Origin of the sequence: Muriicola jejuensis (genome assembly GCF_010671595.1) — a bacterium.
Taxonomy (GTDB): domain Bacteria; phylum Bacteroidota; class Bacteroidia; order Flavobacteriales; family Flavobacteriaceae; genus Muriicola; species Muriicola jejuensis.
The window spans coordinates 575,055-632,725 of sequence record NZ_JAABOP010000001.1 but is presented as its reverse complement, the minus strand read 5'-3'; the positions used below and the strand labels follow the sequence as shown (position 1 = coordinate 632,725).

Annotated in this window: 51 protein-coding genes and 2 tRNA genes (2 of these 53 cut by a window edge); 30 read left to right on the top strand and 23 right to left on the bottom strand. The window is 47.8% G+C overall.

From position 1 onward, the window contains the following. The 3 genes from GWK09_RS02885 to GWK09_RS02875 all read left to right on the top strand — a co-directional run. Positions 1-1,437, top strand: partial view of an alpha-L-rhamnosidase-related protein gene (locus GWK09_RS02885; protein WP_163691503.1) — the 3' portion only. Its footprint begins 960 nt before the window's first position; the window shows 1,437 of its 2,397 coding nt (coding positions 961-2,397); the start codon falls outside the window, past its left edge; it ends in the stop codon at positions 1,435-1,437. 84 nt (positions 1,438-1,521) lie between these two features. Next, a complete protein-coding gene (locus GWK09_RS02880; protein ID WP_163691502.1) occupies positions 1,522-3,663 on the top strand; it encodes a glycoside hydrolase family 97 protein in 2,142 nt (713 codons plus the stop codon). Between the two features lie 83 nt (positions 3,664-3,746). Next, positions 3,747-4,304: an REP-associated tyrosine transposase gene (locus GWK09_RS02875; protein WP_163691501.1), complete on the top strand. Its 558-nt coding sequence runs from the start codon at positions 3,747-3,749 to the stop codon at positions 4,302-4,304. Positions 4,305-4,366: 62 nt separating this feature from the next. Here the strand turns inward: GWK09_RS02875 and mscL are convergent, their stop codons facing one another. Next, positions 4,367-4,837 carry a large conductance mechanosensitive channel protein MscL gene (gene mscL, locus GWK09_RS02870; RefSeq protein ID WP_163691500.1) on the bottom strand — a complete coding sequence of 157 codons (471 nt, stop codon included), beginning with the start codon at positions 4,835-4,837 and terminating at the stop codon, positions 4,367-4,369. A 348-nt stretch (positions 4,838-5,185) separates the two neighbouring features. On the opposite strand from mscL, the gene GWK09_RS02865 reads away from it, so the two are divergent. The 7 genes from GWK09_RS02865 to GWK09_RS02835 all read left to right on the top strand — a co-directional run bounded on the left by GWK09_RS02865 (position 5,186) and on the right by GWK09_RS02835 (position 11,648). Further along, entirely contained in the window at positions 5,186-5,845 is a 660-nt protein-coding gene (locus tag GWK09_RS02865; protein ID WP_163691499.1) for a hypothetical protein, read from the top strand. A gap of 15 nt (positions 5,846-5,860) precedes the next feature. Further along, a complete protein-coding gene (locus GWK09_RS02860; protein ID WP_163691498.1) occupies positions 5,861-6,904 on the top strand; it encodes a sensor histidine kinase in 1,044 nt (347 codons plus the stop codon). Beyond that, a complete protein-coding gene (locus GWK09_RS02855; protein ID WP_163691497.1) occupies positions 6,894-7,586 on the top strand; it encodes a LytR/AlgR family response regulator transcription factor in 693 nt (230 codons plus the stop codon). The genes GWK09_RS02860 and GWK09_RS02855 overlap by 11 nt, the downstream gene beginning before the upstream one ends. Before the next feature lie 211 nt (positions 7,587-7,797). Further along, positions 7,798-8,301 carry a porin family protein gene (locus GWK09_RS02850; protein WP_163691496.1) on the top strand — a complete coding sequence of 168 codons (504 nt, stop codon included), beginning with the start codon at positions 7,798-7,800 and terminating at the stop codon, positions 8,299-8,301. Between the two features lie 54 nt (positions 8,302-8,355). Beyond that, the gene (locus GWK09_RS02845; protein WP_163691495.1) at positions 8,356-8,988 is read left to right on the top strand and encodes a hypothetical protein; all 633 of its coding nucleotides are present in this window, start codon (positions 8,356-8,358) and stop codon (positions 8,986-8,988) included. Between the two features lie 303 nt (positions 8,989-9,291). Then, positions 9,292-11,031 (top strand): aminotransferase class I/II-fold pyridoxal phosphate-dependent enzyme, encoded by a 1,740-nt coding sequence (locus GWK09_RS02840; RefSeq protein ID WP_163691494.1) that lies wholly within the window; start codon positions 9,292-9,294, stop codon positions 11,029-11,031. Positions 11,032-11,036: 5 nt separating this feature from the next. Continuing rightward, on the top strand, positions 11,037-11,648 hold the full coding sequence (locus GWK09_RS02835) for a hypothetical protein (RefSeq protein WP_163691493.1): 612 nt from the start codon (positions 11,037-11,039) through the stop codon (positions 11,646-11,648). 82 nt (positions 11,649-11,730) lie between these two features. Here GWK09_RS02835 and GWK09_RS02830 read toward each other — a convergent pair whose 3' ends face one another. The 4 genes from GWK09_RS02830 to mutS all read right to left on the bottom strand — a co-directional run bounded on the left by GWK09_RS02830 (position 11,731) and on the right by mutS (position 15,848). Next, complete coding sequence (locus tag GWK09_RS02830) at positions 11,731-12,261, bottom strand: TPM domain-containing protein (RefSeq protein WP_163691492.1); 531 nt, start codon at positions 12,259-12,261, stop codon at positions 11,731-11,733. Between the two features lie 554 nt (positions 12,262-12,815). Continuing rightward, positions 12,816-12,900 (bottom strand) — tRNA-Leu (locus tag GWK09_RS02825). Positions 12,901-12,953: 53 nt separating this feature from the next. Next, a tRNA-Gly gene (locus GWK09_RS02820) sits at positions 12,954-13,026 on the bottom strand. A gap of 209 nt (positions 13,027-13,235) precedes the next feature. Beyond that, on the bottom strand, positions 13,236-15,848 hold the full coding sequence (gene mutS / locus GWK09_RS02815) for a DNA mismatch repair protein MutS (RefSeq protein WP_204260350.1): 2,613 nt from the start codon (positions 15,846-15,848) through the stop codon (positions 13,236-13,238). Between the two features lie 135 nt (positions 15,849-15,983). Between mutS and GWK09_RS02810 the strand changes: the two genes are divergently transcribed. Continuing rightward, entirely contained in the window at positions 15,984-16,526 is a 543-nt protein-coding gene (locus GWK09_RS02810; RefSeq protein ID WP_163691491.1) for a TrmH family RNA methyltransferase, read from the top strand. A gap of 7 nt (positions 16,527-16,533) precedes the next feature. On the opposite strand, the gene folK is transcribed toward GWK09_RS02810, so the two are convergent. Then, on the bottom strand, positions 16,534-17,691 hold the full coding sequence (gene folK, locus GWK09_RS02805; RefSeq protein WP_163691490.1) for a 2-amino-4-hydroxy-6-hydroxymethyldihydropteridine diphosphokinase: 1,158 nt from the start codon (positions 17,689-17,691) through the stop codon (positions 16,534-16,536). Between the two features lie 188 nt (positions 17,692-17,879). Between folK and sppA the strand changes: the two genes are divergently transcribed. From sppA to GWK09_RS02790, 3 genes are read left to right on the top strand one after another with little or no spacing between them, the layout of a single operon-like run. Beyond that, complete coding sequence (gene sppA / locus GWK09_RS02800) at positions 17,880-19,637, top strand: signal peptide peptidase SppA (RefSeq protein ID WP_163691489.1); 1,758 nt, start codon at positions 17,880-17,882, stop codon at positions 19,635-19,637. Between the two features lie 3 nt (positions 19,638-19,640). Continuing rightward, the gene (locus GWK09_RS02795) at positions 19,641-20,351 is read left to right on the top strand and encodes a queuosine precursor transporter (RefSeq protein ID WP_163691488.1); all 711 of its coding nucleotides are present in this window, start codon (positions 19,641-19,643) and stop codon (positions 20,349-20,351) included. Positions 20,352-20,381: 30 nt separating this feature from the next. Beyond that, positions 20,382-23,102, top strand: a complete 2,721-nt coding sequence (locus GWK09_RS02790) for an AsmA-like C-terminal region-containing protein (RefSeq protein ID WP_163691487.1) — start codon at positions 20,382-20,384, stop codon at positions 23,100-23,102. Here GWK09_RS02790 and GWK09_RS02785 read toward each other — a convergent pair. Continuing rightward, the gene (locus GWK09_RS02785; RefSeq protein WP_163691486.1) at positions 23,095-23,889 is read right to left on the bottom strand and encodes a DUF2797 domain-containing protein; all 795 of its coding nucleotides are present in this window, start codon (positions 23,887-23,889) and stop codon (positions 23,095-23,097) included. The two genes, GWK09_RS02790 and GWK09_RS02785, sit on opposite strands and share 8 nt — an antisense overlap. A 77-nt stretch (positions 23,890-23,966) precedes the next feature. Between GWK09_RS02785 and GWK09_RS02780 the strand changes: the two genes are divergently transcribed. Both GWK09_RS02780 and GWK09_RS02775 read left to right on the top strand, forming a co-directional pair. Further along, positions 23,967-25,481, top strand: a complete 1,515-nt coding sequence (locus GWK09_RS02780; protein ID WP_163691485.1) for a GH3 auxin-responsive promoter family protein — start codon at positions 23,967-23,969, stop codon at positions 25,479-25,481. Positions 25,482-25,623: 142 nt separating this feature from the next. Beyond that, complete coding sequence (locus GWK09_RS02775; protein WP_163691484.1) at positions 25,624-26,169, top strand: dienelactone hydrolase family protein; 546 nt, start codon at positions 25,624-25,626, stop codon at positions 26,167-26,169. On the opposite strand, the gene clpX is transcribed toward GWK09_RS02775, so the two are convergent. From clpX to GWK09_RS02740, 7 genes are all read right to left on the bottom strand, one after another. After that, positions 26,166-27,401, bottom strand: coding sequence for an ATP-dependent Clp protease ATP-binding subunit ClpX (clpX, locus tag GWK09_RS02770; RefSeq protein WP_163691483.1), 1,236 nt, complete (start codon positions 27,399-27,401; stop codon positions 26,166-26,168). The two genes, GWK09_RS02775 and clpX, sit on opposite strands and share 4 nt — an antisense overlap. A gap of 94 nt (positions 27,402-27,495) precedes the next feature. Continuing rightward, positions 27,496-28,176 (bottom strand): ATP-dependent Clp endopeptidase proteolytic subunit ClpP, encoded by a 681-nt coding sequence (gene clpP / locus GWK09_RS02765; protein WP_163691482.1) that lies wholly within the window; start codon positions 28,174-28,176, stop codon positions 27,496-27,498. A 173-nt stretch (positions 28,177-28,349) separates the two neighbouring features. Continuing rightward, positions 28,350-29,672, bottom strand: coding sequence for a trigger factor (gene tig / locus GWK09_RS02760; protein WP_163691481.1), 1,323 nt, complete (start codon positions 29,670-29,672; stop codon positions 28,350-28,352). Positions 29,673-29,764: 92 nt separating this feature from the next. Next, the gene (locus GWK09_RS02755) at positions 29,765-30,118 is read right to left on the bottom strand and encodes a phage holin family protein (RefSeq protein WP_163691480.1); all 354 of its coding nucleotides are present in this window, start codon (positions 30,116-30,118) and stop codon (positions 29,765-29,767) included. Positions 30,119-30,187: 69 nt separating this feature from the next. Then, entirely contained in the window at positions 30,188-31,813 is a 1,626-nt protein-coding gene (locus GWK09_RS02750) for an SGNH/GDSL hydrolase family protein (RefSeq protein ID WP_163691479.1), read from the bottom strand. Between the two features lie 122 nt (positions 31,814-31,935). Then, positions 31,936-32,706 carry an alpha/beta fold hydrolase gene (locus tag GWK09_RS02745; RefSeq protein ID WP_163691478.1) on the bottom strand — a complete coding sequence of 257 codons (771 nt, stop codon included), beginning with the start codon at positions 32,704-32,706 and terminating at the stop codon, positions 31,936-31,938. Then, entirely contained in the window at positions 32,703-33,419 is a 717-nt protein-coding gene (locus GWK09_RS02740; protein WP_163691477.1) for a pyridoxine 5'-phosphate synthase, read from the bottom strand. Before GWK09_RS02740 ends, GWK09_RS02745 begins: the two co-directional genes overlap by 4 nt. Before the next feature lie 93 nt (positions 33,420-33,512). Here GWK09_RS02740 and GWK09_RS02735 point away from each other — a divergent pair, with 93 nt between their 5' ends. The 8 genes from GWK09_RS02735 to murI all read left to right on the top strand — a co-directional run bounded on the left by GWK09_RS02735 (position 33,513) and on the right by murI (position 41,565). Next, positions 33,513-34,169, top strand: coding sequence for a CBS domain-containing protein (locus GWK09_RS02735; protein WP_163691476.1), 657 nt, complete (start codon positions 33,513-33,515; stop codon positions 34,167-34,169). Then, positions 34,166-35,047 carry an NAD kinase gene (locus GWK09_RS02730; RefSeq protein ID WP_163691475.1) on the top strand — a complete coding sequence of 294 codons (882 nt, stop codon included), beginning with the start codon at positions 34,166-34,168 and terminating at the stop codon, positions 35,045-35,047. The genes GWK09_RS02735 and GWK09_RS02730 overlap by 4 nt, the downstream gene beginning before the upstream one ends. 108 nt (positions 35,048-35,155) lie before the next feature. Beyond that, entirely contained in the window at positions 35,156-35,842 is a 687-nt protein-coding gene (gene porG / locus GWK09_RS02725; RefSeq protein WP_163691474.1) for a type IX secretion system protein PorG, read from the top strand. 8 nt (positions 35,843-35,850) lie between these two features. Further along, complete coding sequence (locus GWK09_RS02720; protein ID WP_163691473.1) at positions 35,851-36,591, top strand: isoprenyl transferase; 741 nt, start codon at positions 35,851-35,853, stop codon at positions 36,589-36,591. Positions 36,592-36,607: 16 nt separating this feature from the next. Continuing rightward, a complete protein-coding gene (locus GWK09_RS02715) occupies positions 36,608-39,217 on the top strand; it encodes a BamA/OMP85 family outer membrane protein (protein WP_283401234.1) in 2,610 nt (869 codons plus the stop codon). 94 nt (positions 39,218-39,311) lie between these two features. After that, a complete protein-coding gene (locus GWK09_RS02710) occupies positions 39,312-40,148 on the top strand; it encodes an OmpH family outer membrane protein (protein ID WP_163691471.1) in 837 nt (278 codons plus the stop codon). 35 nt (positions 40,149-40,183) lie between these two features. Next, a complete protein-coding gene (locus tag GWK09_RS02705) occupies positions 40,184-40,693 on the top strand; it encodes an OmpH family outer membrane protein (RefSeq protein WP_163691470.1) in 510 nt (169 codons plus the stop codon). 89 nt (positions 40,694-40,782) lie between these two features. Then, positions 40,783-41,565 carry a glutamate racemase gene (murI, locus tag GWK09_RS02700; RefSeq protein WP_163691469.1) on the top strand — a complete coding sequence of 261 codons (783 nt, stop codon included), beginning with the start codon at positions 40,783-40,785 and terminating at the stop codon, positions 41,563-41,565. Here the strand turns inward: murI and GWK09_RS02695 are convergent. Both GWK09_RS02695 and GWK09_RS02690 read right to left on the bottom strand, forming a co-directional pair. Further along, positions 41,550-42,056, bottom strand: coding sequence for a dihydrofolate reductase (locus GWK09_RS02695; protein ID WP_163691468.1), 507 nt, complete (start codon positions 42,054-42,056; stop codon positions 41,550-41,552). The genes murI and GWK09_RS02695 overlap by 16 nt on opposite strands. Continuing rightward, complete coding sequence (locus GWK09_RS02690; RefSeq protein WP_163691467.1) at positions 42,053-42,442, bottom strand: 2TM domain-containing protein; 390 nt, start codon at positions 42,440-42,442, stop codon at positions 42,053-42,055. The genes GWK09_RS02695 and GWK09_RS02690 overlap by 4 nt, the downstream gene beginning before the upstream one ends. Before the next feature lie 127 nt (positions 42,443-42,569). Here GWK09_RS02690 and GWK09_RS02685 point away from each other — a divergent pair, with 127 nt between their 5' ends. Both GWK09_RS02685 and GWK09_RS02680 read left to right on the top strand, forming a co-directional pair. Next, positions 42,570-43,694 carry an aminotransferase class V-fold PLP-dependent enzyme gene (locus GWK09_RS02685; RefSeq protein ID WP_163691466.1) on the top strand — a complete coding sequence of 375 codons (1,125 nt, stop codon included), beginning with the start codon at positions 42,570-42,572 and terminating at the stop codon, positions 43,692-43,694. A gap of 126 nt (positions 43,695-43,820) precedes the next feature. Beyond that, positions 43,821-44,117 (top strand): isoamylase early set domain-containing protein, encoded by a 297-nt coding sequence (locus GWK09_RS02680; protein ID WP_163691465.1) that lies wholly within the window; start codon positions 43,821-43,823, stop codon positions 44,115-44,117. Positions 44,118-44,210: 93 nt separating this feature from the next. Here the strand turns inward: GWK09_RS02680 and GWK09_RS02675 are convergent, their stop codons facing one another. The 6 genes from GWK09_RS02675 to GWK09_RS02650 form a co-directional block, all read right to left on the bottom strand. Beyond that, positions 44,211-45,068, bottom strand: a complete 858-nt coding sequence (locus tag GWK09_RS02675; protein ID WP_163691464.1) for an energy transducer TonB — start codon at positions 45,066-45,068, stop codon at positions 44,211-44,213. A 66-nt stretch (positions 45,069-45,134) separates the two neighbouring features. Continuing rightward, a complete protein-coding gene (locus GWK09_RS02670; protein WP_163691463.1) occupies positions 45,135-45,959 on the bottom strand; it encodes a thymidylate synthase in 825 nt (274 codons plus the stop codon). 110 nt (positions 45,960-46,069) lie between these two features. Then, positions 46,070-47,545 (bottom strand): NupC/NupG family nucleoside CNT transporter, encoded by a 1,476-nt coding sequence (locus GWK09_RS02665; protein ID WP_163691462.1) that lies wholly within the window; start codon positions 47,543-47,545, stop codon positions 46,070-46,072. A gap of 17 nt (positions 47,546-47,562) precedes the next feature. Further along, positions 47,563-48,192 (bottom strand): bifunctional nuclease family protein, encoded by a 630-nt coding sequence (locus GWK09_RS02660; RefSeq protein WP_163691461.1) that lies wholly within the window; start codon positions 48,190-48,192, stop codon positions 47,563-47,565. A gap of 88 nt (positions 48,193-48,280) precedes the next feature. After that, on the bottom strand, positions 48,281-49,249 hold the full coding sequence (locus GWK09_RS02655; RefSeq protein WP_163691460.1) for an electron transfer flavoprotein subunit alpha/FixB family protein: 969 nt from the start codon (positions 49,247-49,249) through the stop codon (positions 48,281-48,283). Positions 49,250-49,279: 30 nt separating this feature from the next. Continuing rightward, the gene (locus tag GWK09_RS02650) at positions 49,280-50,026 is read right to left on the bottom strand and encodes an electron transfer flavoprotein subunit beta/FixA family protein (RefSeq protein ID WP_163691459.1); all 747 of its coding nucleotides are present in this window, start codon (positions 50,024-50,026) and stop codon (positions 49,280-49,282) included. A gap of 181 nt (positions 50,027-50,207) precedes the next feature. On the opposite strand from GWK09_RS02650, the gene GWK09_RS02645 reads away from it, so the two are divergent. From GWK09_RS02645 to GWK09_RS02635, 3 genes are all read left to right on the top strand, one after another. Beyond that, positions 50,208-51,185 (top strand): pyruvate dehydrogenase complex E1 component subunit beta, encoded by a 978-nt coding sequence (locus GWK09_RS02645; RefSeq protein WP_163691458.1) that lies wholly within the window; start codon positions 50,208-50,210, stop codon positions 51,183-51,185. Positions 51,186-51,333: 148 nt separating this feature from the next. Continuing rightward, positions 51,334-53,826: a DUF5686 family protein gene (locus GWK09_RS02640; RefSeq protein ID WP_163691457.1), complete on the top strand. Its 2,493-nt coding sequence runs from the start codon at positions 51,334-51,336 to the stop codon at positions 53,824-53,826. A gap of 115 nt (positions 53,827-53,941) precedes the next feature. Then, positions 53,942-56,350, top strand: a complete 2,409-nt coding sequence (locus tag GWK09_RS02635) for a sodium-translocating pyrophosphatase (RefSeq protein WP_163691456.1) — start codon at positions 53,942-53,944, stop codon at positions 56,348-56,350. A 72-nt stretch (positions 56,351-56,422) separates the two neighbouring features. On the opposite strand, the gene GWK09_RS02630 is transcribed toward GWK09_RS02635, so the two are convergent. Next, complete coding sequence (locus tag GWK09_RS02630) at positions 56,423-57,037, bottom strand: deoxynucleoside kinase (protein WP_163691455.1); 615 nt, start codon at positions 57,035-57,037, stop codon at positions 56,423-56,425. A gap of 323 nt (positions 57,038-57,360) precedes the next feature. Here GWK09_RS02630 and metK point away from each other — a divergent pair, with 323 nt between their 5' ends. After that, positions 57,361-57,671 carry the start of a methionine adenosyltransferase gene (gene metK / locus GWK09_RS02625; RefSeq protein WP_163691454.1) on the top strand. It continues 946 nt past the right edge of the window, so 311 of the gene's 1,257 nt are visible here — the first part of the coding sequence; the start codon lies at positions 57,361-57,363; the stop codon falls past the right edge of the window.

The following is a 57,671-nucleotide window of genomic DNA, read 5'->3' as shown; positions in this document are numbered from 1 at the left end:
ACCGCAGGGATACCGGACTACCCCTGGTGGTTTGGGGTGGATAGTGAATATGCCCTTAAGGGTTATATGGCCGTAGGTCAGACTGAGGCGGTTTACAATACGATCGCCCTTCTCGACAGCCTGTCCGAAGTGACCAACGGAAACGGGCGCATCGTTCATGAAGTGTCTACGAACGGAGCCGTATTCAACGAGGGGAATATAAACGAAACCCCGCAGTTCGCTTCTCTGATCTGGGAGGTATACCAATGGAATGGGGACAGGGCATTCCTGGAACGTTATTTTCCCACGGTCAAAAAGGGATTAAACTGGCTGATGTCGGAAAAGGACTTGGACGGAAATGGGTTTCCTGACGGGTTCGGGATGATGGAGATCCACGGGCTCGACAGCGAAATGATAGACGTGGCGGCATACACCCAGCGTGCCTTTGCAGATGCTTCGGCCATGGCCTCTGAATTGGGAGAAGTGCAGCTCGCAGCGCAGTATCAGGCTAAAGCCGATCAATTGAGGGAGGACATCAACAGAAAATTTTGGTCAGAGGAATTCAATTCCTATGCCGATTTCATCGGAACGGACCAGCAAGCACTTCACCTTATAGAGGATGCCATCGTCCGGGCCGATACCCTGAACAAACCCTGGGCCGTAGAAGAACTCAAGGCCACCAAAAAGTCCATTTTGGCTAATCCTTCTGCCACCCCAAGGCCCTTTGTCCTCCATCACAACTGGGTGGTGAATACCCCCATGGAAATGGGGATCGCTGATCCTGACAAGGCGCTAAGGGCCCTGGAAACCGCCGAAACCTTTGTGAATCCTTTTGGTGTATTTGTTACTGGGATAGACCGGGACGAGTCGGCCGGCTCAGACGAAGGCTCCTTTAAAGGGTCAAAGGTATTTTCCTATACGGGGGCTGTGATGACCCTGCCCACGGGAGTGCAGGCCGTGGCAGAGAACAACTATGGCAGGCCTGACCAGGCCCTGAATTACCTGCAGCGAATGGCCCGTACCTTTAGCTATGCCCTGCCAGGCAGTATGTACGAGGTGTCCCCGGATTACGGCATGATCACCCAGGCCTGGAATATCTACAGTTTCGCCATCCCTATCGTTCAGCAGTTTTTCGGAATACAGCCCAGGGCTTCAAAAAAGCAGGTCGTGGTCACTCCTCAATTCCCCCAAACTTGGCCCAGTGCTTCACTGGAGAACGTGGTCATCGCAGACAACGCCCTGTCTGTTTTTTACGAAACCACGTCCAATGGCTACAAAATTCGGGTAGAACAGGACCGGCCCGGGTGGGAAATCCTACTCAGAATAAGGGACGAAAGCGATCAAAAAGGATTTATGGTCATGGTGGGCAAGGAAGAGGCCGTGCCCGTGGAAGGTTTCTATGAATTTAGGACAACGGAAACGGAGCTGGAGTTGCAGGTAAGCTTTGACCCCTCGTAAATTCAGGCCGCTGTCCGAAGTTCATTCGCCCTTTTCCCTTTACTTTTTTATCTTTAGGAACATTCACTTAAAAAGCTTGTAGAAATGAGATCACCATTGATCAGTCGCCCTATTACCATTCTTTTAACCACCCTGGTTATTATCCTGTCCGGTTGTTCCAACCTTCCTGATGCGGTGTTGGAATCCCCGAATGAGGAGATCAGGATCGCCTTTGGTCTTACGAGCGAAGGAATCCCGCAATATGAGGTCTTTTATAAAGGAAGCCCCGTAATCCTTCCTTCGACCATGGGTTTTGATTTCAAGGAGATGCCTTCCCTCAGGGACGGTCTGAAGATCAGTGAGATCAGCTTTAACACCAAGGACGAGACCTGGCCCATGCCCTGGGGGGAACAGGACAGCGTACGCAATCTTTACAACGAGATGCGCATCGCCCTGGAAGAGACCAAAGCTCCCAACCGCAAATGGGATATCGTTTTCCGGGCCTTCGACGATGGGATAGGATTCCGGTACGAGTTCCCTGAACAACCCGGTATGGAAGAGATTCTGATCACGGACGAGAATACCGAGTTCAACCTAACCGGGGACCACCGGGTGTGGTGGCAGCCGGGCGACTGGGATATTTACGAACACCTCTACAACGAGACGAACTTCTCCGGGATAGATGCGATCTCCAAAAGAAACGACCCCAACCTGAAGGCGACTTACATCCCTGAGAATGCCGTCAACACCCCCGTAACCATGAAGACGGCCGAAGGGGTCTACCTGAGTTTTCACGAAGCAGACCTTACCGATTATGCCGGGATGACCCTGAAAGTGGATCCTTCAAACAACCGTATGGTGAGCGAACTGGTGGGATCCGAGAGGACCGGGGGAAAGGCGGTGATCTCAGCTCCCTTCAACACCCCCTGGAGGACGATTCAGATCGCAGACAGGGCCGGGGACCTGATCGAATCCGGACTCGTCCTTAACCTCAATGACCCCAATGCGATTGGGGATGTGAGCTATTTTACCCCCATGAAATACGTGGGGATCTGGTGGGAGATGCACCTGGGAAAATCCACCTGGGACATGGAAGGGAGCCAGAGCATGAATACCTTTACGAAAAGCGGAGAGGTCAAACCCAACCACGGGGCGACCACTGAGAATGCGATGAGGTATATAGATTTTGCCGCCGAGAACGGGATCAAGGGCCTTTTGGTAGAAGGCTGGAATACCGGCTGGGACAAATGGATCAATACAGACGACCGGGAAGGGGTGTTCGATTTCATGACGCCTTATGCGGATTACGATTTTGACAAGGTCATGGCCTATGCCCGTGAAAAAGGGGTGGAGGTGATCATGCACCACGAAACTTCTGCAGCCCCTCTCACCTACGAAAAACAAATGCCCGTAGCCTACAAGTTCATGAAGGACAACGGGATGAATAGTGTTAAAACAGGGTATGTAGGCAAGATCATTCCCAAAGGGGAATACCACCATGGCCAATGGATGGTAGAGCACTACCACAAAGTCCTCGAAACCGCTGCGAAGTGGAAGATCGCCATCAACGCCCACGAACCTATAAAGGATACCGGGAAGCGACGCACCTATCCCAATGCCATCGCTAGGGAAGGGCTGAGGGGACAAGAATTCAACGCCTGGTCTGCTGATGGGGGAAATCCCCCGGACCATTTGCCCACCGTGGCCTTTACCAGGATGTTGTCAGGACCCATAGATTTCACCCCCGGGATTTTTAATATCAAGTTTGACGAGTACAAACCGGATAATCAGGTGAGTACTACCCTGGCACACCAGCTGGCGTTGTATGTCGTCATATACAGCCCTATCCAGATGCTGGCCGACCTGCCGGAACACTACACGGAGAACGGGAAACCGCACCCTGCTTTGCAGTTTATACGGGATGTGGGGGTCGACTGGAGCGAAAGCCATGTCCTTGACGGGGAAGTGGGCCAGTTCGTAACCATCGCCCGCAAGGAAAGGGGCACAGGCAACTGGTTCGTCGGTGGAATCACTGATGAGGAGGGAAGGACAGAAACTGTTCGGCTCGATTTCCTCGACCCTGGCAAAACATACAAAGCTGTACTTTACAAGGATGCGCCGGATGCCCACTGGGATGACAATCCCGAGGCCTATGAGATCACCTCCATGGACGTGACCTCAGAAGACCGCGTTGAGGTGAAACTGGCACCCGGTGGCGGGTTTGCGCTGAGTCTGATGCAAAAATGACGGGTAATCGCAAGTCTGTGACTTGTGGTATTTTCCTTATCGAATGGTAAACGATTTGCAGTCAATCGGTTTATCTTTTCAAGATGAGCCGCAACTACAAATTTCACAACCCAAAGGCAGCTTATTTCGTTTCCTTTGCCACTGTGTATTGGATAGATGTCTTTACAAGACAACCTTATTTTCAGATACTGGCAGAGGCAATCACATACTGCCGGAAGGAAAAGGGAATGGAACTTTTTGCCTATTGCTTTATGCCTAATCATGTCCATTTTATCTTTCGGTCTTTCAATGGAGATCCAGCCTCATTACTCCGGGATTTCAAGAAGTATACTTCAAAAAGAATCGTTACTGCCATACGGGAAAATTTTCGGGAAAGTAGAAGAGAATGGTTGTTAGAAATGTTCGGGAACGCAGCTTCGAAAAAAAAGAATGTCAAAAATTACCAGCTTTGGCAACATCATAACAAACCTGTAGAACTGTGGAGTGCCAAAGTGATCAAACAAAAATTGGATTATATTCATAAAAATCCGATTCGTTCAGGATTTGTAGTACATCCGGAAGAGTGGAAATTTAGCAGTGCAAGAAATCTTCAGGGTGATCATTCCGTAATGGAAATTGATGATATAGGGTTTTTGGGGTAGAATATGGTACCACCAGTCTGGAGACTGGCGGTAGCGGTAGCAAGATTCAAAGCTCACACAGTTTATTTTTTTTGATTTTGGCCGCTCTGTTCTATCTTCTTCAGCAGCTCCACCTGCCTTTCCATGAGTTCTGAGATCCCGCTCAACAATTCGATGTTCTTGGGAGTGGCTTCCGATTGGTTTTTGGGATCATCTGCCTTGTTTCGGATCTTGTTCATGACCTTGACCACCAAAAAAATCGTAAAACCAATGATCAGGAAATCAAATCCTGCTTCCAGGAGTTTGCCATATCCTATGGCGATCTCCTCCGGCTTGGTAACCCCATCCAGGGTGACAGCCTCCCTTAAAATGATCTTCTTGTTCTCCCAGTTGATGCCATCAGTCATAAAGGAGAGGGGAGGGAGGAAGATCTCCTTCACCAGGACGTTGACTACATTGTTAAAGGCCGTCCCTATGATCACCCCAATGGCGATGTCGATCATATTTCCTTTTACGGCGAATTCCTTGAATTCTTTGATGAGCTGGAGTTTCATGATTAAATATTTTTCTGCCCTTTGGTTGCAGTAGATGTTGAGAATATTCTTATCGAAATATATTAAAATATCGTTCCTGATGCTAGTCCAAAACTAAACCTATGCCCAAGAGAGTTAAATTTTGAAAGGGTTAGAAAATCTTCAATACTTTTAGAAGAGATACTTGCCGATTAGCGTATGACAGGAGAGGAACGATGAATAGAACTCTCCTTTAATTTTATGAGTCTCTGAGAGACTTTAATTTTACAGAATCATTGAATGTCGACCTGCACATCGTGTTTGTCGAAATTTATTGCCTTTACTTCCTCTAGTTTCTTTTTTTGATGGACATTCTATAAATGGTAAATCATGAAAAACAGACGAATTATTTTAGTGATGGGAGTTTTTCTGTTAAACTCCTGCATCGTAAAGTCACTTTTCCCCTTTTATACGAAAGACAGTATCTCATTTGAACGGAAATTTATAGGGAAATGGCATGATGAAAAGAACAATTATTGTGAGGTGTTCTCCTTCAAGGAGATGTACTTGAAAGACAAAAAAGTTTCATCCCCTGAAGACCTGTCTCCTGAAGACCTTGAGGAATACAAAATGTACAAGGATGGATACTATGTGGAGCTTTCAGACGAGGATAGAAACGCATCCTTTGTGGCTATGCCATTTAAGATCAGGGACCAGCTTTTTCTCGATTTTTCACTCTTTGATGTAGATATGAACACCATTAATCCGGTAGCTACGGGACATTTTGTAGGCATGCATACCCTGGCAAAACTGGAATTTTCAAATGATAACAACTCGGTGGAATTACTTTGGTTTTCAGAGAAGAAACTGGTTCAATTGTTGGATGAAGATCGGATAAAGATAAAGCATGAGAGAACAGGGGTGAATCAATCGGGATATTTGCTGACAGCCTCATCGGAAGAATTGGAAAGATTCATTACTAAATACATAGATTCTGATATTCAGGATAAATGGAAAGGTGAAACCATACAATATTACTTTAAGCGATAAATGAACAGTGTTGAATTGAAAATATCAAGGAGTCACCTCAGGCCGTTGTTGTTCAATGCTATTCTTTGGTCTGCGGTCTTCGTGTTATTGCTCTTTTCATTTTCACATTTCAAATTGCCTAAAAAAATAGATTATATCTATACGGGAAGTTTTTTGGTCACGATCATTATACCCGTTCTCATAAACCTGTATCTGATCATTCCCGTTTTACTGAAACGGGAAAGGTATCTGCCGTTCATTCTGTTTTTTATCCTCAATTTATTCGCTTTTACTCTGTTTAACAGGTGGTTTTTCAATTATTTTATAGACTTTGTATTTCCGGATTATTTCTTTATCTCCTATTATTCAATCACAGAGTTAACGGGGATATTTTTTATTTTCCTCTTAGGAACCACCTTGCTCAAGCTCGCTGAGGACTGGATCCACTTTAATACGGCGGAAAACCGTCAACTGAAAATAAAGAATCAGCAGATCCAAATGCAACTTGCCTCCCTGAGATCCCAGATGAATCCGCATTTTTTGTTTAATTCACTGAATGTGATCTACGCCCTTGCCCTGGAAAACAAGGAAACGACCAAGGACGCCATTGTCCAGTTATCGGATGTCCTCAGATATATTATTTATGATTCCAATACTTCGCGGGTGACCTTAAAAGAAGAGTTGCTTTTGTTGAAGAATTATATTGCATTTCAAAGATACAGGCATAAAGAAGCTGATAAGATCCTATTCAAGCAGGATGTGCAGGACGAAGAGTTCTCTATATATCCCATGCTCTTATTGCCTTTGGTTGAGAATAGTTTCAAACATGGAGCCCCCGCTAAGTCAGATGAGAACTTTATCTCCATAGATTTCGTTCAAAAGGACAATGTATTTCAATTTACCATTGAGAACCACAGAAGGGAAGACTATGAAAATTTAAATGGAGGATATTCAGGTGTGGGGTTGGCTAATATCAAAAAGAATCTTGAAATTGTATACCCGGATGCCCACGAACTGGAAATAATCGAAGGCAAAAACAAGTATAGCATATCGCTTAAATTATACAAGGATGCTCCTTAATTGCCTGATCGTAGACGATGAACCCACTTCTCAAAAGGTGCTGGAGACCTTTGTGAACAAGGTCGACTTTTTGGATCTCGCCGGAATTTGCGGAGATGCCATGGAGGCCCTTCAGCATCTCCAGAAAGAGAAGATAGACCTCATGTTTCTGGACATCAACATGCCGAAGATCTCTGGATTGACATTTTTAAAATCACTTAAAAACCCTCCTGAAGTCATATTTACTACGGCGTATTCAAAGTATGCGATTGACGGTTTTGATCTGAATGCGGTGGACTACCTTCTAAAGCCTTTTTCTTTTGACCGATTTTATACAGCAGTCACCAAGGTGTTAGAGAAGAGTGCTCAGATAGGGCCCACAGACCGCAGGGATCATTATTTGATAGTCAAGGCAGACAAGACCCTGCACAAGGTAAATATCGATGATATCTTATTTGTAGAAGCCTACGGGGACTACGTAAAAATCCATATCGATGACCATTTTCTTTTGACCAACAGCACCTTTACCAATATCCTGGATCAATTACCTAAGAAGAAGTTTATCAGGTCCCACAAATCCTTTGCCATCAATCTAGATAAGCTCAATAGCCTGAGCGGCAACCAGGTGTTCATAGGGAAACACAAGATCCCCATCGGACAAAAGTTCAAATCCGATTTCCTTAGAATCCTGAACAACCTCTGATTTTTTTAATCCTTCGACACATCGGAACTTCCCCTTCAACTAAGTGAAATAGCACCCTTTTCTTCGGTTTTCTCTAGTGTAAAACGGATTGTCGGTCAATTCTCATTGTTTGCCATGGGCAAAAACGTGTTCGACGAATTGATTTAATAATGTTCTGATTTTGTTCTTGCTTTAGTTTATAAAACAAATCAATTACTAAAACACTTCAACTATGAAAACACTCTTTTCCACAGTATGCATTATTGCAGGATTATTTAGTATGAACGCCCAAAGTATCGGTGTCCGGGCCGGAGCCGATTTTGCAACCGCCAAGGCGGATTTTGATGGGATTAAGATCAGCGACAATGAGACCGGATTTTACATTGGATTGTTCACCGAGATCCAGGTATCAGAATCTTTGGATATCAGGCCGGAGATCAATTATATCGCCATACAGGACCTGGACCAGATTCAGGTACCCGTGTTGGCACAATTCGGTTTGTCTGATAAGTTCAATGTGGCAGTGGGCCCCAGTTTCGGATTCCTGCTCAATACCGAGGAAGGTGAGAAATCATTCAATTTTGGGGCAGCTTTGGGCCTGTCATTTGATATTTCAGAGAACTTTCTCATAGAGGGCAGATACACCTTGGGATTGTCCAACCTGGTCGAGGACAATGAGTTTGATGCCTCTTTAAAGCTCAGTGGATTCCAATTGGGTCTTGGATATAAATTTTAAAAGGATGATACATATCCTATCGAGATTCAACTACCTATCTAAAGATTTCAAATCATGAAAAAGATACTATTTAGCATGCTGATAATGTCTGCGATCGCTCTGCAGTCTCAGACAAAACTGTACGTCCACCCCGATGCCGAGACTTATGTGGCCGGTACGAAGACGATCGCAATATTGCCATTAGACACCTCGGTAAAGCTAAGGCCTAAGGAGTTAAAGGATTTCACACCCGCACAGATCAGGGAAATTGAAAATGAGGAAGCGCTCAATATTCAAAAAGCGATGTACTCCTGGTTTCTGACCAGGGAGAAAAGGGGAGAACTCCTGGTTGGCGTTCAAAATCCGACGATCACGAATTCACTGCTAAAAGATGCTGGAATAGAGCCTTTAAAGGCATTCGAGCAAGTATCTGCAAAGATCTGTGAGATTCTTGGTGTGGATGTGGTGGTCACTGGCAAATATTCTACAAATAAACCCATGTCTGATGCTGCGGCATTAGGCATGGCCGCTTTCGGTTTTGTTGGGGCGACCCAGAATGCGACGGTGAATATGGACTTTATCCATATGGATAACGAAGTGGTGGTCAACTATTTTAAGAATGTCAAAGGCGGATTGGGCTCTTCTGCGGATGATCTAATCAATGTGCTGATGCGGAAAGTGTCAAGAAGGATCCCTTATACAAAATAGACCAGGTAACAGATAAATTCTTATTATTTGTTAAATGCAGGTATGATTAATTTTGGGCTAACAGCACCTGTTATAAATAGCTACCTTCCCACTAATGCAAAATCTTCTTTATTGAATAAATCCAGTACCGACCTGAATGGTTAAAGGCCGGTACTTGGATTTCATGTTCGAATTGGACAGGCCAAGAGCAGGGACTTCGCTTAAATAATGTGGCTAAATAATTACAAGACCGCCGGCTTTTAAAAAGTCACATAATTAAATAATCAATGCTGTTACAAAATAGAGACGTCAGAATAAACAATTATGACCGAGAAAAAAATCACTATCTCAATTGCATCTGAGGAGGATCGAGATAAAATCTATCATCTTAGACACGAAGTATACGGCACTGAATTAAGGCAACATTCAGAAAATGAATTAAAACTTTTTCGCGATAGATTAGATGATTTTAATACTTATATCTGTGCCAAAATAAATCAGAAAATAGTTGGCTTTATAAGCATTACTCCTCCCCACATGGATCAGTTCTCTATAGATAAATATCTTAACAGAAAAGACCTGCCTTTTAAAGTCGATGAGGGCTCATATGAGATGAGAATATTAACAGTCATTCAAGAGTATCGTGGACGGCCTATAGCATTAGCTCTGATGTGGTCAGCCTTTAGGTGGATTGAATCAAACGGTGGTACAAACATCATGGCCATTGGTAGGACTGAAGTTTTAAGCATGTATTTAAAATTAGGTTTTAAAGCAATGCAAAAAACCATTAAATCAGGTGAAGTAAAATTTGAATTACTTCTGGGCAATGTTGGTGCACTAGGCACTTTTGCGGACAAAAATTTAAAACAACTTTTTATAAAGTTAGAAAGTCAGTGCAATTGGCATTTAGCGATCCCTTTTTTTAAACCATCAGAATGTTATCATGGCGGTCATTTTTTTAAGGCCATAGGAAATGAGTTTGACAACCTAAACAGACGAAAAAAAATTATTAATGCTGATGTTCTGGACGCTTGGTTTGATCCATCTCCAAAAATCCTGAAAGAATTAAATAAACATCTTTCCTGGATCAGTAAAACTTCGCCGCCAACTGATTGCAGTGGAATGGCTAATAGTATTGCAAAAATGCGTGGTGTTAAACCTTATAATATACTGCCAGGAGCTGGTTCTTCAGATCTCATTTTTCTGGCCTTCAGAGAATGGCTGACTTCCAAATCACATGTTCTTATACTTGATCCGATGTATGGTGAATATGAACATGTTTTAAAGAATATTATAGGATGCAAAGTGGATCGACTAAAATTGTTTAAAGAGGAGAACTATAATTTAAATCCTGATAGGCTTGTTTCAATGGCCAAAAGCAATTATGATCTCATAGTAATTGTCAATCCAAACAGTCCCACAGGGCAGTACGTTTCTCGAACAAAATTGGAAACAGTTCTGAAGCAAATCTCGCTTCCAACACGCATTTGGTTAGATGAGACATATGTAGAATACACAGGTAAAAATCAGTCCCTCGAAAAGTTTGCAACCAAAAGTATGAATATTATAATCTGCAAGTCAATGTCTAAAGTGTATGCGCTAAGTGGTCTGCGCTCTGCCTATTTATGTGCATCACCTTATCAACTTGAAAAGCTCAAGTCTATTTCTCCTCCATGGGCTGTAAGTTTGCCGGCCCAAATAGCAGCAGTAATTGCAATAAAAGACAATGATTATTACGAAAAATGCTATGAAAAAACTAAAGTCTTAAGAGATGAGCTTTCAAGAGAGCTGATGAAAATCACAACATTAGAGATTATTCCAACTAAAGCAAATTTCATTCTTTGTTATTTACCAGAAAATGGTCCCAATGCCGATTTTATTGTATCCAAATGCAGAGAGAATGGACTTTTCATTAGAAATGTGTCTAATATGGGGACCAATTTCGGAACACATACCATTAGAATTGCTGTAAAAGACAGAGCGACGAATCATATGATGATTAAAATTTTTAAAAAAGTTTTAATTAAATCCTCCATAAGAGATGCTAAAATTTGTAGCGTATAAAAATAATGGACAGGTCTAGCTATACTCTGCCACTTCTATATCTAGTTTCAAGTATTTTATTTATCGGATGTGCCTCGTTCCCTAAAAGATCCGTTATCGATCAGTCGCCAATTATTTTAAAGATATCGTCAATAAATGGTAGATATGAACTTGAACCCATTTATTCTGGGCCTACAAAGGATACTGCCAGGACCTGGAACTTAACAAGTTCGGATTTGGGGGTTTATCATACCTTTTATGATGAACTAAATAATGGATGGCTAACTAAAAAAATTATAGTTGATCCCTCAAAACGATATTCATTTACAATTGAGGTTATTGATAATAAAAAATTGGCGATAGATTATTTGGAAGGCGATAGTATTATAAGGCAGAAGAAAATAAGATTTGGAATTAGAAATGATGGTTATCTGTATTTAAAAAATCGGAGTTTCAAAATGAGGGGCATTCCCTATTTATTTGGTGATATTGATAAAAAAAGAATCCGTTTAACACTGAATAGGGATAATAATTTACTTTTTGAAACGGCAGAATTTCACAGTGGTGGATTGTTTCTATTGATGATTAATCCATTCACTAAAATGAAGTATGAAAAAATATTTCTCCGAATAGAATGAAATTTCCTATCCGCTTGCCAATTAAGATCATATGAGTAAAGCCTCATATGATTTCTAAAAGGCTGCATGTACGCTGGGCGAATTACCAGTATTTGATCAGATACGTCACACTTTTATCAATACCGATAAAATAATTCTCATTTTTAAATTCAGGAAGAATGATTTTGTTGATTACTTTCTCACAAACTTCATCAGTTATTCTTTCCCTCGTTTCTATACCGGTCACTATACTTATTTGACCAATGGATCTGCTAAATAAAATTAGAAGACCATTATTGGGATCCCCATCAAGGGTACCCCATTCTTTCGCTAAATGGGTTGCGAAATCTAATATGTCTTCATAAGGTTCAATTGAATCTACGGTTACAATTGAAATTTTTCGCTTGTTAATTAATTCGAATTCTGATAATCGCTTTTCCAGCTCACTTATTTGCTGTACCGTAAATAGATTCTCGAAATCTGATACGTATCCCAGAGGTTCTCGGAATTTGTCAGGCAGTGAAGCTTCTTTTAATTCAGGCTTGACTTCAGCATCGGAACTATTCTTTACGGACTTACTATCATTACAGGATGAAAATAGAAATAGGCACACGATTATAATTTTGTTTTTCATATCGATTCAAATAGTGTTAGTAAATGATATGCAGCTTATTGGTTAAAGATTAAATTAATCCTTGATGCAGTAATGTAGGTCAAAATATCAGTACTAGAACCAATTATGAATAAAAGAATTAATGGACATGCATAGGTATTTTAGTGCGTCCGTGGATGTGATAGGTATATGAATTTCAAAAAATAAATGGTTAATAAGTAAAGTTGAATTCTAGAAAAAGCCGGCATTTCATGCGGCTCTTACTCTGGGAAAATTGGAAATATCTATTAAAAAAGCGGGAATTAACTCCTTCGTCGTTGAGTCCCCCCCGAACATCTTGAACGAGAAAAAGCCGGCATTCCATGCGGCTCTTACTCGGGTATTGAATTTTTGATAAGTGAGGCGGGAATTACTCGTCCTGTCGGACTTCGTGAGTCCCGTGACGTCATTTTGAACGAGAAAAAGCCGGCATTTCATGCCGGTTTTTTATTTCATCCGCCTTCGCTCAAGCAAGCTTGGCTTGGCGACCTGAAATAAAAAAACCAGCGCGCTGCGCTGGCTTTTTCTCGCATCTGTACTCGAGGCGGGACTTGAACCCGCACGGCCGTAATGGCCATTGGATTTTAAGTCCAACGTGTCTACCAATTCCACCACTCGAGCCTCCGGTAGAAACTTGATAAAACAAAAAAACGCTGCATGCAGCGTTTTCTCTGAGCGAAAAACGGGATTCGAACCCGCGACCTCCACCTTGGCAAGGTGGCGCTCTACCAACTGAGCTATTTTCGCATCATTGTAAATAGCTTCCAAGCTTAAACGCATACTGCATTTGTTTGGCGCTCTACTCCTGTACTCAGCTAAGCTGTAGTACAGGAAGCTATTTTCGCATGTGTACAGAACAACGCATCTCCAACAGATGCGGACGCAAATTTAATACAATTCTGTAAAATCCAAAGAACTTTCGGGGGAAAAAGAAAGTGGGGAAACCTCCAAAGTCCTCAGGAAGTGGCCTTCTTGTTCTTGGTTAGCAAGCGCTTGATCTCGTTGAGTTTCATCAGGGCCTCCACGGGGGTGAGGGTATTGATGTCCAGGGTAAGGATCTCGTCCTTGATCTCCTCCAGCAGGGGGTCATCGAGATGAAAGAAACTCAGCTGCATCTCAGAGGCAGCTGCCTGCAGTTTTCCGGTGAGTTCTTCGCTCGAATGGCTCTGCTCCAGTTTTTTCATCACTTTCTCAGCCCTGTGGAGCACCTGCTGGGGCATACCGGCCATCCTGGCCACGTGTATCCCGAAACTGTGGGCGCTTCCACCCGGACTTAGCTTTCGCAGGAACAAAACCTTATCCTTTAATTCCCTGACGCTCACATTGAAATTTTTGATCCTCTCAAAGGTCGCAGCCATTTCGTTCAGTTCGTGGTAGTGAGTGGCAAAAAGGGTCTTTGCCCTGCTGGGATGCTCGTGGAGATACTCTGCTATGGCCCAGGCAATGGAGATCCCGTCATAGGTGCTCGTACCCCTTCCTATCTCATCCAGCAGCAACAAACTGCGCTCGGAGAGATTGTTCAGAATAGAAGCGGTCTCATTCATTTCCACCATAAAGGTGGATTCTCCCAGGGAAATATTGTCGCTTGCACCTACACGGGTAAAGATCTTGTCTACCATTCCTATGGTGGCTTCATCTGCGGGGACAAAACTCCCTATCTGTGCCAGCAAGACGATAAGTGCCGTTTGGCGAAGGATGGCAGATTTCCCGCTCATGTTGGGCCCGGTGATCATGATGATCTGCTGGTTCTCCCTGTCGAGGATCACATCGTTCGGGATATAGGCTTCACCGGGAGGAAGCTGGTTTTCAATGACCGGGTGCCTCCCCTGGGTAATATGAAGGGCTGTGGAATCGTTCATGGACGGGACCACATACCGGTTCTCCCTTGCCAGTTGAGCAAAGCCACAAAGGCAATCGAGGCTGGCAATCCCTTTGGCCGTTTCCTGTATGGAATGGATGTATGCATGCATCCACAGCACCAGCTGGGAAAAGAGCTGCTGTTCCAGCTCCAGGATACGCTCCTCCGCACCCAGGATCTTGGCCTCATACTCTTTCAGCTCTTCCGTGATATACCGCTCTGCATTGACCAGGGTCTGTTTCCGGATCCAGTCTTCCGGGACCTTGTCCTTATACGTATTGCGAACCTCGATATAATAGCCGAAAACGTTGTTGGAGGCGATCTTCAAACTGCTGATACCGGTGCGCTCTGTCTCACGGGCCAGCATTTGGTCCAGGTAATCCTTTCCGGAGGTAGCCAGGCCGCGAAGCTCATCGAGCTCTGCCGAAAATCCGGGAGCTATTGTATTTCCTTTCAGAACATTTACAGGGGCATCCTCACTGAGCACTTCTTTGATACGCGTCCTGAGTTCCTCACAAGTATCCAGGCTTTCCCCGATCGCATCCACAGCCTGGTTCCCCGTTCCGGTCATCCACTGCTTCACCGGAACGACGGCCTCCAGGGAATTCTTCAGCTGAACGGCCTCCCTGGGGTTGATCCTGCCTGTGGCGATCTTGGCGACCAGTCTTTCCAGGTCCCCCATTTTATCAATGCGTTCCTGCATTTTCCGATGCAGACCTTCCTCTTCCAGGAAATACGCTATAGACTTATGCCTGCCCCGGATCTTTTCCAGGTCTTTTAGGGGGAATGCCAGCCAGCGCTTCAGCAGGCGCCCTCCCATGGGGGATTTTGTTTTGTCTATCACCTGAAGCAGGGTCACCGCTTCCGGGTGAGGGGATTGGTAAAGTTCCAGGTTCCGGATCGTAAACCGGTCCATCCAGACATGGTCTGTATTTCCGATGCGTACCAGACTGGTGATATGCTGTAACCTCCTGTGCTCGGTCTCGGACAGGTAGTGCAAAGCGGCACCGGCCGCTATGATCCCCAGTGTGAGGCCAGAGATGCCAAATCCTTTCAGGGAGGCCGTTTTGAAGTGGTTGCAGAGGGATTCATTCGCGTAATCCTGCTGGTAGATCCAATCTTCCAATAAAAAGGTGTGATAGGCCGTGCCGAAGGTTTCCGCGAAATCCGTCTTGTGTTTTTTGGAAATCAGGACCTCACTCGGGTTAAAATGCTGCAGGAGGGTGTCCATTTCTTCTGCACTGCCTTCCGAGGTTAAGAATTCCCCCGTGGAGATGTCCAGCATAGCGATGCCATAGGCTTTACTTCCAAAATGGAGGGCACAGAGGAAGTTGTTGCTTTTGGAAGAAAGGATGTCATCATTCAGGGCTACACCCGGGGTAACGAGTTCGGTGACACCCCTTTTGACAATTGTCTTGGTCTGTTTGGGGTCTTCCAGCTGATCGCATATGGCCACGCGTTGCCCCGCTTTTACCAGTTTGGGCAGATAGGTATTCAGGGAGTGATGAGGAAAGCCCGCTAGTTCCGTGCGATCTCCGCCGTTGTTTCTCTGGGTAAGGATGATCCCGAGGATTCGCGAGGCCTTTACAGCATCCTCCCCGAAAGTCTCATAAAAATCACCTACGCGGAATAGCAAGAGCGCATCAGGATACTTGGTCTTGATGGTGTTGTATTGCTTCATCAGCGGGGTCACCTTCCCGGTTTTTTTCATAGTGTTTCCTTTTGATCCTCCTCTTTGGGCTTATCTTTACACCTGTAAAACGAAGGTATCGATTTGCCCAGGCAATGTAAACACTTGTTGATATTTTGGGATAACTTGGACCATCGGATATCGATTTGAGACCGAATGCGCAAACTGCTGAACAAAGAGCTGGACCGGCTGGATGTCGAGGCCTTTAAAGAGGCCGAAAAAACGCCCCTTGTCCTTATCCTCGAAAACATTCGAAGCCTTCATAATATTGGGTCGGTCTTCCGGACTGCGGACGCATTCCTGGTCAAAAAGATCTACCTGTGCGGGATCACGGCCACCCCTCCCCACAAGGACATACGGAAAACGGCCCTGGGAGCCACCGAGAGTGTCAGCTGGGAATACCGAAAAGATTGCCTCGGACTCATCCTTGAACTCCGGGAAACGTATCGCTGCCTGGCCGTGGAACAGGCCGTTGGGGCAGATCAACTCAACACCTTCAAACCCTCAACTGAGAAACCGTATGCCCTGGTCTTTGGAAACGAGGTAAAGGGGGTGACCCAGGAAGTGGTCAATGCCTGCCAAGGGGTACTGGAAATTCCACAGGAAGGGACCAAACACTCCCTGAACATCGCGGTAAGCGCCGGAGTGGTAGTGTGGGATTTTTGGAGTAAACTCCGTGAAATCTCCAAAAACAGGTAGGAATACTTTATTTTTTTGAACGCGTTTGTGAAGCTGCGGTAAAATGCAGGATGCGGTCCAGCACGTATTCGTAATCGGCGGGATTTTGAACAAAATCGAGCTCACTTACATCCAAGATAAGCGTTTTTTGTTCTGGATAGCTCTTTATAAAGTCGAAATAGCCCTTGTTAATGCGTTCCAGGTAATCGGGTTCGATCCTTTGCTCATAACTCCTGCCCCTCTTCCTTATATTCTCCAGCAAACGGTCCGTGGTCTGGTATAGGTAGAGGTAGAGATTCGGTTTGCGAACCTCGCGGTACATCAGGTCGAATACTTTCCTATAAAGGAGGTATTCATCAGGTTGAAGGGTGATCTTTGCGAAGATGAGGCTTTTGTACACGTCGTAATCACTCACCATGAACTTCTTGAACAGGTCGAACTGAGTGGTGTCTTCCGTGAATTGCTGGTATCGGTCGGCCATAAAGGACATCTCCAGGGGGAACGCATAGCGCGCCTGGTCTTCGTAAAACTTAGGAAGGAAAGGGTTGTCCGCAAAGCGCTCGAGGACGAGTTTAGCCTTGTAATCTTCTGAGATCCTCTGAGCAAGGGAGGTTTTTCCAGCTCCTATATTCCCCTCAATCGTCACAAAATGGAGGTCAGCGAACTTCTCTTCCCAATCCGTATGGAGTTTGATATCGGTCTTGGTCAGCGTGGATTCGTCCCTGCATTCCTGCAACAGGTTGCGCGTATCCTTATTCAGAACGGGATGGTAGAATTGGGGCGCAATGTCGGCCAGGGGTTTCAGTACGAATCTCCTGAAGGGGATACCGGGGTGAGGGATCTTTAAACGCTCACTTTCTATTGCGATTTTATCGAAATAGAGGATGTCAATGTCAATAGTGCGCGACCGGTATCCCTCCTCTTCAGATCGAATTCTACCAAGGGACTTTTCTATTTCGAGTATGTGGTCCAATGCCTGTTCCGGGGTCAGAGCCGTTTCAATTTCCGCACAGGTATTGAGGAAGGGATCCGATTCAAAACCCCATGCCGGGGATTCATAGACCGGGGAGATCTTTTGTACTGATCCTATTTTCTCCCCGACCAGGAATAGAGCTTTCTGCAGGTAATAGACCCTGTTCCCCTCGTTGCTTCCCAGGGATATATAGACCGTATGAAGAGGTGTCATAGTTCTGGCAAAATAATGAAAAAGAAATTGAATAAGACCCATTAAGGTATTCACTAGAAGCTGACGTTTTCCATTCTGGCAAGCCCCGTGAAATAGGGGATGCCTATAAGTCCATTTTGTGAAAATATGGAGGGTTGATTCAAGGAGATTAGCACATTCACTATCTTTGGTCCGATTAAAAGATCCTTATGAATTTTTTGAGAAATCTGTTGGCTGCGATCCTGGGAACCCTCATAGCCTTCGGCATCCTGTTTTTTATGTTCCTGATCTTTATCAGTCTTGCCGGTGCGGAAGAAGGGGTTGTGGTAAAACGCAATTCCGTACTGGACCTCCAGATCAAGGACCCCATCAATGACTATACGGGTAATAATGAGGCTGACCCCTTTGCCGGACTGTTTGAAGATGCTGTGGGTCTTGATGATATCCTGCATGCGATTGCCGTGGCAAAGACGGATGACAGGATCAAGGGGATCAGTGTGCGGAACCAGTTCGTAATGGCCGGATGGTCCCAGGTAAAGGCGATCAGGGATGCGCTAACGGATTTCAAAGAGTCCGGAAAATTCGTCTACGCCTATGCCGACATGTACATGCAAAAGGATTATTTCCTGGCCAGTGTGGCAGACAGTGTCTTCCTCAATCCGGTTGGGAACATGGATTTCAGAGGGCTTTCAGCTGAAGTGCTCTACTTTAAGAAATTGCAGGAAAAGACAGGAGTAAAGATGGAGGTCGTGCGCCATGGAAAATACAAAAGTGCCGTGGAACCATTCCTGCAGGATGAAATGAGTGAAGAGAACAGGACACAGATCCGGGAATTGCTCGAATCCATCTGGGCCAGTATCCTGGATGATGTATCCTCGGACAGAGTATTGGAGCCGGCAGACCTCAATGCCATTGCGGATAGCCTCGGTGGAAGAACACCTGCCCTGGCCCTGCGTTCCGGACTCATAGACGGGACCTTGTATATGGACCAGTATGAAAGCCGGATCAAAACTGCCCTCGGGATCTCTGATGACGAGGATATCGATTATGTGGAGCTCAATGATTATATGAAAGAGGCCCGAAAAAAATCGATTTACAAGGGGAGTGACCGAATAGCCGTGATCTATGCGCAGGGTGAAATTTTCTACGGGGAAGGCGGCCCTAACTTCATAGGGCAGGGACTTATCAATGAAGCCCTTATCCGAGCCCGGGAGGACAACAAAATAAAAGCCGTGGTCTTACGGGTGAATTCCCCAGGAGGAAGTGCCCTCACCTCTGATCTGATCTGGAGGGAAGTGGAACTCACCAAAAAGGTGAAACCGGTGGTGGTTTCCATGGGCGACGTGGCTGCCTCAGGAGGATATTATATAGCCGCCGCGGCAGACAAAATCCTGGCAGAGCCTACGACGATTACCGGATCCATCGGGGTCTTTGGAACCATCCCAAATATCAGTGAACTGGCCAGGGATATCGGGATCAATGCAGAACAGGTAGAAACCAATGAATATTCAACCGAGTACTCCCTCTTTGAACCGATGAGCCCCGAATTCAGAAATGTGATCACAGAAAGCATAGAGAACACCTACCAAACCTTTCTTCAGCGGGTAGCTTCAGGTAGAAATATTACGGTGGAACGTGCAGACAGCTTGGCCCAGGGCCGGGTGTGGAGCGGGACAGAAGCTCTGGAACTGGGTCTTGTAGACCAGCTTGGCGGTCTGGATGATGCCATTGAGGTGGCAGCTGAATTGGCAGATATTTCCTCCTTCAGCATTCGGAGGTATCCCAGGTATAAATCCAATTTCGAGATGCTTATGGAGGATCTCTCAGGAGCCAGTGAGAGAGCCAAGGAAGACCTGCTGAGATCAGAAATGGGGGAGGACGGCTATCGTCTTTACAGGGAAGTCAGAAATGCCGTTCAACAAAAGGGGGTACAGGCCAGGATCCCTTTCAGCATAACCATTCGATAGAAAATGACGGATAAGGACAGGAAGGTTGCCTATAAGATCTATCTGTACCTGGGGGCCCTATTTATCACCTCCCTGGTCGTATCCAACCTCATTTTTCAGAAATTCTTTTATTGGAGACCCTTTGGTGAGATTTCTGTCTACGGCGCCTCCCTCTTCGAGATCTCGGTCGGGATCCTCCCGTACCCCATCACCTTCCTGATCACAGACCTTATCTCGGAGATTTACGGGAAGAAAAAGGCCAACCAGATCGTAACGGCGGGTATCTTTGCTTCCTTCTTTTCCATGGGGATCATCCTGCTGGCAGAATTGGCTCCAGCCATCCCGGAATCGCCTATAGATGATGAGACCTTCAGAAAGGTGTTCGCCCTATCACCGATCGCTGTCCTCGCCTCTATGATCGCCTACCTCTGCGCACAATATGTGGATATCGCCATATACCATTTCTGGAAAAGGGTCACAAAGGGAAAATACCTATGGATACGGAACAATTTTTCCACCTTCCTCTCCCAGTTCATCGATACCTTTACGGTGGTAGGCTTGCTTTGTATCTTCGGGGTCCTGCCGTGGACCCTCTTTACCGGTCTCGTGATCAGCGGATTTTTATTTAAGGTATTTATTGCGGTCTTAGACACCCCTTTTCTTTATTTTTTCGTATATATCCTAAGGAAACGGTTTGGATTGAAAATGGGCGAGGAGATCGTCCTGGATATCTGATCCTGATTTCCCGTCTCAAAATCTCATAACATGAAAAAGAAAGTTGTAAAAATTGCAGCTGCTATCCTGCTGATCCTCATCGGAGCCATTGTTGCCCTGCCCTTCATCCTGGAAGGCAGGATCGGCCAGATCATAAAAAATAAGGTCAACAGCAATATCACAGGAACCTTCGATTTTGCCGATGCCAGCCTTAGCCTGATCCGGAGCTTTCCCAATGCCCACCTGCGCATAAAAGAAGCCGTGCTGACCACGGCAGCGCCCTTTGAGGGGGATACCCTGTTCAGCGCAGCCAGCATCGATCTCTCCCTTTCGGTCTACGAGCTGTTCAAGGGTGCATCGGAACCCATCAAACTACGGGAACTTACCCTGGAAAAGGCCTATGTCAATATTGTGTTTGATGAGGAAGAAAGGCCCAATTACGAGATAGCCAAAGAGAAGGATTCCCCCGGGGAAGACCCTTCCGGTGAAAGCGGATTTACCCTGGACCTGCAGGAGTATGGGTTCACTGATTCCCGCCTGGTATACACAGACAAGGCAGGAGGGATCTACCTCGACCTAACAGGACTACAGCACAAGGGTTCCGGAGACCTGTCCCTGAATGAATCCAGGCTGGATACCCGTACCGAAGGGCTGGTAAGCCTGAGTATGGACGGCACCGAATACCTGAACAGGCATAAGGTGGTCCTTGATGCCCTTCTTGGGATCGACCTCCAGACCAATACCTACACCTTCCTGGAGAATAAAGGGTTGGTAAACCAACTGCCCCTGGTGTTCGAAGGTTTTGTGCGCGTGGAGGAAGACTTTAATAAGGTCGACATCACTTTTGAGACCCCCTCCTCTGATTTCAGGAACTTCCTGGCCCTGTTTCCGGAGAAATACTCCAAAGACATCAATGGGGTTAGCACTACAGGCGACTTTGTGGTCAAAGGCGAGTTCAAAGGCAGGATAGACGAAGAGCACATTCCCGCATTCCGAATAGACATCCGATCAGATAAAGCTTCCTTTAAATATCCCGATCTGCCCAAATCGGTAGACAACATCGTCCTAGCGGCAGAGATCATTAATGAAACGGGGTTGGTAAAGGACACTTACGTTACGGTTGAAAAGGCCTCCTTTAACATCGATCAGGACCGCTTCGCCATGGAGGCAGACCTCAGGGACCTGACCGGCAATACCCGGGTGAATGCTCACATCGATGCGAATATGAACCTGGCCAATCTGTCTAAGGCCTATCCCTACGCGGCCGAACAGAACCTCAAAGGTCTGCTCAAGGCAGATGTGACCACGGCATTCGATATGGCCACGCTGGAAAATAAGCAATACGCCAAAACTCGTACCTCCGGCAAGTTGAGCTTGGAGGGATTTGAATACAACAGTGAGGAACTGACGGCCCCTGCCAGGTTCAGCCTGGTCTCTATCGACTTCAAACCTGAGAGGATCACCCTGAACCGAATGCAGGGCAACCTGGGGAAAACCGATTTTGACATCAAGGGTACCCTTTCCAACCTGTTGGGCTTTATGTTCAACAAGGAGGACGTGGAGGGTGTATTCAGCCTTGAATCCAACACCTTTTCCCTCAATGACTTTATGGTGGAAGATACCGAGGCAACTTCGGGTGAGAACAAGAAGGCAGAGACTGCATCCGTCAAGATACCGTCCTTCCTGAATTGCAGCATTGATGCCAGGGCCCAGACCGTCCTATATGACAACCTGGTCCTGAGGGATGTTGAGGGAAACATAAAGGTAAAGGACGAAACGGCTACCCTTAGCAATTTCTCTTCTTCCCTTTTCAAGGGCAAATTGTTGTTGGACGGTTCCGTATCCACCAAAGGTGAAGTTCCGGTTTTTGACATGAAGCTGGGTGTGGAACAATTTCAACTGGCGGAGGCATTTAGCAATCTGGATCTGTTAAAGGCCCTGGCGCCTGTGGCATCAGCCCTGCAGGGAAAATTGAATTCCCGGATTTCCCTTTCCGGCATCCTGAGTCCCGAATTCACACCCAAACTGGAAAGCATCACCGGTGATGTGTTGGCTGAGATCTTCGAGACCAGCATCAATACAAACAAGGCCAACGTGCTCAATGCCATGGCCTCACAGCTCCAGTTCTTTGACCCTGCAAAACTCAACCTGAGCGGATTAAAGACTACCCTTTCATTCAAGGACGGAGTGGTTACCGTCCGCCCCATGACATTTAAATACCAGGATATAGCCGTAACAGTAGATGGCAGCCATAGCTTTGACAACCAGCTCAATTACAGGGCCAGGCTGGATGTTCCTGCCAGATACCTGGGTTCTGAAGTGAACAGCCTTATTGCCAGGATCAATGACAACAGTTTGGAGGACCTGACTATTCCCGTAGGGGTGTCCATAGGTGGGAACTACAGCAGTCCCCAGGTGAAAACGGACCTTACCACAGGGGTGAAGGACCTCACGGCCAGCCTGGTGGAGATACAGAAACAAAAGCTTCTCAATCAGGGTAAGGAAAAGGCTTCTACTCTTTTGGAAGGCCTTTTGGCAGGGAAGAAGGCAGACAGCACGGGCACAAAGACTACCACAACCGATGAGGTGAAGAAGACTTTAGGGAATATCCTGACCTCAGGGACCCAGAAAACGGATTCGACCCGCAGGGACAGCACGGCGGCCGGAACGCCAAACCAGGCGGTTAAAGAGGCTGCGAAATCGGTACTGGGGGGTTTATTGAAGAAAAAGAAGAAGGATTCCGTAGTGGTGAAAAAAGACTCTGTCAACTAAGACTCAGGCCTACGTAATAGCCCTCGCTTCCCCTGACGTTAAAAACAGTATTATCCTCAAAGAGGAGATACTGTCCTTTGATGCCGATTAGCTCTCCTTCGAATTCAGGGGTCTTTTCCAGGTTCAGGCTCTTTACCTTTTCGGGGTAATGGAGGACCGGAAAATGGATTTCAGTCTCCTTGTTGTTTTCGATAAAGTAAGGCGCAGCTTCTTCAGGGATATAAGGGCGTAGCTTATTGCGCCAATTCACGAGATCCTCATCATCTATCTGGTTGGTCAGCATCTTCCGCCAATTGGTCTTGTCTGCGATGTGTTCCTTTAGGGCCACTTCCGTGATCCCTGCCAAATACCTGTTGGGAACTTCCACGATCTCTATGGCCTCATGGGCACCCTGGTCTATCCACCGTGTGGGCACCTGTGACTTGCGGGTGACACCTACCTTGATGTTGCTCGAATTGGCCAGGTATACGATATGGGGCTGCAATTGCATCCTCTTTTCGTATTCGAGGTCCCTGTCTTCTTTCCCCAGGTGAGCGGTGCTAAGCTCGGGATGCATGATCCATTCCCCGGCCGCAGGGATCTCGTAAAAACAACTCCGGCAGAACCCCTGCCTGAAAATAGGTCTTTCCAGTCCGCAGTTGAGGCATTGATACCGAAGGAAGTTGATTCGCAATTTCTGCCCGAGAACCTGGTTCACATTCAGGAAATCTGTTTCGAACAACAGGTAATACTGGATAGGGTCCCCGACCTCCGTTCTCATCTTGCGCAAAACCCCTTCAAACTGCATAGGCTGGTTTGTTTAGAAATTCGGTTAAAATTGCTAACTTTTGACTCTTTATCAAAACGGGCCAAAGATACCTAAAAATGCCGATTCCATTATTCAATTCCATTGCTTCCTGGCTGCTCAAAAAGCGGTATCACCAGATTGAGCTGTTTCTTAAGTACCCGGCCGAGGTTCAGCAGGAAGTGCTGGAACAATTGCTCGAGATCGCCGAGGACACCGAGATCGGCCGCCACTACGGATACACATCCATCGAAAACTACGAACAATTCAGGGATCGGGTACCTATCATCTCCTACGAGGAAGCTGAGCCCATGATCGAGCGGAGCAGAAGGGGAGAACAGAACATTTTCTGGCCCACCGCCATCAAATGGTTTGCCAAGAGCAGCGGTACCACCAACGCAAAAAGCAAGTTCATTCCGGTAAGTACTGAGGCCCTGGAAGACTGCCACTACAAATCGGGTAAAGATCTCCTATGTTTGTATCTGAACAACAACGAAAATTCCCAGCTCTTCACAGGGAAAAGCCTCAGGCTTGGCGGAAGCAAGGAGTTGTATGAGGACAACGGTACTTTTTTCGGGGACCTCTCGGCCATCCTGATCGATAATATGCCCTTCTGGGCAGAATTGAGCAGCACCCCCAGCAATAAAGTATCCCTGATGAGCGAATGGGAATCCAAGATGCACGCCATTATCCGCGAGAGTATTCAGGAGAATGTGACCAGTTTGGCGGGAGTGCCATCCTGGATGCTCGTGCTTTTGAACAATGTCCTGGAGGAGACCGGGAAACAACATCTCTTCGAGATCTGGGAAAATCTGGAGGTGTATTTTCACGGGGGGGTGAGTTTTAAACCATACAGAGAACAATACGACAGGCTTCTTCCCAGAAAGAATTTCAGGTACTACGAGATCTACAACGCCTCTGAAGGATTCTTTGCCATTCAGGACAGGAACAATGCGGATGACCTCCTCCTGATGCTCGATTACGGCATCTTTTACGAATTCATCCCTATGGACCAGTATGGTACCGAGGAGCAGAAGACCATCCCCCTGTGGGAGGTGGAGACCGGAAAGAATTACGCCATCATCATCACCACTAATGCTGGCCTCTGGCGTTACAAAATAGGGGATACCGTCAGGTTCACTTCCACGGATCCCTATCGAATACAGATCACGGGCCGGACCAAACACCATATCAATGTCTTTGGGGAAGAACTCATCATCGAGAACGCAGAAAAAGCTCTGGAGCAAATATGTCGGGAAACCGGAGCTCAGATAAAGGACTATACAGTGGCCCCTATCTTTATGTCAGGGAAGGAAAAAGGGGCGCATGAGTGGATGATCGAATTCCGGAAACCGCCTGAAAAGATGGGTGACTTTACAAAGTCTCTGGATAAGGCACTCAAAACCCTGAACTCTGATTACGAGGCCAAGCGTTACAACAATATGACCCTGAATATGCCAACCATTCACATAGCGAGGGAGAACCTCTTCTACGACTGGCTGAAATCCAAGGACAAGCTCGGAGGCCAGCACAAGATCCCCAGGCTCTCCAATGACAGGGCCTATCTGGATGAGCTTCTCCAGATGAACGGGTAAAAAAACAATACCTGTATATCCCGAATACCCCAGGCTTTAAGCTACTATATCGATAAAACGCATCCGATCGTCAAATAAATAGGTCGACATTCCCCGATAATGCCCAACTTGTTGCACCGAACTTAACCACAACTTTATCATCATGGCAGAAAAACTGGTTATCCTTTCCGATTTATGGGGGTCTAAAAAAGGTCTTTGGATCACCTCTTACCTAGGGTATCTGCAGCAATATTTCGACATTCAATATTATGACACCTTCCAGTTGGCGGATGTCGACCTGGTTGTTTGCTCTTCTGAGAACCTGTTGAAGTCCTTTGAGCAGGGAGGTATGGAAACGGCTGTGGCTCAGCTCATGAATAAGGAAAAGAAAGCGGCACACTACCTCACATTCTGTTGCGGGGGTACCGTGGCATGGCATGCTGCCCACAGGGGCCTGCCAATGAAGTCGTTGTACGCCATGGCCCCTATGAACATTCCCGATGATATTCCTGCTCCCGACTGTCCTGTTCGTTTGTTGTACGGAGAAAGGGACCAGCATATTCCGGCCGAGGAATGGGCCGTAAAGAAAGGAGTTTCATTGGAGGTCTTATCGGATTTCGGACACGAGCTGTACTCGGATGAAAAGATCATCCAAAAGGTCTGTCTGACCCTCCTGGATGCGGTAATCCACAAAAAATTTCAGATTTAAGAGACCGCCTTTAGCTTCTTGATGGTCTCGTAGGAAAGTTTTTCCTCTGCATATGGTTTGGTGACCTTGAATTCCGTGTCATCACTGCTCGGAAGTTCAAACATAGCATCTGTAAACACGGCTTCGCATAAAGATCTCAGCCCTCGTGCTCCCAGTTTGTATTCTATAGCCTTGTCCACGATATAATCCAGGGCCTGTTCTGTGATTTGGAAGGTGATTCCGTCCATGGCAAACAGTTTTTCGTACTGCTTTATGATCGCATTCTTGGGTTCTGTTAGAATCGCCCTGAGTGTTTTCTTGTCGAGCGGATTCATATGGGTGAGCACAGGCAACCTCCCTATAATCTCAGGGATCAAACCAAACTCCTTCAGATCCTTGGGGATGATGTACTGCAATACATTATCCTGGTCTATGTTTTCTTCTATCCGGGCTGCGCTATAACCGATGGCCTGCATGTTCAGCCTTTTGGTGATGATGCGCTCGATACCGTCAAAGGCACCTCCGGCTACAAAAAGGATATTTTCGGTATTTACCTCGATAAATTTCTGGTCGGGGTGTTTTCTTCCTCCTTTTGGAGGGACGTTCACTACCGTGCCTTCTAGAAGTTTTAGTAGCCCCTGTTGTACGCCTTCCCCTGAAACATCCCTGGTTATAGACGGGTTGTCGCTTTTGCGTGCGATCTTATCGATCTCATCGATAAATACGATGCCCCTTTCGGCTTTTTCCAGGTTGTAATCCGCTGCCTGCAGTAATCTGGTCAATATACTTTCTACGTCTTCTCCCACATATCCGGCCTCTGTGAGCACCGTGGCATCCACGATAGCGAGAGGTACGTTCAGCATCTTGGCAATGGTACGGGCCATCAGGGTTTTTCCTGTTCCGGTCTGACCTACCATGATGATGTTGCTCTTCTGGATCTCGATCTCGTCCTCCTTGGAACTGGGTTGAAGGAGTCGTTTGTAATGGTTGTATACGGCTACGGAGAGCACTTTTTTGGTACGCTCCTGTCCGATAATAAAGGTATCCAGAAAGCCCTTGATTTCCAGCGGTTTTTTAAGAGTCAATTCCGAAGACAGGTCGTCTGTCTTGGATTGCTTGGACTCCTCAGCCACTATACCGTGTGCCTGCTCGATACATCGATCACAGATATGGGCATCCAGGCCCGCTATCAGCAGGTTCGTTTCGGGCTTTTTCCGACCGCAAAAAGAGCATTCTAGGTTTTCCTTTGCCATTTTTCTCTGTACTATCGCCTATAATAACGAAATAATTCTGATTTTGGTTCACCAACCGGTCCGTCGGTTAGTTTTCACGGATAAAACACAATCATTAGTCTTTATCCCTTTCCAGGATTTCGTCTATCATCCCGTAGGCAAGGGCCTCCTCTGCTTTCATCCAGTAATCCCGGTCACTGTCCTCGTACACCTTGTCAAACGGCTGGCCTGAATGCTTGGAGATAATGGTGTAAAGCTCATCCTTGATCTTCAGCACCTCGTTCGCTGCGATCTCAATGTCACTGGCCTGTCCCTGCGCCCCTGACATGGGCTGGTGGATCATCACCCTGGAATGCTTGAGTCCGCTTCGTTTGCCCTTTTCTCCTGCGCAGAGCAGAACGGCTGACATGGATGCGGCCATACCCGTACAAATGGTGGCGACGTCAGGTTTAATGAACTGCATGGTATCATAGATGCCGAATCCTGCGTACACGCTCCCTCCCGGAGAATTGATGTAGATCTGTATGTCTTTGGAAGAGTCTGCACTGGCCAGGAACAACAATTGTGCCTGGACAATGTTGGCCACCTGGTCGCTGATCCCGGTGCCCAGGAAAATGATGCGATCCATCATCAGCCTGGAGAAAACGTCCATGGCTATGGCGTTTAACTGGCGCTCCTCAATGATATTGGGGGTCATGTTCACGGGATACATACTCCTGAGGATGTCATCGTAGTACAAACTGCTGATCCCCTGATCTTTTATTGCGAAATTTTTGAATTCTTGTCCGTAGTTCATATGTGGAAAACGATATTAAAAAAATTGAGCCGAATCGTATACATTCGGCTCAGCTAAGATACTTAATTTTCATGAAAATCGATGGCAGGATACAGTTGCCTATCAATTTTACAATAGTCTTAACACCATGACAGGAAGGTTATTGTTCCCCTTATTTGAACCGGTGAAAAGGGTTACCCGTACACTTCCTTCACGAAGTTTTCATAGGTGACTTCTTTCACCTTCAGGTTGGCTTTTTCCTTGTACAGGGCCAGCAATTTCTGGCTCATGAGTTGTTCTGAAAGGCGTTTTACCTCTTCCTGGTTACTCATCACCCTTCCTGCGATGGCATCCAGCTCTTCTTCAGCCGGATTCATCTGGCCGTACTGGGCCATCTGGGATTTGATGAAACCTTTGGTAAATTCCTTCAGCTCGTCGAAGGTGAGTTCGATATTGTGGTCCTTGATGATCTTTCCTTCGATCAGCTGGTACCTCAACCCCTTTTCGGACTTCTCGTATTCGTCATTCGCTTCTTCCGGGGACAAAGGTTTTTCCCCTGTCATTTGGATCCATTTTTTAAGGAATTCAGAAGGCAGGTCGAACTTAGTGGTCTCGATCAGGCGCTCTGTCACATCGTTGAGGAGCTTCTGGTCTGCCTGCTGTTCAAATTGCTTTTCGGCATCTGCCTTGAGTCGTTCCTTCAGTTCCTTCTCAGAGGTGATCTTATCCTTGCCAAACAATTTGTCGAAGAGCTCCTGATTGAGTTCCGCAGGCTGCCTTTCATTGATCTCCTCAATGGTAAAATTCACCTCTATATTCAGGTTGTCAGCCTTGTCGCGGTTGATGCCCAAAGCTCCCGAGAGCAGGTAATCCTCCTTGAAAAGCCCCTTGGTCTTAAGGGTTACAACATCCCCCGGCTTTTTACCTGTAAGGGATTCCAGTACCTTTTTGTTCTTGATCTTGTCGAGTTCGAGGGTCGACTTATGGTCTATTTCCTCCGCCTGATTGGTAAAGGTACCGGTAACCTCGTCCTTTTTGCCCACTTCCTTCTTGGAGATCAGTTTGCCGTACTGTTTGCGGATACGTTCTATCTGCTCCTCGATCATCTTTTTATCTGCTACGATCTTGTAGTGTGTGACGGGTTTTTTTGTTTTGAGGTTCGCGTCGAATTCCGGGGCGAGGCCAAGTTCGAATTCAAAGGAGAATTCTTCACGGTCCCAGTCGAAACTATCCTGCTGCTTCGGCAGGGGGTTGCCCAGTACGTCAAGCTTTTCCTCGTTCAGGTATTTGTTCAGATTGTCCTGCAGCAACTTATTTACCTCATCCACGAGCACGGCCCTGCCGTACTGCTTTTTGATCAGTCCCATGGGGACCTGTCCTTTCCTGAACCCGGGGATGTTAGCCTGCCTTCGGTAATCCTTCAGTATTTTCTCCACCTTGTCGTGGTAATCCTCTTTGCTGATGTCGACCTTAACAACTGCGTTCAGGTCATCGATCTGCTCCTTGCTAATGTTCATGAATAAATGTGATTTATGTGCCCAAAAGGGAGGCAAAAGTAGTACATTTTACACTGTGGAACAAGTTTTTAAGGACTTGTGCCCCCCGCTTTTTATTTCGCCTGCTCCGGTTCTTTCAGAGCAGAGAAAAATATGGATTGCACAAAAGACAGCAAGAGGCTAAAAAGAAGGGCCCACCAGAAATTATCTACCGAAAATCCGGTCACGAGCCAATCTGCCAACAGGATAATCAGCGCATTGATAACCAGGAGGAATAACCCGAAGGTCAGGATGGTCACGGGTAAGGTGAATATGATCAGAATGGGTTTGACGATAAAATTGAGCAGGCCGAGAACCAGGGCCACAATAACGGCTATTAAAAAGGAATCTACGTGTACACCTCCCAGCAGATTCGCCAGCAATATTACGGCCAGGGCTGAAAGGAGCATCCTCAGTAAGAATTTCATAATCTCGGAATTAGGGTTTAAAAAAAGGCACGCCCTGAAGCGTGCCTTTAAATTATAAAAATTATCTGATTACTGGATGTATAATCCGGTGTAATCCAGAGGATCTACCCCTGGAAGGTTAGAACCGTATTTGGCATTGATAGCATCCACGATGAGGTTGGCAACAAGGGCATATCCTCTTGGAGAAGGGTGAACCCCGTCAAGGGAGAATCCTCCTCCTCTGGCATAGGTAGCTGTGATCGTGCTTCCGTCACTCAATGGGATCCCCACATCAGCAATAGTTTGCAGGTAGGCTTCAGCATCCACAAAAGCCAGGTCGTAGGCCTGGGCCAGTGCCTCAATAGTCTGGTTGTACGAGGCCTGTGCGGCTGTTACCGATGCCTGTTCATCCGGGGTAAGTACCCACTTGTCTGCAAGGGGAAGGGAAACGCCTTCTACGGAAAACTGACCTGCCAGCTGGGCAGAAAGTCCCTGGGCTACCAGATTCTGAACGGAGGTGGCGTTGACCGTCCCTATGACAGTAGCGCTCGGAAAGACGATCAGGTCTTCCGGGGTAGCTTGTCTGGACTGCCCGTAGGTGGTTCCCAGCAGATTGGCGACCAGAGGGGCCGCCTGGGGAGGCAGACCGAATTGGGCGATAAAGGCTTCAAAGGCAGGCCCGTTTGCCAAAAGTGCCCCTGCGATCGTAGCTGAAATATTGGGCAGGCTCTCATCAATGATCACTACTGGACTTGCTTCGGTCTCCGAAAAGACCACTATGCGTTGTGTCTGACCAATGGCCGTATAGATCTGGTTGAGTGTGCCAAAAATTGTATTCAGCAGAGGGATCTGAGGCCCGAAAGCCGGGTTGGTTGGATCCAGGGGGTTATGAGGTACGGCGGTGAAATAGGGGATAGTGGTAACATCCGGCAGGTTGAGGACTACCCCGTCAGCTCCATTCGCGGTCAATGCCTGCAAAAGGCCATCGTACACACTGGCGAAAACATTCGGATCCGTGATGTCATTACTGCCATAGGTGCTTGGATCCAGGTTTCCGGTTTGATCTACTCCCGATCCGCCTGAAGTGGCAAAACTCAGGATATCATTATTGCCTATCCACAGAGTGAAAAAGGTTGGGTTCTGGGATACAGCGTCACCAATGATCGTAGCAGAGGCAGAACTGGCAAAACGGGCGTAATAAGGGTTGGCCGCCCCAATGGGTACTCCGGCAACATTTCCGTATCCCGGAGCCACCAGGTGAAAGCTTTTGGCTCCCGGCACCCCCATGTTGTTGAATGGACCTGTTAAGGTATTGCCGATCTCCGTGGAACCCTGCCCTGAGACAGGTACCGGGGTAGGCGATCCACTGGCAAACGAGAGGATGAGCCTGTTACCCAGGATGGGTGTTCCATTGAGAGTAGCCCCACCTAAATTGTCGGCCATGAAGGGAATAGAAAAAGAGCCTCCTCCTGCAAGCGCAAAATTCTGGGCCAGCATGTTAGGAAAAGAAGCCGTTTGTCCATCGATAAACAGGGCCGCATCGGAATATCCTGCGGTCAGAGAATTTCCCACGGCCACGTAGTTTGAAAAATCCGCTGTTCCGCTTGTGTAATTGACCGGTTCCGGCGGCGGGTTGGTGATCACCGTAGCATCGTCGTCACTACAGGACATTAACAGCATCCCGAAGAATGCCAGAAGGGCAAAAAGCTTTTTCATTGAGAAGAATTTGAGTTGATAGTACGTAATGAATGTCAGTGGTCTCAAATTTAACCAAAATTATGACACACGCAATTTTGCCCCGGTAGAATTACGGATCCTTCGAAAAAACGACAAGCGTGTTATGAATTCAGGAAGGACAGGGTAAATTCAAGAAATTGATCGGGATTCTCGGCATGCAGCCAGTGGCCTGCATTTTCGACCGTTTTGAGAATAGCCCGGGGGAAGTGGACCCTGATTCCTGAGAGGTCTTCTTCCTGCACGTATTCGGAGCGGCTGCCTCTTATAAATAGGGCTGGCCCTAAATACCTATCAGTACTGCCTATGGATTCGCCAATTTCGTTCATCCTTTCTGACAGGACCTCAAGATTGAAACGGAAGGCCAGCTGGTCTTTCTCCTTCCAGTACAGATTCTTCAGCAGGAACTGTCGGATTCCCCAGTCACTGATATGCCGGGAAAGGGCCTCGTCTGCGGTGGTCCTGGAAGTGAGGTCTTGGGGTGAGAGGGACCGCAACCCGTTCAGGATGTAATCGTGGTGGGGGGGATAGTATTTGGGGGCGATATCGGCAACGATCAGGGAAATGACCTTCTCGGGATAGGTGCAGGCAAATTGCATGGCCGTTTTCCCTCCCATGGAATGACCCAGGACATGGGCAGAAGTAATCCCGTGTTCTGCCATATAGTTCTTGATGTCTTCGGCCAGTACGGTGTAGTTGAACTCCTCGGACCAGAAGCTCCTGCCGTGATTCCTTTGGTCTATCAGGTGTACTTCAAACCCTTCATCTGCATAGTGGGTGCCGAGGGTCTTCCAGTTGTCTGACATGCCGAGGAAGCCGTGCAGGATCAGCAGGGGTGGGCCTGATCCCATTACATTGGCGTACAAACCTTTCATGACCTCAGTCTGTGTTTGTACATGTTGACGACATTTTCCAGCCCAAGGTAGATCGCTTCACAGATCAGGGCGTGGCCTATGGATACTTCCAGCAAGTGAGGGATCCCTTTGCTGAAATACCCGATATTATCGAGGCTGAGGTCGTGTCCGGCATTGATCCCCAGCCCCAGCGAATGAGCCAGCTCGGCGGCCTCCGCATAGGGTTTGATCGCCCTTGCAGGATCTTTCTCGTAAACACTGGCGTACATTTCGGTATAGAGTTCAATACGGTCTGTTCCCGTCTCAGCGGCTCCCTCCACCATGGCGGGGACGGGGTCCACAAAAATGGACGTGCGTATCCCCCTGGCCTTGAATTCACTGATCTTTTCCTTCAGGAAGGACAGGTGCTTTTTGGTATCCCACCCGGCGTTTGAAGTGATGGCGTCCACAGCATCGGGCACCAGGGTTACCTGAGCAGGCCGTACCTCCAATACCATCTGGGTAAATCTGGGGTTCGGGTTTCCTTCAATGTTGAATTCTGTCTTAAGCACCTCTTTTAGGGCATAGACATCCGCGTATCGGATGTGCCTTTCATCGGGCCTGGGGTGTACGGTGATCCCATCTGCACCGAAGTCTTCAAGATCCCTGGCAACCGCTATGACATCGGGTACATTTCCACCCCTCGCATTCCTGAGCGTGGCCATTTTATTGATGTTGACACTGAGTTTCGTCATGGAGAACATATCATCGTTGAACCGCCGCAAAAATACGAATTAGGCATGCCTTTTGATCTATTTAATTAGTAATTTGCAATAATTTTAAAGGTCATGTCCATAGAATCCCATATCATCCATACCATCCCGGTCTTTGACGTCCAGGACCTCCTTGAAGAACCCATCCACTTTTTCAAGAATAGCATCTATTCGCACGTGGCCGTCACAGAAGACCAGAAATTGCTGGGGTTACTCTCGGAGAATGACCTCGAGGCCTTTGAGACAGGGGAGAAGATCTCCAGTTTTAAAGCCAACCTGGAATCTTTTTACGCCCATAAGGAGACCTCCTGGCTGGATGTGCTCGAACTCTTTTCCCGCAATGAGGCCAATATCATTCCAGTTCTGGACGAGGAAGCCCATGTCATGGGTTACTACGACCTGAATGATTTTGTGGGCGTCTTTATCGACACCCCCTTCTTCAAGGAACCGGGTGCCATCCTGGTAGTGGCCAAGGGCATCAAGGACTATTCTTTCAGCGAGATCGCCCAGATCGTCGAGAGCAACAATACCAAGCTCTTCGGAGCCTTTATTACCGATGCGCGGACCGATGTGGTACAGATCACTATCAAGGTAGGCACCAACAACTTCAATGAAGTAGTGAACACCTTCCGCCGCTATAATTACACCATCCTTTACGGCAATAAAGCCGATCAGTTCCTGGAAGACCTCAAAGAACGTTCGGATTATCTGGACAAATTCCTCAACGTATGAAGGTAGCCATTTATGGTCAGGCCTTTCAGGACAACGGACTTACCTATGTCTTCGAATTGCTGGATGAACTGGCCAAAATGGAAGCCGAGGTGGTTATAGAAGCCGATTTTTTCGACCTGCTACGTACCCAGCAAAAAGAAATACAGTATCCGACCTTTGATCATGCTGAAGGGCTGAGCAGTGATTTTGATCTCTTTGTCAGTTTCGGGGGAGATGGTACCATCCTTCGCGCCGTTACCTATGTGGGGGATCTGGGGGTTCCTATCGTAGGGGTAAACACAGGCCGACTTGGATTCCTTTCCACCTATAAAAAGGAGGATGTGAGACAGATGGTTCACCAATTCCTCAGGGGCGACTATATCATTGTGGAGAGAAGCCTGGTATCGGTTGAGGCCGATCCCGAAATAGAGGAATTCAAGGGGTTGAACTACGCCCTGAACGAGGTCACCGTTAGCCGTAAGGATACGACCTCCATGATCACCATAGAAACCCATCTCAACGAGGAATACCTCACCTCCTACTGGGCAGACGGACTCATCATCTCTACCCCCACTGGATCGACCGGTTACTCCCTCAGTTGTGGAGGCCCGGTCATGACCCCGACCGCTCAGTCGCTCGTCATCACCCCCATCGCACCTCACAATCTCAACGCCAGGCCTCTCGTGATCTCCGATGATACCGAGATCCGAATAAAGGTTTCCGGGAGGGAGGACCAGCATATGGTCTCCCTGGATTCGAGGCTGGCCAGCATCGACAATGGAAAGGAACTCCTGATCAGAAAGGCCGACTTCACCATTAAAATGATCGAATACGCCTCGGAGAGCTTCCTGAAGACCATACGCAATAAATTGCTATGGGGACAGGACAAGCGCAATTGATCCCAGAACAATAAATACCTCAATTCCTTGTTTATCAAAAAACAAAAGATCTTGAGTTTGCCGAGTCCTACTGCGAATATGGCTTATATTTGCCCGTTTTATAAGGAAATGAGAGCATTGCTGTGCATTGTATTGACCCTCCTGGCCTTTCAGGCGAAGGGTCAGACCTATGAGGTCGGTCTGCTGGGAGGTGGGCTTAACAATATAGGGGATGTGGGTCGGATGAATTTCATCTCTCCTTCAGGTCCCGCGTTTGGCGGAATTTTCAAGTGGAACAAAAGCAAGCGCTACGCCTGGAGGGCCAGTGCTCTTTACGGAACTTTTACGGCAGATGATGCAAAGTCCGATATGGCCTCCAGACAGCAACGCGGGTATATCCTGGACCACACCCTCCTGGAGGTGTCCGCAGGCCTGGAACTCAACTTTGTGGAATATAACCTGCATTCACTTTCTCAGGCATTTACCCCTTACCTATACACAGGAATTGCGTATTTTCGCTATGATTTTAATTATTTCGACGCCGGAGTGCTGCAGGAAACAGGTCAGAAGGAAGGCTCTTTCGCCATTCCCATGACCGTGGGAGCGAAGTTGAGGCTAAATCAGTTCCTGATCCTCGGGGCTGAGGTGGGTGCCCGGTACACCTTTACGGACAATCTGGACGCCAGTAATCCTGAGGGGTCGAATTTTGAGCAATTCCGGTTCGGGAACATACTGAGCGACGACTGGTATGTATTCTCGGGGCTTACCCTGACATACACCTTTGGCAGGGTGGTCTGCTCAGATTGCTTTGAGTAAATAGAAGGATGAACACTATAGAAGAATTGAAAGCGGGTCCATTGCCCACTCATTTGGCTATTATCATGGACGGTAATGGCCGATGGGCCAAACAACGCGGGAAACTGCGGATCTTCGGGCATGAGAATGGCGTCAAATCTGTGCGCGAAGTCGTGGAGAATTGTGCCAAGATAGGGATCCAGTACCTTACCCTCTACGCTTTTTCGACCGAAAACTGGAAACGCCCCAAATTGGAGGTAGACACCCTGATGAACCTCCTGGTCGCTTCCCTGAAGAAGGAACTCAAGACACTGAACAAGAACAATATCAGACTCAATGCGATCGGGAGGATCGATTCACTTCCGCCCAAGGCACATGCAGAGTTACTTGAGGTGATCGAGAAAACTTCTATGAATTCTGCCATGGTCCTGACCCTGGCTTTGAGCTACGGTGCCCGCGAAGAAATACGACACGCTGTACAGGAAATTAGTTTCAAAGTTAAAAATAATATAATTTCGCCCGGCGATATTGATGATGCCATTATTAATAGTCATCTTTACACGCACAACCTGCCAGATGTCGATTTGCTTATTCGTACCAGTGGGGAACATCGGATAAGCAATTTTTTGCTTTGGCAGATCGCCTATGCCGAATTGTTTTTTACAGACGTTTTTTGGCCCGATTTTCGAGGGGAACATTTGGCAGAAGCTTTAAAGAATTACCAGAACAGAGAACGACGATTTGGAAAAACAAGCGAACAACTCAACTAGGGGTGTGAATAGTTTCATATTGAGAAAACTCCTTTTTATCTTCCTTTTTCTTTTGTGTTCCGGCACCCTTTTGTCACAGGACATTCCTTACGACAATGGGAAAAAGTACATCCTCAAAGGCCTGGAGGTGACCGGGTTGCAGAGTTATAACGAACAGACCGTCAAAACCTATACCGGCCTCAGGGAAGGGCAGGTGATCACGGTTCCCGGAGACCAGATCAGCGATGTGCTGAAAAAACTCTGGGGTCTCGAACTCTTCAGTGACATAACTTTTTACGTCACTAAAATAGAGGGGGAGGATATCTACCTCGAACTCAACATCAAGGAACGCCCTACCCTGTCTAAGGTGACCATCTATGGGGTGAAAAAGAGGAAGATAGACGAGATCATCAAGGATACGGACCTTAAAAAAGGAAAAAAGATCACCGAAAGTCTCATCGCCAATACCAAGAACTACCTTCAGAACAAGTACAAGAAACAAGGGTACCTGAACACAAAGGCGACCATTGCGACCTCCAGGGATACCTCAGAGGCCAATGCAGAAAGCATGGTCATCAATGTCAGTAAGGGTAGCAAGGTCAAGATCTCACAAATTGCCTTTGAAGGAAATGAAGAACTCTCCAACAAGCAATTGCGGAAAGCTCTCAAGAATACGAAGCGCAAGAGATTAGGACGGTTCTGGAAGAAATCCAAATACATTCCCGAGGATTACAAGGAGGACCTCTCCTCCCTCATTGACAAGTACGCGGAAAACGGCTTCCGGGATGCCCGTGTCCTTTCAGACACCATTGAAAGGGTCAGCGATGAGAATATCAAGATCACCATCAAGGTGGAAGAAGGGAACAAATACTATTTCGGGGATATTGACTTTGTAGGCAATTCGGTCTATACGGATCGTCAGCTCTCACAGGTACTGGGGATCAAAAAGGGCTCTACCTATAATGGGGTACTCCTTCGGGAGCGAATAGCCGATGACAGCAAGCCCGATGCCGATGACCTTACCAACCTCTATCAGAACAATGGCTATCTGTTCTCCCAGATCAACCCAGTCGAAGTATCGGCGGAGAACGACACCATCAACTTTGAGATCAGGATTATAGAAGGGAAAGAGACCTTCCTCGACCACGTAACCGTTACCGGGAATGACAAGACGAATGACCACGTTATTTTCCGTGAGATCAGGACACGCCCCGGCCAGAAGTACAGCAAGGCAAATATCATTCGGAGCGTAAGGGAACTCGGACAGCTCGGCTTTTTTGACCCTGAGCAGATCGCCCCCGATATCCAGAACCCGGACCCCAATTCGGGAACGGTCGACCTTGCCTACAGCCTCGTGGAATCGGGATCCAGCCAGATCGAACTTCAGGGGGGATACGGCGGTGGTGGATTTATTGGAACCCTCGGATTGTCCTTTAACAACTTCTCCATCCAAAACCTCTTTAACGGGGAGGCCTATAAACCGGTTCCCATGGGAGACGGACAGACCTTTGCCCTCAGGCTGCAGGCCAGCCGTACTTTTAGGGTATACAGTCTCAATTTTTCAGAACCCTGGCTGGGTGGCAAAAAACCCGTACGTTTCAATATGTCTCTTTCCAGAACCCAGCAGTTCCTGGCTTCCTTTGGCAACAATGGTCGTATTGAAGTGGATAAGAATCAGCAATTCTCCATCACCGGTATCACCCTTGGTCTGGCCAAAAGGGTTCAATGGCCCGATGATTACTTTACAATTTCCCACGCCCTGAGCTACCAGCTGTACGATTTCAGGAATTACCGGACAGGACTCTTTAACTTTGGGAACGGACAATCCAATTCCCTGGCCTATACCTTTGGGATCTCCAGGAGTTCGGCAGGGCCGGGGAGGATCTATCCCATAGAAGGGTCCATCTTTGAAGTAAGTGCGAAATTCACTCCGCCTTATTCCCTCTTCAGCGACAAGGATTTTGCATCTCTGAAAGCCAGAAGTGAAGAACTCACCGAACTGCAAACGGAGAGAAGGCTGGCGGGAAGTGACCTGACCATCGCAGAACGGAATGAACTGGAAAGTGTAGACCAGGAGCGCTTCCGATGGCTGGAGTACTACAAGATCAAATTCAGGGGCGACTGGTATTCGAGGCTCGTCGATAAACTGGTCCTGAGGACCAATGTGGAATTCGGCTTTCTCGGGAATTACAACAGCGATGTAGGAGAAGTTCCTTTCGAACGGTTTTTCCTGGGAGGGGACGGACTGGGAAGGAATTTTACCCTGGACGGTCGTGAACAGATACAGCTAAGGGGGTACGAAAACAACTCCCTCACCCCTGTAGATCCTATCACCTTTGCGCAGGAGGGGGGAATCGTGTACAACAAATACACCATGGAACTCAGGTATCCCCTGACCCTGAAGCCTTCCGCCTCTATTTACGGCCTTACTTTTTTGGAAGCGGGGAACTCCTTCAACAATTTTAAGGACTTTAATCCGTTTCAACTAAAAAGGTCGGCCGGTGTGGGCCTGAGGATATTCATGCCTGCCTTTGGTTTACTGGGGATAGATTTTGGCTACGGATTTGACGAGGACCTGAGACCACAGTCTGCGGGTAATGGTCCGAGTGGTTGGCAGACTCACTTTATCATAGGTCAGCAATTCTAAGCTTTTTCAACTTCCCGATAAAAAGGTAAAGCGCTCATACTAAAAGTTTTAGTAATTTTGGCACGATATTTTCTATGTACTAAATCTGAGTAACATGAAGACAAACGTTCTTTTAATTATGGTTGTGTTCCTGGCCGCTTCCAGCACCTTTGCTCAGCGGGGTGTTAGGATCGGATACGTAGACATGGAGTATATCCTGGAAAATGTAGAGGAGTATCGGGAGGCGAATGAGCAACTCGAGAACAGGGTGCAGCGCTGGAAACTGGAGATTGAAGAGAAACAGGCGGTGATCGATCAGATGAAGAAGGACCTGATGGCTGAAAAAGTACTGCTTACGAACGAACTGATCGCAGAACGGACCGAAGAGATACAGATCCTGGAAAAGGAGATGCTGGAATACCAGCAAAACCGGTTCGGACCCAATGGCGACCTGGTGCTTCAGAAGCAAAGGTTGATCCAGCCGATACAGGACCAGGTATTCAACGAAGTACAGGCGATCGGGGCCAATAAAAAGTACGATTTTATTTTCGATAAATCTGCGGATGTCGTAATGTTGTACTCCGAAAAAAGGCACGATATCAGCGAATTAGTGCTGAGAGGGATCGCCCGGACACGAAGGGTGAGCAAACCGAACAAGGCTGATGAAAAAGCCAGGTTGGCAGCCTTCGAAGCAGAAGCCGAAGAGGAGGAAGAGGAATTGACCGACGCTCTTCGGGAAAGACTGGAAAAGGCCCAGGAAGCTGATTCCCTCCGAAGGCAGACGGCAGATGAAAAAAGGGCTGAACAACTCAAGCTCAGAGAGGAAAGGAAAAAGGCCTATGAGGAAAGGAGAAAGAAACTCTTAGAGGAACGCGAAGCCAAACGCAAGGAAAAGGAAGAAGAAAGGGTCAAGCAGACCGAACAGAAAAAAGATACAGTAAACCAAAATTAGAATTCAATTAACACTCAAATAGTAAATTTAAAGTCATGAAACACTTGAAGAAAGTAGCAGTAGCCATCATATTATTCGTTGCCGCTACGGGGTTCGTAAACGCACAGAGCAAAGTTGCTCACATCAATGTAACTGATCTCTTGTCGGCTATGCCGGAGATGAAGTCGGCCCAGGCAGAACTGAAGAAATTGCAGGAAACCTACAAAGCCGATATTGAGAGTTCAATGACAGAACTTCGCAATAAGTATACCCAATACCAGAGCGAGGCTTCTGCCAAAACAAAGGAAGAGAACGAAAAGAGGGCCATAGAGCTCCAGGGATATGAAAGGAATATAGGTGAGGCCCAGCAGGCTGCACAGCAGGAGCTGGCCAAGAAACAGGCAGAACTGTTCCAGCCGATCTCTGAAAAGGCCATGGCAGCCATCGAAAAGGTCGCTGCTGCCCAGGGCATCGAATACGTGATGGATTCTACCCAGGGAGGCGGACTCATCGTTGCCAAGGGGAAGGATCTCCTTCCGGAAGTAAAAAAGGAACTGGGATTCTGATCGCAAAACAATCCCGTTAAAAAACCGTCCTGCAGAGGACGGTTTTTTTATTTTTACAGGGAGAAACGTTGAATAAAACAGGATAGATTTTGGACAACAGGCCCATTGGGATTTTTGATTCAGGGGTAGGAGGGATATCCATCTGGAAAGAACTCAGAGCAAAACTGCCCTCCGAGGATACTATCTACCTCGCAGATAGCAAGAACGCACCCTATGGAGAAAAAAGGCCCGGACAGATCCTGGACCTGAGTATCAAGAACACCGAGCTGCTGCTCAAAAAGGGCTGTAAACTCATCGTAGTGGCTTGCAATACGGCCACCACCAATGCCATTGACCACCTCAGGGCCACGTATCCCATACCTTTTATCGGGATAGAGCCTGCGATAAAACCAGCCGCACTCGGATCCTCTTCGGGTAAGGTCGGCGTGCTCGCCACCCGGGGAACCCTCAGCAGTGAACTTTTTCACAGCACCGCGAAAAACCACGCCTCACATATAGAGATCCTTGAACAGGAAGGTACAGGACTGGTGGAGCTCATTGAGCAGGGAAAGGCCCAGGCAGAAGAAACACGCGCCCTGATCCGAAAGTACATTCAGCCCATGGTCGCTTCGGGGATAGACCACCTCGTGCTGGGATGTACGCATTATCCCCATCTGATACCCCTTCTGAGGGAGGAATTGCCGGAGAGGGTCAGGATCATCGATTGTGGGGAAGCAGTGGCCAGGCAGACCTTTCGTATCCTGGAAAAACACAGTCTCCTCTCTGGGAGGAAGGAAAGGTCCATTCACCAATTTTACACCAATAAAGACCCTGAGTTGCTGTCTCTTTTCCTAAAAGGGGAAGACTACCAGGTCTCTTATCTCGATTTCTGACGTCGGGTGTAGGTTTGATAGGTAAAGGGCACGGCATGCCTCTCGTCTGCAGGGTGCAACTCCTCCTTGAGAAGTTCCCATTGAGTGGGATCGATCTCCGGGAAGAAGGTGTCTGCCTCATAGGTTGCATGTACCCGGGTAAGTTCCAAAAGGTTGGCATCGGCCATGGCCTGGGCGTAGATCTCCCCACCCCCGATGATATAGACGGTCTCTTCATTTTGAGTCAGGGCGTAGGCCTCCTTCAGGGAGTGCACGATGGCGCATTTCTCGTGTGGCGTTGAATAAGACCTGTCTCTGGTAATGATGACATGAAACCTGTTCGGGAGGGGTTTGGGAAAACTTTCAAAGGTCTTCCTTCCCATGATGATGGTGTGCCCGGTGGTGATGGCCTTGAAGCGTTTAAAATCGTCGGGCAGGTGCCATAACAGATCGTTGTCCTTCCCCAAAGCATTGTTCTCTGCGGCCGCGGCTATGATGATGATGTTCCTCATTCCGCTTTTTTTTTAGGGGCCGATGAAATGGGAAACTCTTTTTCCACCTCTTTTTGAAGGGCCGCTATTTTCTCTTTCTGTGCGATGATCAGCTTTTCGCGCTGTGACCTTTCCCAGTCCTTTCCCATAAAAGGAGAAAGGATAAAGACGTTGACTAAATGTACCAGGAACAAGATGCCCCATAACCCAATGGCCCAATAAGACCAATCGTATTCGGCTCCATAGTTGAACACCTTATTCAACAGAACCAGACCTACCGCCCCAATGAGAAACCACACAAAATGCCTGTACAGGTTCTTCTTTTGGTTGATCCGCTCCTGGGCGTGCTCTATCAGTTCGTGCTGTTCCAGATCCATTCCGGATTCCTTTCTATGTTTTGAAAACATCTGAATCGCTATCTTTAACAACAAAGATAGGCCAATTCCGAATTCCCCTTCAGGAATGTGGATTCAAAACCCATTGAAAAAGGGCAGAATTTACAGTTCGGAAAAGGCTGCACCATTCATATTATATATGTCGACAATCAATTTTGAGGTCCTGAGAAAATCCTTTCCTGTGGCCGGGCAAACCCTTTACGCAAACACAGCTGCCATTGGCCTTATGTCCGAGGAACTTTTGGAATGGAGGCAGGAACACGATCTCGACTTCCTCATAGGGGGGAGTGACATGAAGATGGAGAGTTTCCAGATGATCTCCGGGGTGAGGGATACCCTGGGGAAATTCCTGGGGTGCCACCGCCAACGGATCGCCCTTCTCCCGAATTTTTCGCTGGGCCTGAATTTACTCCTGGAAGGCTTGCCCCGTGAATCGAGGGTGTTGTTGCTAAAAACGGATTACCCGTCGGTGAACTGGCCCTTCGAGAGCCGTGGGTTCCCCATCTCCTATGCACCCCTGGATTTTGACCTGGAAGAACAAATAGATAAAAAGCTGAAAGAGGAAGGTGTTGATGTGTTGGCCTTCAGTCTGGTGCAATGGGAGAACGGGCTCAGGATCGATCCTGAATTCATAAGGTACCTAAGGGATCAATATCCCGATCTCCTGCTTATCGCAGACGGCACCCAGTTTTGCGGAGCCCATGAGTTCAATTTTGACACTTCCGGTCTGGACGTCCTGGGGGGAAGCGGGTATAAATGGTTGCTCGCGGGTACCGGTAATGGGTATATGCTTTTTTCTGAAAAAGCCTCAGGTCGGTTATTTCCAAAATCTACCGGTTTCAACGCGGTTAACGGCAACCTTGAGGAAAAGGGGCAGATCCGTCTCCCGAAACACCTGGAGCCCGGCCACCTGGACAGCCTGTGTTTCGGGAGTCTTGGATTCTCCGTAAACCGACTTACAGATTGGGGTGCGGGCAATATCGAGAGGTACAACAGCCGTATTATCGAAAAGGCAATGGAGAGCCTCATATCCCTGGGCCTCCTGAGAGAAGAGGTCGGCAGCAGGAAAGTCCACGGTAATATCCTCAATATCAGGGGAGACGACCGTTTGTTCGAATACCTGGTTCGGAATGAGGTCTGCTGCTCACAAAGGGGAGGGGGGATACGCTTGAGCTTTCACCTGTACAATAATGAGAGTGAGATCGACCGGCTCACAGAGATTCTGAAATCTGCAGATCCTTCCTTGACTAGTCCGGAAAAGTAGAGGTGGAAAATTGTGGATGTCAATTTTTTGTAACGGTATTATTAGGAATTTGATAATAATTCGTTAATCATTGGAAATGAGCCTTTTAATGTAGTAATTTTGCCTCGAATTTTAAAACCGATTAAAATGGCAATTACTAAACAATACTTGAAAACAAAACCTGTAGTGAAGGTAACCTTTACGGTACCTGCAGAGGACGCTAAGAAAGTAGCTGTGGTTGGAGATTTCAATAACTGGAACCCCAAAGGCAGCATGCTGAAAAAATTAAAGAACGGAAACTTCAAAGGAACATTCGACCTTCCCAAGGAAAATTCCTATGAATTCCGCTACCTGGTAGACGGCGCTTATGTTAATGAGACCGAGGCCGACCGTTATCAGTGGAACGACTTCGCCGGTGCTGAGAACGCCGTGCTGGAACTTTAATCCAGGAGATTAGAAAAAATTATAATCCGGGGTCAGCATATGGCTCCGGATTTTTTTGTCTGCTGATTTTGATTAAGCAGATTATTGACTTTTTTAATTACGAGTTTTTACCGACCTTCTAATTCCGGCTAATGTAAGGTCATAATTGAAATAGGAATCTATTGCGTTGCCTTGAGCGTTTTTTGCTGATGTAATAGGAATGTCTCCACTGTTTAAATATTTGGTAAGAATTTCGACAACTTTCTTGTTTTCTGAAACTACAATAGGATTTATGATCGATCCTTTTTTATTTATCTCAAAATAGACTTTAGCTTTTATATGTATATTACCATTAGGACGAATAGAAGTAGTTATTTGTTTCATAAAATTCTCTTCCATTTTTGCGTTAAAACAAGCTGACCAATCTTTTTCCTTTTCACATCCTTGAAACAATGGCGATACAGCAGCGGTATTATAAGAAACAATATCTGTTGAACCGACCTCTTCATTCGAAGTTACTAATAGTGCAGTTGGTTTTTGAGCTATTTCATCATTTAGTATAAGATTGAATTCTATTGGGTAGGAATAGATCATTGCTACAGGTTTGCCGTCTAACATAGCTGGTTGAAGTTTAGGGATCGCTTCAACAATTCGCATACCTTCATTCTCAAAAACCTTTTCCAATGATCGTGTTCGGATATTGCCAATTACGCCCATTGAGTCAACCACAAATTGAACATACACAATCCCTGAAAGTTGATTTTCCAGTGCACTTTTTGGGTAGTCAAAATTTGCAACGGTATGTGCTCTTATTTGATTATTAAAGCATTCTTCAGTCCCTTTATTGGTACAGGGCAGCTCCTCAAAATAAGGAGTAGATGATACCTCTTTTATACTATAAGGTTTAGCCTCCTGGCCATAAAAAGAAGAGAAAATACCTAGAAAGAGAGTAAACCGAACTACCTGAATCATGCACTAATTTAATAATTAGAAACCTATGTGCATTTCATGATAGGGGCAATTTTCCTTAAAATTGAATTAAACAGCCACCATTCCTTTAATATGGGGATGCGGATCGTAATCCAGGAGGGTGAAGTCCTCAAACTTGAATTCAAAGATGTCCTTTACCTCGGGGTTAAGTACCATTTTGGGTAACGGCCTGATATCTCGGCTCAGTTGCAGTTCGATCTGCTCCAGGTGGTTGTTGTAGATATGGGCATCCCCGAAAGTGTGAATGAACTCTCCGGGCTCGTATCCGCAAACCTGGGCCACCATGAGGGTAAACAGGGCGTAGGAGGCGATGTTAAAGGGGACCCCCAGGAAAATATCCGCACTTCGCTGGTAGAGCTGGCAAGAGAGTTTGCCATCGGCCACATAGAACTGGAAGAAAGCGTGACAGGGGGGCAGAGCTGCCTTCCCATCAGCGACGTTCTCGCTGAAAGATTTGGATGAATCAGGCAGCACGCTTGGATTCCACGCCGCCACCAGCATCCTTCTGCTGTCTGGGTTGTTTTTAAGGGTGGTGATAAGTTGCTGGATCTGGTCGATGCCGTCTCCGTTCCAGTTGCGCCACTGGTAGCCATACACCGGACCCAGGTCCCCGTTCTCATCGGCCCATTCGTTCCAGATCCGAACCCCGTTCTCCTGCAGGTACTTCACATTGGTATCCCCCTGTAGGAACCAGAGTAATTCATAAATGATGGACTTCAGGTGCAGTTTTTTGGTGGTCACCATGGGAAAGCCCTCACTGAGGTCGAACCGCATTTGGTATCCGAATACAGAGATAGTGCCTGTACCGGTGCGGTCACTTTTCTTGTTGCCTTTCTCTAAAACGTGCCTGAGGAGTTCGTGATATTGCTTCATTGGAAATCTTTCATTGGGTGTGGGCATAAAAATAAAAAAAGCGTCACTTTGATTCGGCCGTGGTCTCCCCCTTGTTTTGAAAACTTATCAACGAAGGGTGAACCTTGAAGCTATCCCAGGATCATTCCGGCAAAAGTGGCTGAGAGCAGGGAGGCGAGGGTGCCGCCAAGAACGGCTTTCATCCCGAATTCTGAGAGGGTTTTTCTCTGACCCGGGGCCAGTGAGCCTATACCGCCGATCTGTATGCCTATAGACGCGAAATTGGCGAATCCGCAGAGCATATAGGTGGCCATGATCACGGACTTGTTGTATGCGAAATGCGTCCCGTTGCTAAAATCCTTCAGGTCGGCCAGCTGTATGTAGCCAATAAATTCGCTGGCGGCCAGTTTAACACCCAGTAACTGCCCCATAAGGAGGATGTCCTCGGAATTGACCCCGATCAGCCACATCAGGGGGGCGAAGATCACACCCAGCACCGCCTCAAGTGAGAGCTGGTCATAGGCAGAATTCGCACTGATCCAGGGGTTTAGGGAGGTGAGGTCGCCCACCCATCCCAGGATACCGTTGATCATGGCGATAAAGGCCACAAAAACCAATAACATCGCCCCGACATTTACAGCCAGTTTAAGGCCTTCCGTAGTGCCGTTCGCAATGGCATCCAGGATGTTGGAGCCAATTTTTTCTGTGGAGACATGGATCTCTTTGTTTATGGCTTCGGTCTGTGGATACAGCATCTTGGAGATCACGATGGCCCCGGGGGCTGCCATCACGGATGCAGCGATGAGGTGACGGGCGAATTCGAGCCTCAGCTGTTCGTCATTTCCCCCCAGGAACCCGATATAAGCTGCGAGTACCCCACCTGCCACCGTGGCCATCCCACCAATCATGACCAGCAGGATCTCCGAGCGGTTCATTTTTTCGAGGTAGGCCTTGATCAGCAGGGGTGCCTCGGTCTGCCCCAGAAAGATATTCCCGGACACACTCAGGCTCTCGGCCCCGGAGATACCCAGGAAACGGGTAAGCAACCAGGCGAGGCCCTTGACGATCTTTTGGATGACCCCCAGGTAATAAAGGACGGAGGTAAGAGCCGAGAAAAAGATGATGGTGGGCAGGATCTGAAAGGCGAAGATATAGCCGATGTTGGGGTTATCCAGGTTGAGCAGTCCGCCGAAGATAAATTCGCTCCCCGCCATGGTATATTTCAGGATCTCGTTGAAGAACTGCCCGAGCTTGTTGAAGAACCATTGTATAGCCGGGACTTTCAGGATGCCGATGGCCAGGGAAAGTTGTATACCCAGGCCTATGGCGGTGGTCCTCCAGTTAATGGCCTTCCGGTTGGCTGAGAAAATATAGGAGATCAGCAATAGGACCAGCATGCCGAGGACTCCCCTCCAGAGGCTGTCCAGGGAAAAGCCCTGGTTCGGGAGAATGGGGCTGGCCGGATTTGCCATGGGATTGCTATCCGCAAGCTGTAAAACAATCGGTACGCTGTCATTTAAAAGGCTGTCTGAAGGGACGAGTTCCTGACCCAGAACAGGGAAGGAGAGCAGTAAAACGAATGACAGCATCCAAAATCCTGGCTTCATAGGTGTGCGCTAGCAGATCATTTGCGTTTGGAGATTTCGTCCCTCAAACGGGCGGCCTTTTCATAGTCTTCACTGGCCACGGCCTTTTCCAGTTCTTTTCGCAGTTCGTCCATGCTCAGCTCCTTGTAGGGAGCCTGAGAACCCGGGTCTATCTCTACCGTCTCTCCTTCCTGCAGGATCTCGTCTACCACAATGCTGTCATCGATCTCCTCTTTTTCCTTTTCCTTGGAAGAGAATTTGAGGAAGATACCTGCTTTGTCAAGAATGGTCCTGTAGGTGAAGATGGGCGCATTAAAACGCAGGGCCAGGGCAATGGCATCGGAGGTCCGGGCATCGATGATTTCCTCTACCTTGTCTCGTTCGCAGATGATGCTGGAGTAGAAGACCCCATCTACTAATTTGTGGATGATGACCTGTTTGACAACGATGTCGAACCGGTCCGCAAAATTCTTGAAAAGGTCATGGGTAAGTGGCCTGGGAGGCTTGATTTCCTTTTCCAGGGCGATGGCTATGGATTGGGCCTCAAAGGCGCCGATCACGATGGGCAACTTTCTGTCCCCTTCAACCTCATTCAGAATAAGGGCATAAGCCCCGTTCTGGGTCTGACTGTAAGAGATGCCCTTTATTTTTAACCTGACTAAGCTCATAATCACTCCAATACCAAAAAGGGCTGTATAAATATAGGGAATGTCCTAAGTATTTAAACAGCCCTTCGAAGGCACAAATTAACAAAATTTAGGCGTTCTGGGCCTTAAATTCCTTTAATTTTTCGATGAGTTTAGGGACCACTTCGAATGCATCACCGACAATACCATAATCTGCTGCTTTGAAGAAAGGGGCTTCGGGATCGGTGTTGATGACTACCTTTACCTTGGAGGCGCTGACCCCGGCCAGGTGCTGTATGGCACCGGAGATCCCAATGGCGATATAAAGGTTGCTGGCCACCGGTTTACCGGTTTGGCCCACGTGTTCCCCGTGAGGCCTCCAGCCCATATCGCTGACCGGTTTGGAACAGGCAGTGGCTGCGCCGAGGACCTTAGCTAAGTCTTCAATCATTTCCCAGTTCTCCGGACCTTTCAAACCCCTTCCGGCAGACACTACGATGTCTGCATCTGCAATGGTGACCTCCCCGGCGACCTTATCCACATTGACGGATTTGGTGGAGAATATCCCCTCTTCCAGAGAAGGACTAAAGTTTTCCTCGGTCAGAGCCGACTTATTTTCATGGACACCAAAAGCGTTGTTGGAGACCCCTAAGATCTTGATGTCCGTGGTGATCTCCGTATGGGCAAAACCTTTATTGCTGAAGGCCATGCGTTTAACGACCAAGGGCGACACACTGTCGGGGGCAGCCACGACGTTGGGGACATATCCCGCCTTGAGCATCCCAGAGAGCAGGCCTCCCAGGTATTTGGAGTCCGTACTGGAACTCAGCACCACGACCTTGACCCCTTCCTTTTTTACAGCCCCGGCAATCGCGGATGCATAGGCCTTTGCATTAAAGGCCTTCAGGGAGTCGGCCTGAACTTTCAGCACCTTGCTTACCCCGTAGTTACCGAGGGCGGAGGTGTCTTCTACCCCGAAGCAGACCGCCGAGACGGTCGTACCCATATCCTGGGCCACTTTGTAGGCATAGGATGCCGCCTCCTGGGCACTTTTCTTAAATTTTCCGTTTTCGGATTCGGTATATACTAGAACAGACATATCGGTGTATTTCTTTGGATTTGTATGAGCTTAAATGACTTTCGCTTCGCTGTGAAGCAGGTTGACGAGTTCTCCTACGTTATCTGCATCCACGAGCTTTACGGGCCCTTTCGGAGCAGGCTTGTCGAAGGTCTTGTCTGACATCGCGTGAATGGCCTCCACAGGTTCAACGACGTTGAGTTTTTTCTGACGGGCCATCATGATCCCTCTCATGTTGGGGATTCTGAGGTCAGATTCCTCAACCAGGCCTTTTTGGCCTCCGATAATAAGAGGTAAAGAAGTTTCCAGGGTCTCTTTTCCCCCGTCGATCTCCCTTACGGCCTTTACTTTATTTCCTTCTATCTCCAGGCCAATACAGGTGTTCACGAAATGAATATCCAGCAGGGCTGCGATGATCCCGGGAACCATGCCCCCGTTGTAGTCAATGGATTCCCTCCCCGCTATAATCAGGTCGTAACCGCCGTTTTTTATCACCTCGGCAAGTTGACTCGCAACGAAGAACCCGTCTGTGGGTTCGGCATTGATCCTGATGCCCTCATCGGCCCCTATGGCCAATGCCTTGCGCATGGTGGGTTCCACTCCGGGACCCCCTACTGTGGCCACGTGAACGGTGGCACCCTGCTTTTCCTTGAACCACATGGCCCGGGTAAGGCCAAACTCATCATTGGGATTGATCACGAACTGCACCCCGGTAGTGTCAAACTTCGTCTGGTCTGCCGTGAAATTGATCTTGGAAGTGGTATCCGGAACATTGCTGATACATACTAATATCTTCATCTGAGTAATGCTTGTTTTGAGAAATAATACGGCTTCAAAGATAACCAAATAAAACCAAAAATACTATGCATGCATAATAAATTTTTAAAATGTTTTTGCCGTTACCGCCGGTTTAATTGATGGATTATTTGCTATTTTTGTTCGCATTTTGATGTGATTTCAGGTAGAGAAAAACAAGTTTATGAAGACAATTCAATTCAGGGAAGCGATCGCAGAGGCCATGTCGGAGGAAATGAGGCGGGACGAGTCGATTTACCTCATGGGAGAAGAAGTGGCAGAATACAACGGGGCGTACAAGGCCTCCAAAGGGATGCTGGACGAATTCGGACCCCGCAGGGTGATAGACACTCCGATCTCAGAACTTGGTTTCGCCGGAGTTGGAGTAGGTTCTGCCATGAATGGCAACCGACCTATCATAGAATTTATGACCTTTAACTTTGCCCTGGTAGGCATTGACCAGATCATCAATAATGCCGCCAAGATCCGGCAGATGTCCGGTGGACAGTTTGATTGTCCCATCGTATTCAGAGGGCCAACCGCCTCCGCGGGTCAGCTGGCTGCCACCCACTCCCAGGCCTTTGAAAGCTGGTATGCCAACTGCCCGGGCTTAAAGGTGGTAGTGCCATCGAATCCCAAAGACGCCAAAGGCCTACTCAAATCGGCCATTCGCGATAACGACCCCGTGATCTTCATGGAATCCGAACAGATGTATGGAGACAAGGGAGAGGTGCCTGAAGGAGAGTACACCATCCCATTGGGTGTGGCCGAGATCAAACGGGAAGGTAAGGATGTCACCATTGTGTCTTTCGGGAAGATCATCAAAGAAGCCTACAAGGCTGCCGAAGAACTCGAGAAAGAAGGGATTGAATGCGAAATTATCGACCTGAGGACGGTAAAACCCATGGATACGGAAGCCATCCTCAGATCCGTGAAAAAGACTAACCGACTGGTGATCCTCGAGGAGGCCTGGCCTTTTGGGAATGTCGCCACCGAAATTACTTACCAGGTACAACAAAAAGCCTTCGATTACCTCGATGCCCCGATCGCCAAGATCAATACGGCTGATACGCCTGCGCCTTATTCTCCCGTACTGCTGGAAGAATGGCTGCCCAACCATGAAGACGTGATCCGGGCCGTAAAAAAGGTGATGTACAAGTAAGAACACCACAATATTCCCGACAAAACTTCGTCTTCCTAATGCAGGCGAAGTTTTTTTATCCGTAATTTTTCAGGATAATTAAGTTGAATGACCAGGGGTTTCACATAAGGGTACCTCCATTTCCCAAAAGACCGCCGAGCTTTACACTATGAGAATACGCCTTTTCCCGATCCTTTTCCTCATTGCCGGTCTCTGTGTGGCCCAGACCAAGGTGAGTGGGATCGTCGTGGATGAAGTCGGCGAACCGGTGGCCTTTGCCAACGTCATCTTCCCCAATTCTACCCTGGGGACCATCACCAATGACAACGGGCGATTTTATCTCGAATCGGATACCCGGTACAACAGTATACTCGTTTCGTTTATCGGCTACCAGACCCTGGAAGTCCCTTTGCCTGCGGCCGTGAATTACGACCTGACCATCGTACTGCTGGAAGGGGAACAGCTCGATGAGGTCGTGGTGTATTCGGGCAAACAGTCCAAAAAGAACAACCCTGCCATCGACATTCTGCGAAAGATCTGGGCCAAGAAGAGGATCAACGGCCTTCGCAAATTCAAACAATACGAATACGACAAATACGAAAAGATAGAATTCGACCTCAACACCATAGACAGTGCGCTGATCAACAGCCGCATGTTCAGGGGGCTGGAATTTATCTTTGCCGACCTCGATACCTCCCGCATCACGGGAAAAACCTATTTACCTATTTTCCTCAACGAGGTATTTTCCAAGGTGTACGGAAATAACCTCATTCCAAAGGAAAGGGAGGATGTGCTCGGCAACAGGAATTCGGGTTTCAGCAACAATCAGGCGATCACCGCCTTTGTGCAGGACCTGTACTCGGATTACGACGTCTATGCGAACTACCTGAAGTTCTTTGACAAGAGTTTTACGAGTCCGCTTTCCCGTACCGGGATAGATGTGTATAACTATGTCCTGACGGACAGCGCGTTCATCGATAACAAGTGGTGCTATCATATCATTTATTACCCCAGGAGGAAGAACGAACTTACCTTCAAAGGTGATTTCTGGGTCAATGATTCCACTTACGCCCTGAAAAAGATCAACCTGCAGGTAACCAAAAGTGCCAACATCAACTGGGTGAAGGAGATCTATATTGAACAGGACTTCGAGGTGGTCAACGATTCCGTTTTCCTTTTGAAAAGGGACTATATGCTTTCCGATTTTGCCCTGAACAAAAAAGAGAGTTCCAAGGGAATTTACGGGAAGCGGACCACCGTATACGACCACTACATATTTGACAACCTCCGGCCTGATGAGTTCTACAGGACAGCCACGGATCCATATGATCCCAGGGTCTTTCAACAGGATAGCACCTTTTGGAACCGCAGCCGACTGGAATCCCTGAACAAGGACGAGACCGGGATCTACACCCTCCTGGATACCCTGAAGACGGTGCCGAAGTTCAAGACCTATTACAACCTGGTGAGCATTTTGGGATCCGGCTACGTGGAGATAGACAAATGGAATCTGGATATTGGGGATATCTACAGTACTTTCGGGTACAACGACGCTGAGGGGATTCGTCTCAGGGGAGGGGCTCGCACCTTTTTCGGGCAGAATGATCCCTGGCGACTGGAAGGGTACATGGCCTACGGTTTTTTGGATCGGAAATTCAAACACGGGTTCTCGGCCAAATTTCTGCTGGACCGGAAAAGCAGGCTTATCATCTCAGGGGGGAATCGCCGCGATATCGAACAGCTGGGCCTGAGCCTGACAGCGACCAACGACGTTCTGGGCAGGAGCGTCGCTTCTTCGTCTGTCCTTACCGTAGGGAACAACGACCGGCTTTCCAATATCAACCTGAGCACCTTGAACCTCGAGGCAGAACCCCTGAAGAATTTCAGGATCCGTTTTGGCGGGTCGTTCAGGACACTGAGTTCTGCATTGCCCGAGGCCTTTAACCTGGACTATGTAGACCCGGATTCCCCAACGGGTATTTCCTCCGAAGTGAAGCAGTTCGACCTGACCACCAGCCTGATCTTCACCCCCGGGAAACGCACCATTGGCTATGGGGTGGAAAGGCGGGATGTGAACGACGAATACGCCACCCTCTTTCTGAATTACACCAGGGGACTCGAAGGATTTCTCGAAAGCGACTTCAACTATACCAGGTACCAGTTCTCCTATACCCAACCCTGGCAGATCGGGGGTTTTGGCCGACTTCTGAGTACCGTGGAAATGGGCAAGACAGTGGGTACGGTGCCTCTGAGCCTTCTCAATGTGATCCCGGGCAATCAGACGCTATTCACCCTATATAATACCTTTCCAAACCTCGATTTCTACGAGTTCGTGACGGACACCTACGTGGCCCTGCACCTCGAACAGAATTTCAACGGCAGGTTCTTTTCTCGCATCCCGGTGATACGGGACTGGAATCTACGGGAGATCGTGGGGATCAGAGGCGCCTGGGGCCAGCTTTCAGAAGAGAACATCGCCCTGAACAGTCCTGCCAACATCCCCCTTAATGCCCCTTCCGATAAGATCTACTGGGAGTACTCCCTGGGGGTAGGGAATATCTTCAAGATCTTCAGGCTCGATTTCAATTTCAGGGGGAATTACCTGGAAAACCCCGAAGCAAGGCCGTTCAGCGTAACCGGAACCTTTGGCTTCCACTTCTGATACGGTCATTCGCCTGGCTCCCATTCCCATTCGTTTACAGGGAAATAATTGCTTTTTTATTCTAATCCGTTTTACTACTTTTGCAGCCGCTTTAACAGATAAATAACAAATCAAAATGGAATTGATCGTAACCCTTTTACCGGCATTTGGTGTTCTCGCCTTGCTGTTCGTATTATTCAAAAACATATGGGTGTCCAAACAGGAAGTGGGAGATGCCAATATGGCCAGGATCGCGAAAAATATAGCGGACGGTGCCATGTCTTTCCTCAAGGCAGAGTACAAGATCTTATCGATCTTCGTGGTGGCTGTAGCCATCCTGCTCTACTTCAAAGGTGAAAATGAAGTAGGATCCAACGGAATGGTTGCCCTGTCCTTTGTGGTAGGTGCCATCTGTTCGGCCCTTGCCGGATTCATCGGGATGAGGGTCGCCACCAAGGCGAATGTGCGAACTACCCAGGCTGCCAGGACTTCTCTCGGGAAAGCTCTTGAAGTGGCTTTTGCCGGAGGTTCCGTCATGGGACTGGGCGTTGTCGGATTGGGTGTGCTGGGCCTTAGCAGCCTGTTCATGCTCTACCAGAATATCTGGCCCGAGGCAGAAAACCTCGCCATGGTGTTGAACGTTCTTTCGGGCTTTTCGCTTGGGGCGTCATCCATTGCTCTCTTTGCGCGTGTTGGGGGAGGTATCTATACCAAGGCCGCGGATGTTGGGGCCGACCTCGTCGGAAAGGTGGAAGCTGGAATTCCTGAAGACCACCCCCTCAACCCTGCCACTATAGCCGATAACGTCGGGGATAACGTGGGAGATGTTGCCGGGATGGGAGCCGACCTTTTTGAGTCGTATGTAGGATCCATTATCGGTACCATGGTTTTGGGAGCGTATATCATTACGCCTGATTTTGCAGGCCTGGGTGCTGTGTACCTGCCCCTGGTCCTTGCCGCGGTGGGGATCGTTATGTCCATCATAGGGACCTTCTTCGTAAAGGTAAAAGAAGGGGGGAACCCTCAGACTGCTTTGAATATTGGCGAATTTGGTTCTGCCGGTCTCATGATCATTGCTTCCTATTTCCTCATTTACGGCATGATCCCCGATACCGTTGAAGGCTTGCCGTTCGGTGCCTGGGGTGTATTTATGGCCACTATCGCAGGACTGGTAGCCGGACTCGGAGTGGGAAAGATCACAGAATATTATACAGGTACAGGTACCAAGCCTGTAAGTGCCATTGTGCGTCAGTCCGAGACTGGTGCCGCAACGAATATCATAGCCGGACTCGGAGTTGGGATGATGTCTACGGCCGTGCCGATCATCCTGATCGCTGCAGCCATTCTCGTATCCCATTATTTTGCTGGACTTTACGGAATAGCCATTGCAGCTGTAGGAATGCTCGCTAATACAGGCATTCAGTTGGCTGTTGATGCCTATGGACCTATTTCTGATAACGCTGGGGGTATCGCCGAGATGGCGGAACTTCCCAAAGAAGTTCGGGAGAGGACGGACAAGCTCGATGCAGTGGGTAATACCACAGCTGCCATCGGTAAAGGTTTTGCGATCGCCTCTGCGGCCCTAACAGCCCTGGCTCTTTTCTCTGCCTTTATGAAGGTGGCTAATGTAACCGCTATTGACGTAAGCCGTCCCGATATCATGGCAGGTTTGCTGGTAGGGGGTATGCTGCCCTTTGTCTTCTCAGCCCTCTCCATGAACGCCGTTGGCCGTGCGGCCATGGCCATGATCGAGGAGGTAAGGCGCCAGTTCAGGGACATCCCAAAACTGAAGGCTGCACTGGAGGTGATGAGAAAATACGATTCAGATATTTCCAAGGCCACCCCTGCAGACCGAAAGATCTTCGATGAGGCAAACGGGGTCGCTGAATACGAGAAGTGTGTCGCCATTTCCACCAAGGCCTCTATAAAGGAAATGGTTTTACCCGGACTTTTGGCTATCGCTGTACCGGTTGCTGTCGGCTTTATCGGCGGCGCTGAAATGCTCGGTGGTCTCCTCGCGGGTGTAACTACCGCAGGTGTACTGATGGCGATCTTCCAATCGAACGCAGGAGGTGCCTGGGACAACGCCAAGAAGATGATCGAAGCTGATGGAAGAAAAGGGACCGATGCCCATAAAGCTGCTGTTGTAGGGGATACCGTAGGTGACCCTTTCAAAGATACTTCCGGACCCTCCCTGAACATCCTGTTAAAGCTTATGTCCGTAGTGGCCCTGGTGATCGCGCCTAGTATCGCCCTGTCAGCAGATGAGGTGACGGCCTACAACCAGGATAAAATGTCCGGAGCTGCAGTGGAGCAGAGTATGCAGAAAGAGGTGAAGGTGCAAATGGAAAAGAATGAGGACGGTACCGTTACCGCCACTGTAGTGACAACCACCACGGAAAACGGAGAAAAGGTCGCAGATAAACAGGTCTTTACCGGAACAATGGAAGAAGTAAAATCAAAGATCGAAGCTCTCAATGCCATGGATAACGGCTCTGAGATAAAGATCAAAAAAGTAATCGAAAAGGAAGTCGAACAGAACTAAACTTCCTTTTTCGGAAAATAAAAAAGCCCTTGAGAGATCAAGGGCTTTTTTTATGTTATTCGGTGGTCTGGTTTAAAACAATCCGTTAATCTCTGCATCGATCCTGTTGATGACCTCCCCCAGGTGCTCAGGGTTATCGACAAAATCCAATCGATCCACATCTACGATGAGAAGATTCCCCTTTTCATAGCCGTGCACCCAGGCTTCATAGCGCTCATTCAAACGGCTCAGGTAATCGATAGAAATACTGTTCTCGTATTCCCGTCCTCTTTTGTGGATCTGGTTGACCAGGTTGGGGATGGAACTCCGGAGGTAGATCAGAAGGTCCGGGGGTTGTACCAGGCTTTCCATCAGCTCAAAAAGGCTGGTGTAGTTAGTGAAATCTCTGTTGGTCATAAGCCCCATGGCATGGAGGTTGGGGGCGAAGATATGGGCGTCTTCGTATATGGTACGGTCCTGGATCACATTTTTACCGCTCTCGCGAATCTTGAGGATCTGCCGGTACCTGCTGTTCAGGAAATAGATCTGCAGGTTAAAACTCCACCGTTCCATCTGGGTGTAGAAGTCGTCCAGGTAAGGATTATCCACCACATCCTCAAAATGGGCCTCCCATTTGTAGTGTTTCGCGAGTAATTCGGTCAGGGTCGTTTTCCCTGCCCCGATGTTTCCGGCAACGGCGACGTGCATAGGATACTGGTATTAGGCTTTTGGTCTTTGAAAGGACAGCAATATACAAAGTATATCCACTTCCCGGAAAATCTTTTCGGTGTAATGACCGGATTTTGACCCCTCATTCACGCATATCCGGTTACAGTACAGGAATGGCGTAAAAGTAAGTGTCAAATTTTGTGAAGACCTAAATTAACCCTACTTTTGAGCCCGAATAAGAGGACGGATTTGACTGATTGCAACCTCTGAAAAAATGCTAAAGCAGTTTCCTGCGGCCCCCCGTATTTCAAACTCCTTACAGCATCGCTCAGACCCCGTTCTCTGATAACAAGAGAAAGCATATGCCCTATTTATTTACTTCAGAGTCTGTCAGCGAAGGCCATCCCGATAAAATCGCGGATCAGATCAGTGATGCCCTCCTGGATAATTTCCTCGCTTTTGATCCTGAGAGCAAAGTGGCCTGTGAGACGTTGGTCACTACAGGTCAAGTGGTCCTGGCAGGGGAAGTGAAGAGCCATACGTATGTAGACCTGCAACAGATCACCCGGGAAGTGATCAACCGGATAGGGTACACCAAAGGAGCCTATCAGTTCAGCGGGGATTCCTGCGGGATCATTTCCCTGATCCACGAACAGTCCAAGGACATCAATCA

Excerpts from the sequence above, each read along its gene's own strand:
- GWK09_RS02645 (WP_163691458.1), top strand. The coding sequence starts at position 50,208 with ATGAAGACAATTCAATTCAGGGAAGCGATCGCAGAGGCCATGTCGGAG.
- tig (WP_163691481.1), bottom strand. The coding sequence starts at position 29,672 with ATGAACATTAGCAAGGAGCAGATCGATGACCTGAACGCAGTTGTTAAG.
- GWK09_RS02750 (WP_163691479.1), bottom strand. The coding sequence starts at position 31,813 with ATGAAAAAGCTTTTTGCCCTTCTGGCATTCTTCGGGATGCTGTTAATG.
- GWK09_RS02735 (WP_163691476.1), top strand. The coding sequence starts at position 33,513 with ATGTCCATAGAATCCCATATCATCCATACCATCCCGGTCTTTGACGTC.
- GWK09_RS02720 (WP_163691473.1), top strand. The coding sequence starts at position 35,851 with ATGAACACTATAGAAGAATTGAAAGCGGGTCCATTGCCCACTCATTTG.
- GWK09_RS02740 (WP_163691477.1), bottom strand. The coding sequence starts at position 33,419 with ATGACGAAACTCAGTGTCAACATCAATAAAATGGCCACGCTCAGGAAT.
- mutS (WP_204260350.1), bottom strand. The coding sequence starts at position 15,848 with ATGAAAAAAACCGGGAAGGTGACCCCGCTGATGAAGCAATACAACACC.
- GWK09_RS02780 (WP_163691485.1), top strand. The coding sequence starts at position 23,967 with ATGCCGATTCCATTATTCAATTCCATTGCTTCCTGGCTGCTCAAAAAG.
- GWK09_RS02650 (WP_163691459.1), bottom strand. The coding sequence starts at position 50,026 with ATGAAGATATTAGTATGTATCAGCAATGTTCCGGATACCACTTCCAAG.
- GWK09_RS02840 (WP_163691494.1), top strand. The coding sequence starts at position 9,292 with ATGACCGAGAAAAAAATCACTATCTCAATTGCATCTGAGGAGGATCGA.
- folK (WP_163691490.1), bottom strand. The coding sequence starts at position 17,691 with ATGACACCTCTTCATACGGTCTATATATCCCTGGGAAGCAACGAGGGG.
- GWK09_RS02685 (WP_163691466.1), top strand. The coding sequence starts at position 42,570 with ATGTCGACAATCAATTTTGAGGTCCTGAGAAAATCCTTTCCTGTGGCC.
- sppA (WP_163691489.1), top strand. The coding sequence starts at position 17,880 with ATGAATTTTTTGAGAAATCTGTTGGCTGCGATCCTGGGAACCCTCATA.
- GWK09_RS02640 (WP_163691457.1), top strand. The coding sequence starts at position 51,334 with ATGAGAATACGCCTTTTCCCGATCCTTTTCCTCATTGCCGGTCTCTGT.
- GWK09_RS02705 (WP_163691470.1), top strand. The coding sequence starts at position 40,184 with ATGAAACACTTGAAGAAAGTAGCAGTAGCCATCATATTATTCGTTGCC.
- GWK09_RS02675 (WP_163691464.1), bottom strand. The coding sequence starts at position 45,068 with ATGATTCAGGTAGTTCGGTTTACTCTCTTTCTAGGTATTTTCTCTTCT.
- GWK09_RS02680 (WP_163691465.1), top strand. The coding sequence starts at position 43,821 with ATGGCAATTACTAAACAATACTTGAAAACAAAACCTGTAGTGAAGGTA.
- GWK09_RS02710 (WP_163691471.1), top strand. The coding sequence starts at position 39,312 with ATGAAGACAAACGTTCTTTTAATTATGGTTGTGTTCCTGGCCGCTTCC.
- clpP (WP_163691482.1), bottom strand. The coding sequence starts at position 28,176 with ATGAACTACGGACAAGAATTCAAAAATTTCGCAATAAAAGATCAGGGG.
- GWK09_RS02795 (WP_163691488.1), top strand. The coding sequence starts at position 19,641 with ATGACGGATAAGGACAGGAAGGTTGCCTATAAGATCTATCTGTACCTG.
- GWK09_RS02665 (WP_163691462.1), bottom strand. The coding sequence starts at position 47,545 with ATGAAGCCAGGATTTTGGATGCTGTCATTCGTTTTACTGCTCTCCTTC.
- clpX (WP_163691483.1), bottom strand. The coding sequence starts at position 27,401 with ATGGCAAAGGAAAACCTAGAATGCTCTTTTTGCGGTCGGAAAAAGCCC.
- porG (WP_163691474.1), top strand. The coding sequence starts at position 35,156 with ATGAGAGCATTGCTGTGCATTGTATTGACCCTCCTGGCCTTTCAGGCG.
- GWK09_RS02875 (WP_163691501.1), top strand. The coding sequence starts at position 3,747 with ATGAGCCGCAACTACAAATTTCACAACCCAAAGGCAGCTTATTTCGTT.
- GWK09_RS02810 (WP_163691491.1), top strand. The coding sequence starts at position 15,984 with ATGCGCAAACTGCTGAACAAAGAGCTGGACCGGCTGGATGTCGAGGCC.
- GWK09_RS02790 (WP_163691487.1), top strand. The coding sequence starts at position 20,382 with ATGAAAAAGAAAGTTGTAAAAATTGCAGCTGCTATCCTGCTGATCCTC.
- mscL (WP_163691500.1), bottom strand. The coding sequence starts at position 4,837 with ATGAAACTCCAGCTCATCAAAGAATTCAAGGAATTCGCCGTAAAAGGA.
- GWK09_RS02630 (WP_163691455.1), bottom strand. The coding sequence starts at position 57,037 with ATGCACGTCGCCGTTGCCGGAAACATCGGGGCAGGGAAAACGACCCTG.
- GWK09_RS02835 (WP_163691493.1), top strand. The coding sequence starts at position 11,037 with ATGGACAGGTCTAGCTATACTCTGCCACTTCTATATCTAGTTTCAAGT.
- GWK09_RS02855 (WP_163691497.1), top strand. The coding sequence starts at position 6,894 with ATGCTCCTTAATTGCCTGATCGTAGACGATGAACCCACTTCTCAAAAG.
- GWK09_RS02695 (WP_163691468.1), bottom strand. The coding sequence starts at position 42,056 with ATGAGGAACATCATCATCATAGCCGCGGCCGCAGAGAACAATGCTTTG.
- GWK09_RS02850 (WP_163691496.1), top strand. The coding sequence starts at position 7,798 with ATGAAAACACTCTTTTCCACAGTATGCATTATTGCAGGATTATTTAGT.
- GWK09_RS02635 (WP_163691456.1), top strand. The coding sequence starts at position 53,942 with ATGGAATTGATCGTAACCCTTTTACCGGCATTTGGTGTTCTCGCCTTG.
- GWK09_RS02660 (WP_163691461.1), bottom strand. The coding sequence starts at position 48,192 with ATGAGCTTAGTCAGGTTAAAAATAAAGGGCATCTCTTACAGTCAGACC.
- GWK09_RS02730 (WP_163691475.1), top strand. The coding sequence starts at position 34,166 with ATGAAGGTAGCCATTTATGGTCAGGCCTTTCAGGACAACGGACTTACC.
- GWK09_RS02755 (WP_163691480.1), bottom strand. The coding sequence starts at position 30,118 with ATGAAATTCTTACTGAGGATGCTCCTTTCAGCCCTGGCCGTAATATTG.
- GWK09_RS02880 (WP_163691502.1), top strand. The coding sequence starts at position 1,522 with ATGAGATCACCATTGATCAGTCGCCCTATTACCATTCTTTTAACCACC.
- GWK09_RS02745 (WP_163691478.1), bottom strand. The coding sequence starts at position 32,706 with ATGAAAGGTTTGTACGCCAATGTAATGGGATCAGGCCCACCCCTGCTG.
- GWK09_RS02775 (WP_163691484.1), top strand. The coding sequence starts at position 25,624 with ATGGCAGAAAAACTGGTTATCCTTTCCGATTTATGGGGGTCTAAAAAA.
- GWK09_RS02670 (WP_163691463.1), bottom strand. The coding sequence starts at position 45,959 with ATGAAGCAATATCACGAACTCCTCAGGCACGTTTTAGAGAAAGGCAAC.
- GWK09_RS02865 (WP_163691499.1), top strand. The coding sequence starts at position 5,186 with ATGAAAAACAGACGAATTATTTTAGTGATGGGAGTTTTTCTGTTAAAC.
- GWK09_RS02785 (WP_163691486.1), bottom strand. The coding sequence starts at position 23,889 with ATGCAGTTTGAAGGGGTTTTGCGCAAGATGAGAACGGAGGTCGGGGAC.
- GWK09_RS02830 (WP_163691492.1), bottom strand. The coding sequence starts at position 12,261 with ATGAAAAACAAAATTATAATCGTGTGCCTATTTCTATTTTCATCCTGT.
- GWK09_RS02655 (WP_163691460.1), bottom strand. The coding sequence starts at position 49,249 with ATGTCTGTTCTAGTATATACCGAATCCGAAAACGGAAAATTTAAGAAA.
- GWK09_RS02845 (WP_163691495.1), top strand. The coding sequence starts at position 8,356 with ATGAAAAAGATACTATTTAGCATGCTGATAATGTCTGCGATCGCTCTG.
- GWK09_RS02690 (WP_163691467.1), bottom strand. The coding sequence starts at position 42,442 with ATGTTTTCAAAACATAGAAAGGAATCCGGAATGGATCTGGAACAGCAC.